This window comes from Streptomyces sp. NPDC048383 (assembly GCF_040651775.1).
Taxonomy (GTDB): Bacteria; Actinomycetota; Actinomycetes; order Streptomycetales; family Streptomycetaceae; genus Streptomyces.
In genome coordinates, this window is sequence record NZ_JBEZKS010000009.1 from 1 (window position 1) to 54,770 (window position 54,770).

At 72.0% G+C, this 54,770-nt stretch carries 56 protein-coding genes, 2 rRNA genes and 1 pseudogene (1 of these 59 running past the window's edge); 33 read left to right on the forward strand and 26 right to left on the reverse strand.

The window, feature by feature from the left end:
* The 3 genes from AB0D46_RS08875 to AB0D46_RS08885 form a co-directional block, all read left to right on the forward strand.
* A 23S ribosomal RNA gene (locus AB0D46_RS08875) occupies positions 1-73 on the forward strand; the annotation flags it as partial.
* Positions 74-147: 74 nt separating this feature from the next.
* Positions 148-265: ribosomal RNA gene (rrf, locus tag AB0D46_RS08880) — 5S ribosomal RNA — on the forward strand.
* Between the two features lie 92 nt (positions 266-357).
* Positions 358-909: a GNAT family N-acetyltransferase gene (locus AB0D46_RS08885; RefSeq protein ID WP_362876610.1), complete on the forward strand. Its 552-nt coding sequence runs from the start codon at positions 358-360 to the stop codon at positions 907-909.
* On the opposite strand, the gene AB0D46_RS08890 is transcribed toward AB0D46_RS08885, so the two are convergent.
* From AB0D46_RS08890 to AB0D46_RS08920, 7 genes are all read right to left on the reverse strand, one after another.
* Positions 906-2,459: a type VI secretion protein gene (locus tag AB0D46_RS08890; protein ID WP_362876611.1), complete on the reverse strand. Its 1,554-nt coding sequence runs from the start codon at positions 2,457-2,459 to the stop codon at positions 906-908. The two genes, AB0D46_RS08885 and AB0D46_RS08890, sit on opposite strands and share 4 nt — an antisense overlap.
* 2 nt (positions 2,460-2,461) lie before the next feature.
* A complete protein-coding gene (locus tag AB0D46_RS08895) occupies positions 2,462-3,877 on the reverse strand; it encodes an ATP-binding protein (RefSeq protein WP_362876612.1) in 1,416 nt (471 codons plus the stop codon).
* Positions 3,878-3,896: 19 nt separating this feature from the next.
* On the reverse strand, positions 3,897-5,459 hold the full coding sequence (locus AB0D46_RS08900) for an SCO6880 family protein (RefSeq protein ID WP_362876613.1): 1,563 nt from the start codon (positions 5,457-5,459) through the stop codon (positions 3,897-3,899).
* On the reverse strand, positions 5,456-6,784 hold the full coding sequence (locus AB0D46_RS08905) for a hypothetical protein (RefSeq protein ID WP_362876614.1): 1,329 nt from the start codon (positions 6,782-6,784) through the stop codon (positions 5,456-5,458). The genes AB0D46_RS08900 and AB0D46_RS08905 overlap by 4 nt, the downstream gene beginning before the upstream one ends.
* Entirely contained in the window at positions 6,774-7,607 is an 834-nt protein-coding gene (locus AB0D46_RS08910) for a hypothetical protein (protein ID WP_362876615.1), read from the reverse strand. The genes AB0D46_RS08905 and AB0D46_RS08910 overlap by 11 nt, the downstream gene beginning before the upstream one ends.
* A 102-nt stretch (positions 7,608-7,709) precedes the next feature.
* The gene (locus AB0D46_RS08915; protein WP_053676383.1) at positions 7,710-8,018 is read right to left on the reverse strand and encodes a hypothetical protein; all 309 of its coding nucleotides are present in this window, start codon (positions 8,016-8,018) and stop codon (positions 7,710-7,712) included.
* A gap of 600 nt (positions 8,019-8,618) precedes the next feature.
* On the reverse strand, positions 8,619-9,431 hold the full coding sequence (locus tag AB0D46_RS08920) for a pentapeptide repeat-containing protein (protein WP_362876616.1): 813 nt from the start codon (positions 9,429-9,431) through the stop codon (positions 8,619-8,621).
* 180 nt (positions 9,432-9,611) lie between these two features.
* Between AB0D46_RS08920 and AB0D46_RS08925 the strand changes: the two genes are divergently transcribed.
* The 5 genes from AB0D46_RS08925 to AB0D46_RS08945 all read left to right on the forward strand — a co-directional run bounded on the left by AB0D46_RS08925 (position 9,612) and on the right by AB0D46_RS08945 (position 14,894).
* Positions 9,612-10,220: a LysE family transporter gene (locus tag AB0D46_RS08925; RefSeq protein ID WP_362876617.1), complete on the forward strand. Its 609-nt coding sequence runs from the start codon at positions 9,612-9,614 to the stop codon at positions 10,218-10,220.
* A gap of 73 nt (positions 10,221-10,293) precedes the next feature.
* Entirely contained in the window at positions 10,294-11,091 is a 798-nt protein-coding gene (locus tag AB0D46_RS08930) for a thioesterase family protein (RefSeq protein ID WP_362876618.1), read from the forward strand.
* Positions 11,092-11,151: 60 nt separating this feature from the next.
* Positions 11,152-12,924: a serine/threonine-protein kinase gene (locus AB0D46_RS08935; protein ID WP_362876619.1), complete on the forward strand. Its 1,773-nt coding sequence runs from the start codon at positions 11,152-11,154 to the stop codon at positions 12,922-12,924.
* Between the two features lie 59 nt (positions 12,925-12,983).
* A complete protein-coding gene (locus AB0D46_RS08940; protein WP_362876620.1) occupies positions 12,984-14,015 on the forward strand; it encodes a bifunctional lytic transglycosylase/C40 family peptidase in 1,032 nt (343 codons plus the stop codon).
* Positions 14,016-14,198: 183 nt separating this feature from the next.
* On the forward strand, positions 14,199-14,894 hold the full coding sequence (locus tag AB0D46_RS08945; RefSeq protein ID WP_362876621.1) for a phosphatase PAP2 family protein: 696 nt from the start codon (positions 14,199-14,201) through the stop codon (positions 14,892-14,894).
* 221 nt (positions 14,895-15,115) lie between these two features.
* On the opposite strand, the gene AB0D46_RS08950 is transcribed toward AB0D46_RS08945, so the two are convergent.
* Positions 15,116-15,349 carry a hypothetical protein gene (locus AB0D46_RS08950; protein WP_362876622.1) on the reverse strand — a complete coding sequence of 78 codons (234 nt, stop codon included), beginning with the start codon at positions 15,347-15,349 and terminating at the stop codon, positions 15,116-15,118.
* Positions 15,350-15,793: 444 nt separating this feature from the next.
* On the opposite strand from AB0D46_RS08950, the gene AB0D46_RS08955 reads away from it, so the two are divergent.
* Together AB0D46_RS08955 and AB0D46_RS08960 are read left to right on the forward strand one after the other, a co-directional pair.
* Complete coding sequence (locus AB0D46_RS08955; protein WP_362876623.1) at positions 15,794-16,645, forward strand: hypothetical protein; 852 nt, start codon at positions 15,794-15,796, stop codon at positions 16,643-16,645.
* Between the two features lie 146 nt (positions 16,646-16,791).
* Complete coding sequence (locus AB0D46_RS08960; protein ID WP_362876757.1) at positions 16,792-16,944, forward strand: hypothetical protein; 153 nt, start codon at positions 16,792-16,794, stop codon at positions 16,942-16,944.
* A gap of 169 nt (positions 16,945-17,113) precedes the next feature.
* Here AB0D46_RS08960 and AB0D46_RS08965 read toward each other — a convergent pair whose 3' ends face one another.
* Positions 17,114-17,461: a metal-sensitive transcriptional regulator gene (locus AB0D46_RS08965; protein WP_362876624.1), complete on the reverse strand. Its 348-nt coding sequence runs from the start codon at positions 17,459-17,461 to the stop codon at positions 17,114-17,116.
* 195 nt (positions 17,462-17,656) lie between these two features.
* Between AB0D46_RS08965 and AB0D46_RS08970 the strand changes: the two genes are divergently transcribed.
* A complete protein-coding gene (locus AB0D46_RS08970) occupies positions 17,657-18,277 on the forward strand; it encodes a DUF47 family protein (RefSeq protein WP_362876625.1) in 621 nt (206 codons plus the stop codon).
* A gap of 5 nt (positions 18,278-18,282) precedes the next feature.
* Positions 18,283-19,284 carry an inorganic phosphate transporter gene (locus AB0D46_RS08975; RefSeq protein ID WP_362876626.1) on the forward strand — a complete coding sequence of 334 codons (1,002 nt, stop codon included), beginning with the start codon at positions 18,283-18,285 and terminating at the stop codon, positions 19,282-19,284.
* Positions 19,285-19,414: 130 nt separating this feature from the next.
* Here the strand turns inward: AB0D46_RS08975 and pstB are convergent, their stop codons facing one another.
* The 7 genes from pstB to mshD all read right to left on the reverse strand — a co-directional run bounded on the left by pstB (position 19,415) and on the right by mshD (position 28,339).
* Positions 19,415-20,191 (reverse strand): phosphate ABC transporter ATP-binding protein PstB, encoded by a 777-nt coding sequence (gene pstB / locus AB0D46_RS08980; protein ID WP_362876627.1) that lies wholly within the window; start codon positions 20,189-20,191, stop codon positions 19,415-19,417.
* 59 nt (positions 20,192-20,250) lie between these two features.
* Positions 20,251-21,333, reverse strand: coding sequence for a phosphate ABC transporter permease PstA (gene pstA, locus AB0D46_RS08985; protein ID WP_362876628.1), 1,083 nt, complete (start codon positions 21,331-21,333; stop codon positions 20,251-20,253).
* Positions 21,333-22,322 carry a phosphate ABC transporter permease subunit PstC gene (pstC, locus tag AB0D46_RS08990; protein WP_362876629.1) on the reverse strand — a complete coding sequence of 330 codons (990 nt, stop codon included), beginning with the start codon at positions 22,320-22,322 and terminating at the stop codon, positions 21,333-21,335. The genes pstA and pstC overlap by 1 nt, the downstream gene beginning before the upstream one ends.
* 129 nt (positions 22,323-22,451) lie before the next feature.
* Positions 22,452-23,591, reverse strand: coding sequence for a phosphate ABC transporter substrate-binding protein PstS (pstS, locus tag AB0D46_RS08995; RefSeq protein WP_362876630.1), 1,140 nt, complete (start codon positions 23,589-23,591; stop codon positions 22,452-22,454).
* Between the two features lie 396 nt (positions 23,592-23,987).
* Positions 23,988-24,932 (reverse strand): CHAD domain-containing protein, encoded by a 945-nt coding sequence (locus AB0D46_RS09000; protein ID WP_362876631.1) that lies wholly within the window; start codon positions 24,930-24,932, stop codon positions 23,988-23,990.
* The gene (locus AB0D46_RS09005) at positions 24,913-27,165 is read right to left on the reverse strand and encodes an RNA degradosome polyphosphate kinase (RefSeq protein ID WP_362876632.1); all 2,253 of its coding nucleotides are present in this window, start codon (positions 27,163-27,165) and stop codon (positions 24,913-24,915) included. Before AB0D46_RS09005 ends, AB0D46_RS09000 begins: the two co-directional genes overlap by 20 nt.
* A 247-nt stretch (positions 27,166-27,412) precedes the next feature.
* Complete coding sequence (gene mshD, locus AB0D46_RS09010; RefSeq protein ID WP_362876633.1) at positions 27,413-28,339, reverse strand: mycothiol synthase; 927 nt, start codon at positions 28,337-28,339, stop codon at positions 27,413-27,415.
* A gap of 181 nt (positions 28,340-28,520) precedes the next feature.
* Between mshD and AB0D46_RS09015 the strand changes: the two genes are divergently transcribed.
* Positions 28,521-30,338 carry a bifunctional metallophosphatase/5'-nucleotidase gene (locus tag AB0D46_RS09015; RefSeq protein WP_362876634.1) on the forward strand — a complete coding sequence of 606 codons (1,818 nt, stop codon included), beginning with the start codon at positions 28,521-28,523 and terminating at the stop codon, positions 30,336-30,338.
* 118 nt (positions 30,339-30,456) lie between these two features.
* On the opposite strand, the gene AB0D46_RS09020 is transcribed toward AB0D46_RS09015, so the two are convergent.
* Positions 30,457-31,242 (reverse strand): alpha/beta hydrolase, encoded by a 786-nt coding sequence (locus tag AB0D46_RS09020; protein WP_362876635.1) that lies wholly within the window; start codon positions 31,240-31,242, stop codon positions 30,457-30,459.
* 121 nt (positions 31,243-31,363) lie between these two features.
* Here AB0D46_RS09020 and AB0D46_RS09025 point away from each other — a divergent pair, with 121 nt between their 5' ends.
* Together AB0D46_RS09025 and AB0D46_RS09030 are read left to right on the forward strand one after the other, a co-directional pair.
* A complete protein-coding gene (locus AB0D46_RS09025; RefSeq protein WP_362876636.1) occupies positions 31,364-31,951 on the forward strand; it encodes a TetR/AcrR family transcriptional regulator in 588 nt (195 codons plus the stop codon).
* Between the two features lie 60 nt (positions 31,952-32,011).
* Positions 32,012-32,896, forward strand: a complete 885-nt coding sequence (locus AB0D46_RS09030) for a phosphatidylinositol-specific phospholipase C (protein WP_362876637.1) — start codon at positions 32,012-32,014, stop codon at positions 32,894-32,896.
* On the opposite strand, the gene AB0D46_RS09035 is transcribed toward AB0D46_RS09030, so the two are convergent.
* From AB0D46_RS09035 to AB0D46_RS09055, 5 genes are all read right to left on the reverse strand, one after another.
* Complete coding sequence (locus AB0D46_RS09035; RefSeq protein ID WP_362876638.1) at positions 32,876-34,309, reverse strand: HAMP domain-containing sensor histidine kinase; 1,434 nt, start codon at positions 34,307-34,309, stop codon at positions 32,876-32,878. The genes AB0D46_RS09030 and AB0D46_RS09035 overlap by 21 nt on opposite strands.
* Complete coding sequence (locus AB0D46_RS09040) at positions 34,306-35,043, reverse strand: response regulator transcription factor (RefSeq protein WP_362876639.1); 738 nt, start codon at positions 35,041-35,043, stop codon at positions 34,306-34,308. Before AB0D46_RS09040 ends, AB0D46_RS09035 begins: the two co-directional genes overlap by 4 nt.
* 151 nt (positions 35,044-35,194) lie before the next feature.
* Positions 35,195-36,421 (reverse strand): trypsin-like peptidase domain-containing protein, encoded by a 1,227-nt coding sequence (locus tag AB0D46_RS09045; protein ID WP_362876640.1) that lies wholly within the window; start codon positions 36,419-36,421, stop codon positions 35,195-35,197.
* Positions 36,422-36,555: 134 nt separating this feature from the next.
* Positions 36,556-37,578 (reverse strand): LacI family DNA-binding transcriptional regulator, encoded by a 1,023-nt coding sequence (locus AB0D46_RS09050; protein WP_362876641.1) that lies wholly within the window; start codon positions 37,576-37,578, stop codon positions 36,556-36,558.
* A 24-nt stretch (positions 37,579-37,602) separates the two neighbouring features.
* Complete coding sequence (locus tag AB0D46_RS09055; protein WP_362876642.1) at positions 37,603-38,418, reverse strand: response regulator transcription factor; 816 nt, start codon at positions 38,416-38,418, stop codon at positions 37,603-37,605.
* A 463-nt stretch (positions 38,419-38,881) separates the two neighbouring features.
* Between AB0D46_RS09055 and AB0D46_RS09060 the strand changes: the two genes are divergently transcribed.
* The 13 genes from AB0D46_RS09060 to AB0D46_RS09120 all read left to right on the forward strand — a co-directional run bounded on the left by AB0D46_RS09060 (position 38,882) and on the right by AB0D46_RS09120 (position 48,965).
* On the forward strand, positions 38,882-39,136 hold the full coding sequence (locus AB0D46_RS09060) for a MoaD/ThiS family protein (protein ID WP_164325115.1): 255 nt from the start codon (positions 38,882-38,884) through the stop codon (positions 39,134-39,136).
* 295 nt (positions 39,137-39,431) lie between these two features.
* Complete coding sequence (locus AB0D46_RS09065; protein WP_362876745.1) at positions 39,432-40,958, forward strand: hypothetical protein; 1,527 nt, start codon at positions 39,432-39,434, stop codon at positions 40,956-40,958.
* Positions 40,959-41,059: 101 nt separating this feature from the next.
* Positions 41,060-41,773, forward strand: coding sequence for a DUF2993 domain-containing protein (locus tag AB0D46_RS09070; protein ID WP_362876643.1), 714 nt, complete (start codon positions 41,060-41,062; stop codon positions 41,771-41,773).
* A gap of 161 nt (positions 41,774-41,934) precedes the next feature.
* Positions 41,935-42,018 (forward strand): putative leader peptide, encoded by an 84-nt coding sequence (locus AB0D46_RS09075; protein WP_350206375.1) that lies wholly within the window; start codon positions 41,935-41,937, stop codon positions 42,016-42,018.
* 189 nt (positions 42,019-42,207) lie between these two features.
* Positions 42,208-43,053, forward strand: a complete 846-nt coding sequence (locus tag AB0D46_RS09080) for a sulfurtransferase (RefSeq protein ID WP_362876644.1) — start codon at positions 42,208-42,210, stop codon at positions 43,051-43,053.
* 99 nt (positions 43,054-43,152) lie between these two features.
* The gene (locus AB0D46_RS09085) at positions 43,153-43,443 is read left to right on the forward strand and encodes a DUF1416 domain-containing protein (RefSeq protein WP_362876645.1); all 291 of its coding nucleotides are present in this window, start codon (positions 43,153-43,155) and stop codon (positions 43,441-43,443) included.
* Positions 43,444-43,597: 154 nt separating this feature from the next.
* Positions 43,598-43,861, forward strand: coding sequence for a DUF3099 domain-containing protein (locus tag AB0D46_RS09090; protein ID WP_362876646.1), 264 nt, complete (start codon positions 43,598-43,600; stop codon positions 43,859-43,861).
* Between the two features lie 197 nt (positions 43,862-44,058).
* Positions 44,059-44,817, forward strand: a complete 759-nt coding sequence (locus AB0D46_RS09095) for a hypothetical protein (RefSeq protein WP_362876647.1) — start codon at positions 44,059-44,061, stop codon at positions 44,815-44,817.
* Entirely contained in the window at positions 44,814-45,656 is an 843-nt protein-coding gene (locus AB0D46_RS09100; protein WP_362876648.1) for a hypothetical protein, read from the forward strand. Before AB0D46_RS09095 ends, AB0D46_RS09100 begins: the two co-directional genes overlap by 4 nt.
* Positions 45,653-46,525 carry a hypothetical protein gene (locus AB0D46_RS09105; protein WP_362876649.1) on the forward strand — a complete coding sequence of 291 codons (873 nt, stop codon included), beginning with the start codon at positions 45,653-45,655 and terminating at the stop codon, positions 46,523-46,525. The genes AB0D46_RS09100 and AB0D46_RS09105 overlap by 4 nt, the downstream gene beginning before the upstream one ends.
* Before the next feature lie 267 nt (positions 46,526-46,792).
* Positions 46,793-47,365: an FABP family protein gene (locus tag AB0D46_RS09110; protein ID WP_281203667.1), complete on the forward strand. Its 573-nt coding sequence runs from the start codon at positions 46,793-46,795 to the stop codon at positions 47,363-47,365.
* 129 nt (positions 47,366-47,494) lie between these two features.
* The gene (locus tag AB0D46_RS09115; RefSeq protein WP_362876650.1) at positions 47,495-47,944 is read left to right on the forward strand and encodes a transcriptional repressor; all 450 of its coding nucleotides are present in this window, start codon (positions 47,495-47,497) and stop codon (positions 47,942-47,944) included.
* A 52-nt stretch (positions 47,945-47,996) separates the two neighbouring features.
* A complete protein-coding gene (locus tag AB0D46_RS09120) occupies positions 47,997-48,965 on the forward strand; it encodes a folate-binding protein (RefSeq protein ID WP_362876651.1) in 969 nt (322 codons plus the stop codon).
* 28 nt (positions 48,966-48,993) lie between these two features.
* On the opposite strand, the gene dtd is transcribed toward AB0D46_RS09120, so the two are convergent.
* Positions 48,994-49,419, reverse strand: coding sequence for a D-aminoacyl-tRNA deacylase (gene dtd, locus AB0D46_RS09125; protein ID WP_362876652.1), 426 nt, complete (start codon positions 49,417-49,419; stop codon positions 48,994-48,996).
* Positions 49,420-49,550: 131 nt separating this feature from the next.
* Between dtd and AB0D46_RS09130 the strand changes: the two genes are divergently transcribed.
* From AB0D46_RS09130 to AB0D46_RS09140, 3 genes are all read left to right on the forward strand, one after another.
* On the forward strand, positions 49,551-50,135 hold the full coding sequence (locus tag AB0D46_RS09130) for an AmfC protein (RefSeq protein WP_362876653.1): 585 nt from the start codon (positions 49,551-49,553) through the stop codon (positions 50,133-50,135).
* 93 nt (positions 50,136-50,228) lie between these two features.
* The gene (locus tag AB0D46_RS09135) at positions 50,229-51,473 is read left to right on the forward strand and encodes a GNAT family N-acetyltransferase (RefSeq protein WP_362876654.1); all 1,245 of its coding nucleotides are present in this window, start codon (positions 50,229-50,231) and stop codon (positions 51,471-51,473) included.
* 90 nt (positions 51,474-51,563) lie between these two features.
* Positions 51,564-52,334 (forward strand): putative protein N(5)-glutamine methyltransferase, encoded by a 771-nt coding sequence (locus AB0D46_RS09140; RefSeq protein WP_362876655.1) that lies wholly within the window; start codon positions 51,564-51,566, stop codon positions 52,332-52,334.
* An 88-nt stretch (positions 52,335-52,422) separates the two neighbouring features.
* Here the strand turns inward: AB0D46_RS09140 and AB0D46_RS09145 are convergent.
* From AB0D46_RS09145 to AB0D46_RS09155, 3 genes and pseudogenes are all read right to left on the reverse strand, one after another.
* A pseudogene (locus AB0D46_RS09145) lies at positions 52,423-52,812 on the reverse strand (hypothetical protein); the annotation flags it as partial.
* A 90-nt stretch (positions 52,813-52,902) separates the two neighbouring features.
* Positions 52,903-53,319, reverse strand: a complete 417-nt coding sequence (locus AB0D46_RS09150; RefSeq protein ID WP_362876656.1) for a VOC family protein — start codon at positions 53,317-53,319, stop codon at positions 52,903-52,905.
* A gap of 10 nt (positions 53,320-53,329) precedes the next feature.
* Positions 53,330-53,758, reverse strand: coding sequence for a helix-turn-helix transcriptional regulator (locus AB0D46_RS09155; protein ID WP_362876746.1), 429 nt, complete (start codon positions 53,756-53,758; stop codon positions 53,330-53,332).
* A 154-nt stretch (positions 53,759-53,912) separates the two neighbouring features.
* Between AB0D46_RS09155 and AB0D46_RS09160 the strand changes: the two genes are divergently transcribed.
* Together AB0D46_RS09160 and AB0D46_RS09165 are read left to right on the forward strand one after the other, a co-directional pair.
* Positions 53,913-54,353: a helix-turn-helix transcriptional regulator gene (locus AB0D46_RS09160; protein ID WP_362876657.1), complete on the forward strand. Its 441-nt coding sequence runs from the start codon at positions 53,913-53,915 to the stop codon at positions 54,351-54,353.
* Positions 54,354-54,370: 17 nt separating this feature from the next.
* Positions 54,371-54,770, forward strand: partial view of a hypothetical protein gene (locus AB0D46_RS09165; protein ID WP_362876658.1) — the 5' portion only. 227 nt of this gene lie beyond the right edge of the window; the window shows 400 of its 627 coding nt (coding positions 1-400); the start codon lies at positions 54,371-54,373; its stop codon lies off the right edge, out of view.

The window sequence follows — 54,770 nt, forward strand, 5'->3', positions numbered from 1 at the left end:
GTTGATAGGCCAGATGTGGAAGCCCGGTAACGGGTGGAGCTGACTGGTACTAATAGGCCGAGGGCTTGTCCTCAGTTGCTCGCGTCCACTGTGTTAGTTCTGAAGTAACGAACTGTGCCATATCCGGTTTGGTTAACTTCATAGTGTTTCGGTGGTCATAGCGTTAGGGAAACGCCCGGTTTACATTCCGAACCCGGAAGCTAAGCCTTTCAGCGCCGATGGTACTGCAGGGGGGACCCTGTGGGAGAGTAGGACGCCGCCGAACAATCATTGTGGGAAAGCCCCGCACCAGCCCTTCAGGGTTCGGTGCGGGGCTTTTCTGCGTTCGGGGTCAATTGGCATTGAGGATTTCGGGTCATGGATCAGCATGTGATGCGTCCCGTACGGGCCGGCGAGTGGCGACAGGTGAAGGAGCTGCGGATCGCCGCGCTTCGGGATCCGGCGGCGCCCGTGGCATTCCTGGAGACGGTGGAGCAAGCGGAGTCGCACCCCGATCTCTTTTGGCAGCGGCGGGCCGAGGGGGCTTCGCACGGGCGACGTGCCCGGCAGTTCGTTGCCGAGGGGTCGGACGGGGTGTGGGACGGGGGCGTGACCGTGCTCGTCGAGGAGGCCGGGAGCGTCGATCTCTTCGGGCAGGCCGTCGAGCAGGGGCAGGGGCACCTGGTGGGGGTGTTCGTGCGGGCGGAGCAGCGCGGCAGCGGGCTGGCCGAGGCGTTGCTGGCGGCCGCAGTGGAGTGGGCGTGGGCGCTGGAGGAACCGGTGCTGGAACGCGTGCGGCTCTTCGTGCATCGGGACAACGCGCGGGCCGCCGCCTTCTACCGGCGGTGCGGGTTCACCGCGAGTGGGTGGACCGTGGTGCTGGACTCGGGGCAGGAAGAGCACGAGTACCTGGTGCGGCGGACCGGTTAGGGCAGGTCGAAGGAGGCCCGGGGCCAGCGGGCTCGGGCCTGCTCGCGGCTGCGGCACAGGGCGAGGAGGGGGAGCGTGTCGTCGTCGAGGAGCTCCGGGAGCTCCGGGATCGGGGCGACGGCCGCGACGTCCTCCAGGACCAGGGTCAGTGGTGGGTCGAGCCGACCGTGGGATGACCGTGCGGCCATGCGCCGGCCGTGCTCGACCACGCTGGAGGTGAGGGCGGTCAGAAACGGCATCGCACCCGGGTGGGAGCGGGGGTCTTCGAGGGGTTCTCCCACTACGTAGAGGCTGCCCCCCTCGGTCACGAACGAAGCCAGGGTGAGCGAGTCGGTTCGGTTCGGGTTGCACGCCTCACGGATGTGGATCGACGTGAGGGAACTCAGGGCGCGGGCCGTCAGCTGGAGGGCTTGTTCGCGGCGTTCCGGGTGGGAGGTGAGGGCGCTTTCCAGCTCGCCCGCGGTGCCCGGGGCGGCTCGGGGGTGCGTGCGGAGGATGCGTACGGGGTCCTGGGCGGAGGTGCCCTGGGCCCAGCGGTGGAGCTGTTTGAACGGGCGCTCTTCGAGCGCGGCCGCCTGGAGCCAGCTGCGCAGGAGGGTTTCCGCGGTGTCCGCGAGTGCGGAGTCGATGCGGGCCTGAGGGCGTACGGGGGCCAGCAGGGCCACGGCCCGGGCAGCGGCCGTGTCGCGGTCGGCGCAGCCCTCTGCGGGGTTCCAGTGCATCCGGGCCGGGGTGTCGCAAAGGTGCGAGGGGTCGTAGAGGAGGACCGGGCCGAGTTTGGCGCGGGCGTCCTTGGTTTCCGACCAGAGCGCCGGGGAGGACGTGACCACCAGGAGGGCGCCTTCGGCTGCCGCGATGGCGTCCGCGGCGAGTTGGTGGCGGGTGGTCGGAGCGTCGTAGGCCAGACGGGTCGGGGTGCGGGTCGTCGCGGTGGTGGCCGCGGGGGCCGCCGGCGTGGGGGTCGGGGCGTAGCCGAAACCGTAGCGGTAGGCCTCGTCCACCGGGGAGGGGCGCGGTGGCAGGGGTGCGGGGGGAGCGGTGGGCGCCGGTGTGGGTGCCGGGACGGGGAGGGCGGTGGGTGCGGGCTCAGGAGCCGGGGCCGGGGCCGGGGCCGAAGCCGGAGCCGGGGTCGGGTGGGGCATCGGGGTCGCGGCGGACGGCGGTGCGGCCGGGCGGGGGTGGGGTGCCGCGCGGCGGGCCTTGGTGCGGGCCACCACGCCCAGAGTGAAGATCGTCAGGACCAGCAGGACGAGGAGCTGGCCGATGAACAGGCCCCAGAACAGGCCCCAGCCGGGGAGCGCGGAGGGGGCGGTGGTGGGCCAGGCCGCGGCGATGTCGTGCGGCTCCGCTATCAGGGCGCGGACGGCCTCCGGGGTGCTGCGGAAGGTGACGGTGTCCGGCCAGGCGCCCTTCGAGAAGAGGGCGGCGAGGCCGGTGGCCGACCAGACCAGGACGGCGAGCCCGAGGAGGAAGGCCAGCAGGCCGACGAGGAGTCCGTCGGGGACGCCGCCGGCTCGCGCCGGGGGCTCCGTACGTCCGGGTTGGCGCATGGTCAGGCCACCGTGGTCGCTGAACCGGGGCCGCTGTGGCGGTGGCGTTCCATGTACAGGGCCCTTTCCTCCGCTTCGATTTCGGCTGCGAGGAGTTCGTCGGGGAGCTGCGGTCCGGAGGACTCCGTCATCGCGCGGTCCGTGTAGACGAGGGGGCGTTCGGCTTCGGTGATCAGGTGTTTGACGACCTGGACGTTGCCGTTGACGTCCCAGACGGCGATGCCGGGGGTGAGGGTCGGGATGATCTCCACGGCCCAGCGGGGCAGGCCGAGTACGAGGCCGGTGGCGCGGGCCTCGTCGGCCTTCTGGGCGTAGATGGTGCGGGTGGAGGCCATCTTGAGGATGGCCGCGGCTTCTCGGGCGGCCGCTCCGTCGACGACGTCGGAGAGGTGGTGGACGACGGCGACGAAGGACAGGCCGAGGCGCCGGCCGAACTTCAGCAGGCGCTGGAAGAGTTGCGCCACGAAGGGGCTGTTGATGATGTGCCAGGCCTCCTCGACGAGGAAGATGCGCTTCTTCCGGTCGGGGCGGATCCAGGTGTGTTCCAGCCAGACGCCGACGATCGCCATGAGGATCGGCATGGCGATGGAGTTGCGGTCGATGTGGGAGAGGTCGAAGACGATCAGCGGGGCGTCGAGGTCGATGCCGACGGTGGTGGGGCCGTCGAACATGCCGCGCAGGTCGCCGTCGACGAGGCGGTCGAGGACGAGCGCCACGTCGAGGCCCCAGGCCCGGACGTCGTCTATGTCGACGTTCATGGCTTCCGCGGACTCGGCTTCGGGGTGGCGGAGCTGGTCCACGATGTCGGTGAGGACGGGCTGGCGGTCCTGGATGGTGGCGACGACGTAGGCGTGCGCGACCTTGAGGGCGAAGCCGGAGCGTTCGTCGAGGCCGTGGCCCATGGCGACTTCGATGATGGTCCGGAGCAGCGCGAGCTGGCCGGTCGTGGTGATCGCCGGGTCGAGGGGGTTGAGGCGGATCCCGTCGTCGTTGGCGGCGATGGGGTCCAGGCGGATGGGGGTTATTCCCAGCTGCTGGGCGATCAGGTTCCACTCGCCGACGCCGTCCTCGCCCTGCGCGTCGAGGACGACGACCTGACGGTCGCGGAAGCGGAGCTGGCGCAGGACGTAGGTCTTCTCCAGCGCCGACTTTCCGTTTCCGGATTCGCCCAGCACCAGCCAGTGGGGGGCCGGGAGCTGTTGGCCGTAGAGCTGGAAGGGGTCGTAGATGTAGCCCTTGCCGCTGTAGACCTCGCGGCCGATGATGACGCCGGAGTCGCCGAGGCCGGGGGCGGCGGTGGGCAGGTAGACGGCTTGCGCCTGACCGGTGGAGGTGCGTACGGGCAGGCGGGTGCTTTCGACCTTGCCGAAGAGGAAGCTGGTGAAGGCGTCCGTCAGAGCGGTCATGGGATCACGCATGGGCGGCACTTCCCTCCAGCTAGCGTCGGATGCCGGTGGCGAACGGCAGGGTGTTGACGAAGGCGCGGTGGTGCTCGCGGTCGCACCACTCCAGCTTCAGGTAGGACTTGCCGGCGGAGGCGCGGATGGTGCGCTTGTCGCGGGCGAGGGCTTCCGGGGATCGCGAGGACACCGTGATGTACCCGACCAGGTTGACTCCGGCAGCGCCGCTGGCCAGATCTTCACCCCTTTGGTCCAGCCGGCCGTGGGCGGCGATGTCGCGGGGGTCGACGGTGCGGTTCATCTTGGCGGCGCGGGAGGCGTCGGCCTCGTCGTTCGTCTTCTCGGTGAGCATGCGCTCGATGGCGATCTCGGTGGGTTCGAGGTCCATGGTGACGGCGACGGTGCGGATGACGTCGGGGGTGTGGACCAGGAGCGGGGCGAGGAAGTTCACGCCGACCGGGGTCATCGGCCATTCCTTGACCCAGGCGGTGGCGTGGCACCAGGGGGCGCGGGTGGAGGACTCGCGGGTCTTGGCCTGGAGGTAGGTGGGTTCCACGGCGTCGAGTTCGGCGGGCCAGGCGTTGCGCTTGGTCATGGCCTGGATGTGGTCGATGGGGTGGTCCGGGTCGTACATGGAGTGCACGAGGGAGGCGAGGCGGCCCTGGCCGAGGGGCTGGCGGACGCGGATGTCGGCTTCGGCGAGGCGGGCGCAGATGTCGGTGAGCTCGCGGGCCATGACGATGGCGAGGCCGGAGTCGCGGTCGAGCTTGCGGCCCTTCTGGGGGCTGGAGGCGCGGGCGATGGTGACGGCTTCGGCGGCCAGGTCGCGGGTGTAGTGCATGCAGGCCACGAGGTAGGCGCGGTGCTGCTCGGAGGACGTCGACACCATCGACTGGAGTTGGTCGTAGGAGTCGCGGAGCCAGACGGGGGCGTGGGTGTCGCCGCGCTGGGCGACGTCCTTGGCGTGGGCGTCCGGGTCGGCGGGGAGGGTGCGGGCGAGCATTTGGAGGCGGGTGACGAAGCCGTCGCCGTTCGCCACGTGCTTGAGGAGGGTGCCGAAGCGGTCGACGAGGGCTTCCTGGTCCTCGCTGTCGCGCAGGCCGACGCCGGGGCCCTCGATCTCGATGGCGGCGGTGACGGTGCGGCGGTCGGCGTGCAGGAGGACGGCGATCTCGTCGGGGCCGAAGGGTGCGGCGAGCCAGTTGATGCGGCCGATGCCGGGGGGCGGGCCGACCTCGACCTCGCGGCCGTCGGCGGCGCGGGTGCCCGCTTCGACGGCGGAGGAGCGGTAGGTGGCGCCGCGGCGCAGGATGCGCTTGTAGCTGCGGCTGATCTCGAACCAGCGGTAGAAGGTGCGGCCCTTGTAGGGGACGTACACGACGGCGAGGGCGAGGATCGGGAAGCCGACGAGCGCGACGATGCGCAGGGTGAGGTCGGGGACGAGCAGGCCGCTCATCATGCCGAGGAAGGCGCCGGTGATGATCAGGGCGATCTCGCCCGTCTCGCGGTTCTTGCCGACGATCGCGTTCGGCCGGGCGCGGCCGATGAGATAGGTGCGGCGGGGCGTGATCGGGTGGAGCTGGTGGGACTGGGTCGTCAACGCCCGTCACCTCCTGTGTTCCTCGTCGTGCTGGAGCCGGTGCGGGGCGGGGGTGCGGCGGGGGGGACGGATCCGCCGCCGGATCCGCTGCCGGAGCCGCGGCTGCTGTGGGCGGCCATGCCTCCGGAGATCTGGTTGCCGCCGCCGCTCCCGCCGCTGCCGCTGTCGGCGCGGTGGGCGCCGCCGCCGCGGCTGCTGTGGGTTTTGATGCCCTGGGAGACGAGGGAGGCCGGGGAGCTGATGACGGCGGCGGCCTGGGCGCCGTCGGTGGCCTTGGAGCGGTTGGTGCGGGCGGAGGCGATCTCGTCGCCGAAACCGGGGACGAAGCGGTAGATCATCGCGGACGCGAAGATCGCGAGGAGGATGATCGCGAGTCCGGAGACGACGGCGGAGAAGGCGTCGGGGCCCTTGTCGCCGGCGAGGGCGCCGGCGAGGCCGAGGACGATCACGATGACCGGCTTCACGAGGATGACGGCGATCATGATGCCCGCCCAGCGGCGTACGTGGCCCCACATGTTGCGGTCGACGAGGCCCGCGTAGACGACGGTGCCGAGGAGGGCGCCGACGTAGAGGAGGGCGGCCCGGATGACGAGTTCCAGCCACAGGATGCCGGCGGCGAGGACCGTGACGAGGGAGACGACGATCAGCATGATCGGGCCGCCGCCGATGTCCTCGCCCTTCTTGAGGGCTTCGGTGAAGGAGCCGAAGAAGACGTCGGTCTGGCTGCCGGTGGCGGCGGCGATGACCTCGGTGACGCCGTCGGTGGCCGAGACGACGGTGTAGAGGATCAGGGGGGTGAAGGCGGAGGCGAGGACGGTCAGCCAGAGGAAGCCGATGGCCTCGGAGAGGGCGGTGGTGAGGGGGACGCCGCGGACGGCTCGCTTGGCGACGGCGAGGAGCCACAGGACGAGGGTGAGGATGGTGGAGGCGGCGAAGACCACCGCGTACTGCTGGAGGAAGGCGGGGTTGGTGAAGTCGACGTTGGCGGTGCCCTTTACGGCTTCGCTGAGTTTGCCGACGATCCAGGCGGCGGCGTCGGCGCAGCCGCGGGCGAGGGAGGAGAGGGGGTCCAGGGCGCCGGCGGGGGAGTCTCGGGAGAGGCCGGTGTCCGGTGTACTTCCCGGATTCGCGCCGACACTGCGTTCACAGGACTCCCTGACCGGGCCGATGACGCCTTCGCACTTGGAGGGCGAACCCGATGGCGCTGGCGTCGGCGTCGGCGTCGGCGTCGGAGCGGCGAAGGCGCGGGCTGACAGAAGGACCGCGGTGGTCTGTACGGCGACCAGGACTCCGGCCACGCGGAGGTGGCGGCGGCTACCGGGCATAGGTGAACCCTCCGAACTCCTGGACGGCCTTGCTGATGTCGTCGGACGAGGAGGCGGGGACGTCGCCCGGCACCGGAGCGGGTCCGTCCTGCTGGGTGTCGGAGGCGACCTTCCAGTCGTCACCCACCCAGGACAGTTCGAACGTCCAGGTCTTCCACGTGGTGCGGACCGGGTTGGTCGACTTGGCCCCCGACATGCCGAGCAGGCCCGTGTACCAGACCGCGACCTTGGCGGTCGTGGGGGTGTAGCCCTCGACGCGGGTGCCGATCGGGACGGCGCGGGTGACGAAGGTGCTGCCCTGGGGGGCGGACCCGTTCGCGTCGAGCCCGAGAGTGGCGAGGAAGGCGGGGGAGTACGCCGTGTCCTGCGTGCCCTTGCGCTGGGCCGCCGCCTCCGGCGTGTAGATGGCGTCCATGAGGACGTGGCGGACGTCCTTCTTGAGCATCCCGTCCGAGCCGAGGGCCACCGCGTAGTTGGTGGCCGCCGATTGGGCGCCCTGTTCGTCGTGGGCGAAGCCCTTGGGGATGCCGGCCGTTTTGGTGGTGACCGGCGTGGTGCCCGTGGGGGCCGTGGCGTTGTCCGTCGGGGGTTTGTTCGAGGCTTCGGTGGGTGGGGGGTCCTGGGACTGGTTCGCGAAGGCGATGGCGGCGATGAGGAGGACCACCACGCCGACCACCGTGACCAGGCCGCGGGAGGCGCGGGGGGTGCGGCGGGGGGTGCCGTAGGAGTCGGAGGGGGAGTCCGGGAGGCGGGTGCGGGTCTGGCCCGTGCCGCCGACCTCGCCGTGGCTTCCGCCGCCGCCGTACTGGTCGTCGTTGCTCATTCCGTGTCCGCCCCCTCCGCCTCGTACGACGGTAGCGCTCGTTCCCGCGCGGACGCGGTGTGGTGATTCGCCATCAGGGACGACGGCCGCCGGGCTGCACGGCTAGACGGCCATTCCGTAGACGATCGTGAAGAGGGTGCCGAGGGAGCCGATGATGAAGACGCCCGTGAGGCCGGCGACGATCAGGCCCTTGCCCTGTTCCGCGCTGAAGGTGTCGCGCAGGGCGGTCGCGCCGATGCGCTGTTTGGCGGCGCCCCAGATGGCGATGCCGAGGCAGAGGAGGATCGCAATGGCCATGACCACTTCGATCATGACCTTCGCTTCGTTGCCGAGACTGCCGAACGGCCCCCAATTCGGGGCGATTCCGCCGATGATGGTGGTGATGTCGCCCTTTTCCGCTGCCAGGATCATGTAACTCACCGCCCCTGTATGGGTAGTTCCGGTAGCCCGTGCCCGTCGGCAGGGGTCACGCACTATCTTCCCTGATGAAACCGCCGTCGTCGTCGACTTGGTGGCTCTCTTTACCCGATCTCCCGGCCCGCGCCCCGCCCGTGCGCTCTGACCTGGGCGGGGGTGGGGTGCATGCGAAAGAACGTATGGTCACTCTGTGTATCACGGGGGGTGACCTCGGGCAATGATTGGCCGTTCGCCGTGCGGTGGGCCGGGTGAGGGGCGGCCAATCGGCGCATCGGTGTCGTGTGTCGCGGCCGGGTGTCGCGGTCGTGTGTCGCCGCCCTGGGCGATGCCGCGCGTCGTGGGGGCGAACCGTTCGGCCGGGTCGTTGGCGTCGTCCGATGGTCCGGCCATCGGTTCATCGTTCTGCGGCGGTCCTGTGCGCCCGTCCTGACGGGGTGTCGGGTCGGGGAGCGGGGCCGGCACGGGGGCGCGCGGGGGCATGAGGGGCGCGTGTGCGGGGGCGGGCGCTGCGCGGTCGGTCCGGTGTCAGTGGTCGGTCCGGTGTCAGGCGGGTGGCGCGGGCGTTGGGGCCGCTGCCGGGCGGCCCCGGGCCGGCTACGTCCAGTGGGGCGGGCGGGTGAGGGTCGGGGGGATGCGGGTGGCCGGGTTGCCCCGGGCGGCGTTCAGCTGGGGTTGGGTGAGGAAGAGGGCGTCGCGCAGGTCGGCGTCGCGGAGGTTGGTGTCGCGCAGGTCCGCGCCGATCAGGTCGGCGCCCCGCAGGTCGGCGCGGTGGAGGTCGGCGGCGATCAGGTAGGCGCCGCGCAGGTTCGCTCCGCGCAGGTCGGCGCCGGTGAGGCGGGCGCCCATCAGGTCGGCGCCGCGGTGGTTCTTCTTGCGGCCGGGCAGCGTGGCGCGGACGAGTTCGCTGGTGCGCAGGAGGAGGACGTTGATGTCCTGGCGGAGGGCGCCGACGTCGAGGGCGGCCAGGGTGGCGGCGTCCGAGCGGGTCAGGGCCTCGGTCCGGGTCAGGGCGCGGCGCAGGTCCGGGTGGGCGGGGGCGGCTTCCGGGCGGGTCAGCGACTCGGCGAGGTAGAAGAGCAGCTCGTGGAGCTGCCGCATCACCGGGAGGACCTCGAACATCGGGGTCCTGGTGTCGGGGTGGGCGCGCCAGTCCCGGCCGCCGAAGGTGACCTGGGAGACCTGCTGGCCGGCTCCGAAGCAGTCGAAGACGGTGCAGCCCTGGAAGCCCTCGTCGCGCAGGGCGGTGTGGATGCCGCAGCGGAAGTCCTGCCGGAGGTTGGTGCAGGGGGTGCCGGCGGGCTTGTTCACCGCGAAGTCGGTCGACTTCGCGAACGGCAGGGCGACGCAGCAGAGCGCGAAGCAGCGGGAGCAGTCGGCCTGGAGGACGGGAAGAGCGGTGGTGGACACCCGGCCATTGTCCCCGGAACGGGCGGGGTCCGACGAGCGGTCGGGTGCGGGGTGCCGGCGGGAACGGGCGCGGGCGGGCGGGGGGCGGGCGCGGCGGGACGGCGCGGGTGCGGGCGGTCGGGTCTCGGCGGGCGGGCGGAACGTCTTGATCCGGCGCGGGGGAGCGGTGAGCATCCGTACATGACAGAAGTGATCGCAGTCGCCGTCATCACCCTGCTCGCCGTGATCAGTCCCGGCGCGGACTTCGCCATGGTGGTCAGGAACAGCTATCTGTACGGGCGTCCGACGGGGCTGTTCGCGGCCGTCGGGGTCGCGGCGGGGGTGTTGGTGCACGTCTCGTACACGATGCTCGGCGTCGGCCTGCTGATCGCCTCCTCCACCGCGCTGTTCACGGCGATCAAGCTGGCGGGCGCCGCGTACCTGGTGTGGATCGGGATCCGTACCTTCCGGGCGCGGGCCGAGCTGACCGTGGACCTGGAGTCGAAGCCGGGGCTGACGCCGCTCGGGGCGTTGCGGTCGGGGTTCTTGACGAACGTGCTGAATCCGAAGACCACGCTGTTCGTGGTGTCGACGTTCACGCAGGTCGTGAACCCGGGTACGTCGACGTGGCAGCAGGCCGGGTACGGGCTGTTCATGGCGGCGGCGCACCTGGTGTGGTTCGGGGCGGTGGCGCTGTTCTTCTCGGACGCGCGGTTGCGCGAGCGGATGCTGAGGGCGCAGAAGGCCCTGAACCGGGTGATCGGTTCGGTGCTGGTGGGGTTGGGCGTCGGGCTCGGCCTCGCCCGCTGACCGGGCCCGCCGTGCCGGTCGCCGCGGTGGGGTGGGTGGTGCCCCGGGTTACCTGTCGGTAGCGTGCCGTGGCATGGATGTGGGCGACGGGTTCTACGAGCGGGTCGACACCGGGCGGTTCCGGGCGGGCGAGGCCACGCGCGGGCCGTGGGACGTGGGCTCGCAGCACGCCGGCCCGCCGGCCGCGCTGCTCGGGCGGGCGGTCGAGGAGCGGCCGGGCGGGCGCACGGACATGCGGATCGCGCGGATCACGTACGAGATCCTGCGGCCGGTCCCGATCGGCGCGCTGGAGGTCACCACGAGCGTGTTGCGGGCCGGCCGCGGCACCGAGGTGGTCGAGGCGGCCCTCGTACCGGAGGGCGCCGACGCGCCGGTGATGCTGGCGCGGGCGCTGCGGATCCGGGTCGCCGGGGAGTCGGTGCCGGCGGTGGCCCCGGGGGCGCTGCTGCCGCCGCCCGGGGAGGTGGCGGTGACGCCGTTCTTCCCGGTGCCGTGGGAGATCGGCTACCACTCGGCGATGGAGACCCGGTTCACCGACGGGGCCTTCACCGAGCTCGGGCCGGGGACCTGCTGGATGCGGATGAAGGTGCCGCTCGTGGCGGGGGAGGAGGTCCGGCCGCTGGACCGGGTGCTGGTCGCCGCGGATTCCGGGAACGGGATCGGGTCGGCGGTGGATTTCGGCCGGTACGTCTTCGTCAACGGTGACCTCAGCGTCCACCTGCACCGCCACCCGGTCGGCGAATGGGTCTGCGTGGAGGCCCGTACGAGCGTGGACGCGGCGGGGATCGGGCTCGCCGACTCCCGCCTGCACGACGAGAAGGGTCCCATCGGCCGCGGCGCGCAGAGCCTGTTCGTCGCTCCGCGCGGATAGCCGGCCGCCGGCGTCAACCCGCTTGTCGCGCACGGAAGTCGGTGTGGCAGTCTCGGCCGGATGGAGGCGCTGAGAGACACCGACCCCCCTCACATCGGGGCGCACACCCTGCTGGCCCGGATCGGGGCCGGCGGCATGGGGCAGGTGTACCTGGGCCGCTCGCCCGGCGGCCGGCTCGTCGCCATCAAAGTGATCAAGGACGAGATCACCGGGCATCCGGAGGCGCTCGCACGGTTCCGCCGCGAGGTCGGGACGGTCCGGGCGGTGCGTTCCGCGTACACGGCGAACCTGATCGACGCCTCGCTCACGGCGCCGCCGTACTGGCTGGCGACCGAGTACGTCGCCGGGCCCACCCTCGCCGACGCCGTGCGCGAGCGCGGGGCGTTGCCGGCCGACACCTGCCGCAGACTGTTCGCCGCGCTGGCGGAGGGCCTCGCGAGCGTCCACGCGTACGGGGTGACGCACCGGGACCTCAAGCCGCAGAACGTGATCCTGGGCGTGCAGGGTCCGCAGCTCATCGACTTCGGCATCGCCAGGGCGGCGGCGCAGACGGCCCTGACCCAGTTCGGCACGGCCCCGGGCACGCCCGGGTACACGGCACCCGAGGTGCTGTTGCGCGGTGAGGTCGCGGACGCGGCGGACGTCTTCGCGCTGGGCGCGACGATCGCGTACGCGGCGACGGGCCGGGCGCCGTTCGGTACGGGCGAGCCGACTGCGGTCAACTTCCGCGCGGTGCACGGCGAGATCGACGTGACGGGTGTGGAGCCCGGCCTCGCCGCCCTCATCGGGGCGTGCGCGGCGGTGGAACCGGGGGCGCGGCCCGCCCTCGCCGAGGTCATCCGACGCTGCGCCGTGGACGCGGCGCTGGTCGACGATCCGGTGTACGCGACGTTCCTGGCGGCGGGCGCCGAGCCGGCTCGGGGGCTGCCGGTCGGGCTGCCCGGGGGGCTTCCCGCCACCGCCGGGCCGGGGCTCCTCCGGGGACCGGGCGGCTACGTGCCGACGTACGTGCCCCCGCTGCCGGTCGGCGCGCCCGGAGCGGCGCCGTCGGGCCGTCGGCGTCCGCCGCGCTGGGCCGTAGTGCTCACCGCCTGCGTCGCGGTCGGCGGGCTCGCCGCGGGCGGGTACCTCCGGCTCCGGGACGAGGGCGGCGGGGCCGCGGCGGACGGGGGAGGGGCGGGCGCGCCGTCGGCCTCCGCCCCGGCCGGGCAGCGGCCCGCCGGCGGGTCGAGCCCGTCCGCGTCGGGATCGGCGTCCGCCCCGGCGACGGGTGCCGAGGGTACGGGGGCGGTTCCCGGCCGCATCCGGGCGACGAACCCGTCGCGGGACCTGTGGACCGGTACGGCCGCGGGGAAGGGGCAGTGCAACCTGCCCGCAGAGGAGCAGTCCCGCTACCTGGTGGCCTCGGTGGTGGACGCCGACGCCCCGGACGCGGCGCCGGGCGCGGTCACGGGCAAAGCCAAGATCAACGTGATGCTGAAGCCGTACCACCAGGAGAAGGGGCCGTACCTCGTCGCGGTCGGGATCAAGCCGCCGCACGAGATCGACCCGGCGACGGGGCGGCCCTTCGCCGACGTCCTTTCGGAGAACAAGGGCATCGGCTACACCAGCAAGCCCGTGGACCTGGCGGCGAAGGCCGCCGCGGGCGGCAGCGTCGCGCTCACCTATCCCGATGACTTCGCCGAGGAGTTCATCGACGGTCAGGGGAAGTCGCGGAGCCTGGCCGCCATTCCGGTCGCCAACGATCCGGGCGGCTGGACGGTGGTGTTCTACCGCGTCAGGGGCCTCACGGAGTACACCAGCATCTTCTGCACCGGCTTTCCGGTGAAATAATGCGAACACAGTGCGACGAATGCCCTGTCAGGGCTCTTGCCATGAGGCAGTGTTGACGGGTGCGCAAGTTCTGGATGGCAAGCGGGATCGGCATCGGCGTGTGCCTGAGCTTCATCGCGCTGCTCGTCGTGGGCACGTACTCGGCGGCGGCCGGCATCATGAACGGCGGCAAGCAGGGCGCCGTGGGACTGGTCAAAGGGGCGGTCCCGGCGATCTACCAGCCGCTGGTGGAGAAGTGGGGAAACCTCTGCCCCGCACTGAATCCGGCCCTGTTGGCGGCGCAGTTGTACACCGAGAGCGGCTGGAAGCCCGACGTGGTGAGCCACGCCGACGCGCGGGGCATCGCCCAGTTCATCCCGGGCACGTGGGCCATGTACGGGGTCGACGGAGACGGTGACGGCGACAAGGACATCTGGGACCCGAAGGACGCCATCCCGGCGGCGGCGACGTACGACTGTCAACTCGCCAAGGACGTCGCGAAGGTGCCGGGCAACTTGTCCGACAACATGCTCGCCGCGTACAACGCCGGTCCCTACCGCGTGATCAAGGCGGGCGGCGTGCCGCCGATCAGCGAGACGCAGGGCTACGTGAAGGCCATCCGGTCCCTGGAGAAGAGCTTCGCGCGCCCCCTCGGCCGGGTCGCGCCCTCCCAGCAGGCCGCCGGCGCCATCTACTTCGCGCAGAAGCAGCTCGGCACCCCCTACCTGTGGGGCGGCAACGGCACCCCCGACCAGGACGGCCGCTTCGACTGCTCCGGCCTCACCAAGGCGGCGTACGAGACGGTGGGGATCGAGCTGCCGCGCGTGGCGAACGACCAGTACAACGCCGGATCGCACCCGTCGCGCGCGGAGTTGCTCCCCGGTGATCTGGTCTTCTTCTCCGACGATCTGACGAATTCCCGTGAGATCCGGCACGTCGGCATGTACGTCGGCGGCGGCTACATGATCAACGCCCCGTTCACCGGGGCGGTCATCCGCTTCGACAAGATCGACACCCCGGACTACTTCGGTGCGACGCGGGTCACCAAGGACGGCGCGGAGGCCCTTCCGGAGCGCACGCCCGCCGCCCCCGCCGCCGGCAACTCTCCGTGAACCGAAGGCCTTGAGCTGCGACGATGAGTCACTCTTCGATAACGTTGGAGTGATCATTCGGTGGAGAGTGGAACGGACCTGTCAGAACGGGCGTTCCATGGACACGGGGGTTGATCGACGGGGGTTGAAAAGGGTGCGCGGCGCAGCGTGCCCGCTGGGGACCTAGGCAAGGGGCCGCGTCGCATGGCTGGACTCACAAGTGGTGGGCCGAATGTGGATGTCGGCCTGTTGTACGAGGTCAACGGCCTTGCCCGGCACGTCCCCGAGGGGGTCGACCGGGCCGTGGGCCTCCTCGCGGAGTACGGACTTCCGCTCGCGCTCGTCCTGTTGGTCCTGTGGTGCTGGCACGGTGCCCGGAACCAGGACGAGGCCACCGCCGTCGAATCGTTCGCCGCGCTCGTCTGGGCCCCGCTCGCCGCGGCCCTCGCCCTGGTCGTGAACGTCCCGCTGCGCGAATTCGTCGCCCGGCCGCGCCCGTTCGTCCAGCACGAGGGCCTCGACGTGTTCGCCCTCGGCCAGGGGCAGGGCGCCGGCTTCTCCTTCGTCAGCGGCCACGCCACGTTGACGATGGCCCTCGCGGTCGGCGTGTTCCTCGCGCACCGCAGGCTCGGCCTGATCGGCATCGGCCTGGCCCTCACCGAGGGCCTGTGCCGCGTCTACATGGGCGTGCACTACCCGACCGACGTCATCGGCGGCTTCGCCCTGGGCACGGCCGCCGTGCTGCTCCTCGCGCCGCTCGCCATGGCCCTGCTGACCCCGGTGGTCCGCACGGTGGCCCGCACGCCCCGCCTCGGCCGGCTCGTCCGGGCCCGGGAACGGGTGGTGCCCCGGCCGGTGGAACTGGCCCAGCGGTCGGCGGAGAGCGACCTCGCGGCCTGATGCCGTGAGCCGGCCGGGTCCGACCGCGCCCTGATCTCGGCCCGCGTACGAGTCGCCGTGACGTCGGCCCGCGTACGAGCCGCCGTGACGTCGGCCCGCGTACGAGCCGCCGTGACGTCAGCCCGCGTACGAGTTCCACACCGCGAGCAGCCCCGCCAACAGCAGGCAGAGCCCCGCCGCGCCGAAGCAGAGCCGGACCGCCGCCGGACGGGGGCGTGGGGTCACCGGTCGCCGCCGGGGTCCGGGCCGTCGTCCCGGGTCGGCTCCTCGCGGCGGTAGCGGGAACGCAGCCACAGCCCGGTGGCCACGGCCGCGGTGGTGGTGACCCCGACGGCCAGCGCCACATCGGCCGGGCCGTCCGCCGAGCCCACGGGGCGGGCCCAGGCCGCGCCCGGGGTGAGCGCGATGATCAGGGCCCAGAGGAGGGCCGCGACGCGGGGAGCGGTTCCTGGCATGGGACCAGGGCATCCGCTCGCGCCCCGCCCGGCCACCCGGGCCGTCCGAACGGGCGACGCGCGCGGGTACGGGGCCGGGGCGGCTACCCCGCGGTGTGCCGGGTGGCGTCCCGTCTGGCCAGGTCACGGGAGCGGCGGGCGGGGCCCGTCCAACCGCAGCTGCAGACGGCCAGACAGAACGAGCCGCGTTCCGCGGTGCTCGTGGTGTGGCCGAGGGGTGGCTGTGCGGGGACCGCGGGGTGACGCGGCAGCGGCACAGCGGTAAACGGAGGGGCCAGGGTCGCCTTGGTGTGCGGATCCACGTCTCCACGGTACCCGGGCGCGCCCCCGTCCGGTACGGGCTCCGGCGGTCGGCGGCCCGTGACGGGAAACCCCGGACCTCGTTAACCGGAGCGGGTGGGGGCCTCGGGCAAGCAGGGTTCATGCGTTGGGGGTTGGCAGGCGATGGTGGTGCACCAGCACAGGCGGCGGCGCGGGCGTGCGGGTGAGGCGGTGGTCGCGGTCGGCATGGCGGTGACCGTGGCCGCGCTGGGCGCGTGCGGGGGCGGCGGATCCGGCGAGATCGCCGCGGGCGACGACGCCCGGGCGCCGCGCGACCCGGCCGCGGCGATCCGCGGGGCCGTCGACGCACTGGCCGGCGCCGGCAGCGCGCGGGCCCGTACGGCGATGGAGATGGCCACCGGCGGCACCCGGGTCACCATCCGGGGCGAGGGCGGCGTCGACTTCCGCAAGCGGATGGGCCAGCTCCTGGTGATGCTCCCGGCGGACGTGACGGGCAAGGCCGAGCACCGACCCATCACCGAACTCCTCGTCCCCGGCGCCCTCTACATGAAGAACCGCGGCGCGGGCGTCCCCGACGACAAGTGGGTCCGGGTCGACACCACCGCCCTCTCCGACGGGAACCTCGTCACCGGCGGAGCCACGGATCCGCTGACCGCCGTCGAGCTGCTGCGCGCCGCGCAGGGCGTCACGTACGTCGGTGAGGACGAGGTCGCGGGCACCAAGGTGTGGCACTACCAGGGGACGACGGACATCGGCGCGGCGGCGCGCAGTGCCTCGCCCGGGGTGAGGGAAGCCCTGGAAGCGGCGGCGAAAGGGTTCGGCAAGGACAGCGTCCCCTTCGACGTCTACCTCGACGAGGAGGGGCTGCTGCGCAAGGTCAGGCACCGTTTCACGTACGTCAAGAATGGCGTGATCGATGTCTCCTCGACCACGATGCTCTACGGGTTCGGCACCCCGGTCACCGTGGCATTGCCCGCAAGCGGGGACATTTTCGCCGGGAAGATCGCCGAGTAACCGGCCGGGCGGCCCGGACCGGTGCGTCCGGGCCATGGCCCCCTATCCGGAAATGGTCCATCCGTGTCATGCGCGCAACGGGGTGCGATCCCTACGCTGGGAGGCCCGGCGTCGACGGGCGATGACGGCAGAAAGAGGTGACACGCGTGACTCCCGCAGGCGGTACGACGGTGCAGGACCACGTGGCGCTCGCCGAGATCGAGCTGTGCGGTGAGTTGATCATCGCGGCGTCCGCCGCAGCGGAGGACCGGCTGAGCCAGGACCGGATCGACGAGGTCCTGATGGGCATCGGGTTCTGAGCGCGGCTCCGAGGGCCCTGATCGGGTTCTGAGCGCCGCTCCGTAAGGGCCCCTGATCGGGTTCCGGGCGCGCGGCCGACGCGATCCGCCCGTGCCGGGCCTGCCGGGCCCCGCCCGGGTGGGAGCGGGGGCGGGGCCGGTGGACGGCGGGCGGGCGTGTGGCGGCGTCTCAGGTGCGCAGGAGGCGGGCGATGGCCTTCGTGGCCTCCTCGACCTTGGCGTCGATGCCTTCCCCGCCCTTGACGGCCGCGTCCGCGACGCAGTGGCGCAGGTGTTCCTCCAGCAGTTGGAGGGCGAAGGACTGCAGGGCCTTGGTGCTCGCGGAGACCTGGGTGAGTATGTCGATGCAGTAGACGTCCTCGTCGACGAGCCGTTGCAGGCCCCTGATCTGGCCTTCGATGCGTCGCAGCCGCTTGAGGTGCTCGTCCTTCTGGTGGTGGTACCCGTGCACGGCCGGGACAGCGGCGGCGCCGGTGTCGGTGTCGGCTCCGGAACCTTCCGCCTCGATGGTCGTCATGCGTCCTCCCGTGGTCCGGATCGAGGGGGTGTATACCCCTCATGGGTATAGGGTACTGGGCCCCGGCCGGCGGGGCGGGGGTCCGTGCGGCCCACTGTGCCTGATGGAGGACACTGGGGAACGGCCGGTTAGCCGTGGCCGGGGGATGCGCCTAGCATCAGCCTGACCGAACCCAATGCACCCCGAGGACCTCACGTGCGATTTCGTCTGACCCCCAGGGAGACGAGCTTCTACGACATGTTCGCCGCCTCCGCGGACAACATCGTCACGGGCTCCAAGCTCCTGATGGAACTGCTCGGAGCGGATCCCTCCGCCCGGGCCGAGATCGCGGAACGGATGCGGGCGGCGGAACACGCGGGGGACGACGCGACGCACGCGATCTTCCACCAACTGAACTCCTCCTTCATCACGCCGTTCGACCGCGAGGACATCTACAACCTCGCGTCGTGCCTCGACGACATCATGGACTTCATGGAAGAGGCGGTCGACCTGGTCGTCCTCTACAACGTGGAGGAGCTCCCCAAGGGCGTCGAGCAGCAGATCGAGGTCCTGGCGCGGGCCGCCGAGCTGACGGCCGAGGCCATGCCGCACCTGCGGACCATGGAGAACCTGACCGAGTACTGGATCGAGGTCAACCGCCTTGAGAACCAGGCGGACCAGATCCACCGCAAGCTGCTCGCCCAGCTCTTCAACGGCAAGTACGACGCCATGGAGGTGCTGAAGCTCAAGCAGATCGTCGACGTGCTCGAAGAGGCGGCCGACGCGTTCGAGCACGTTGCGAACACGGTGGAGACCATCGCGGTCAAGGAGTCCTGAACCACGTGGACACCTTTGCGCTGATCGTGACCATCGGTGTCGCGCTCGGCTTCACCTACACCAACGGCTTCCACGACTCCGCGAACGCCATCGCCACCTCCGTCTCGACGCGGGCCCTGACCCCGCGCGCGGCGCTCGCGATGGCCGCGGTGATGAACCTGGCGGGCGCCTTCCTCGGCAGCGGCGTGGCCAAGACGGTCAGTGAGGGTCTCATCGAGACGCCCCACGGCAACCGGGGCATGTGGATCCTCTTCGCGGCGCTGGTCGGCGCGATCGTCTGGAACCTGATCACCTGGTACTTCGGCCTGCCCTCGTCCTCCTCGCACGCGCTGTTCGGCGGCATGGTGGGCGCGGCCCTGGCCGGCGGCACCGAGGTGATCTGGTCCGGGGTGGTCGACAAGGTCGTCATCCCGATGTTCATCTCGCCGGTCGTCGGTCTCGTCGTCGGTTACCTGGTCATGGTGGCCATCCTGTGGATGTTCCGCCGGTCCAACCCGCACAAGGCCAAGCGCGGCTTCCGCATCGCGCAGACGGTGTCCGCGGCCGGCATGGCCCTGGGCCACGGCCTCCAGGACGCCCAGAAGACGATGGGCATCGTGATGATGGCCCTGGTCATCGCCGATGTGCAGGGCGCGGGCGACGCGATCCCGATCTGGGTCAAGATCGCGTGCGCGGTGATGCTGTCGCTCGGTACGTACGCGGGTGGCTGGCGCATCATGCGCACGCTCGGCCGCAAGATCATCGAGCTGGACCCGCCGCAGGGCTTCGCGGCGGAGACCACCGGCGCCTCGATCATGTTCGGCTCGGCGTTCCTCTTCCACGCGCCGATCTCCACCACGCACGTGATCACGTCGGCGATCATGGGTGTGGGCGCGACCAAGCGGATCAACGCGGTCCGCTGGGGTGTCGCGAAGAACATCATCCTCGGCTGGTTCATCACCATGCCGGCCGCGGCCCTGGTCGCCGCGGTCAGCTTCTGGATCGTGAACCTGGCCTTCGTCGGCTAGGCCTTCGGCCGTCGGCGTCCCGGTACGAAAGCGGGCCGGCTCCCCCCACCCAGGGGGAGCCGGCCCTTTTTCTTTCGCCTTGCGGTGGCACCGCCATGCAGCACCGCAGGACGTTTCGTCCATCCCGTGTCTAGCCGAAGCGGCCCGAGATGTAGTCCTCGGTCGCCTGGACGGACGGGTTGGAGAAGATCCGGTCCGTGTCGTCGATCTCGATGAGCTTGCCCGGCTGACCGACGGCGGAGAGGTTGAAGAAGGCGGTGCGGTCCGAGACGCGGGCCGCCTGCTGCATGTTGTGCGTCACGATGACGATCGTGAAGCGCTCCTTCAGCTCGCCGATCAGGTCCTCGATGGCGAGGGTGGAGATCGGGTCGAGGGCGGAGCAGGGCTCGTCCATCAGCAGGACCTGGGGCTCGACCGCGATGGCGCGGGCGATGCACAGGCGCTGCTGCTGACCGCCGGAGAGGCCGGAGCCGGGCTTGTTCAGGCGGTCCTTGACCTCGTTCCAGAGGTTGGCGCCCTGGAGGGACTTCTCGACGATCTCGGCGAGTTCGGACTTCTTGAACGAGCCGTTCAGGCGCAGGCCCGCCGCCACGTTGTCGAAGATCGACATGGTGGGGAAGGGGTTCGGGCGCTGGAAGACCATGCCGACGGTGCGCCGGACCGCGACCGGATCGACGCCGGCGCCGTAGAGGTTCTCGTCGTCCAGCAGGACCTTGCCCTCGACGCGGCCACCGGGGGTGACCTCGTGCATCCGGTTCAGGGTCCGCAGGAAGGTGGACTTGCCGCAGCCGGAGGGGCCGATGAAGGCCGTCACCGAGCGGGGTTCGACGGTCATCGAGATGTCGTCGATGGCCTTGTGGGTGCCGTAGAAGGCGGACAGTCCGCTGACGTCGATTCGCTTCGCCATGAGGGGTCACTTCGCTTTCAGGTGGTCACGAGCGGCGGAGCCGCACAACGGGCTCGCTTTTAGCGACCGGTCTTCGGGGCCTTCCAGCGGGCGATGCCGCGGGCCACCAGATTGAGGATCATGACGAAGGCGATCAGGACGAGCGCTGCGGCCCATGCCCGGTCGTAGGAGGCTTCACTGCCGACCTTGTACTGCTCCCAGATGTAGAGCGGGAGCGAGGACTGGGCGCCTTCGAAGGGGTTGCCGTTGATCAGCTGGGAGCCGAACACCAGCAACATGATCGGGGCGGTCTCGCCGGCGATGCGTGCCACTGCCAGCATGACACCCGTCGAGATGCCGCCGATCGCGGTGGGGAGCACGACCTTGAGGATCATGCGCCACTTCGGCACGCCGAGGGCCAGCGCGGCCTCGCGCAGCTCGTTCGGGACGAGCTTGAGCATCTCCTCGGTGGAGCGGACCACGACCGGCATCATCAGGATCGACAGCGCCATGGCGCCGGCGAAGCCGGAGGGGCCGAAGCCGAGCATCAGGTTCCAGGTCGTCAGGATGAACAGACCCGCGACGATGGAGGGGATGCCGGTCATCACGTCGACGAAGAAGGTGACGGCCTTGGCGAGCGAGCCCCGGCCGTACTCGACCAGGTAGACGGCGGTCAGCAGACCGACGGGCGCGGCGATCAGGGTGGCCAGGCCGACCTGCTCGATGGTGCCGAGCAGCGCGTGGTAGACGCCGCCGCCCTCCTCGAAGCTGGTCACGCCGTTCATGGAGTGGCCGAGGAAGTCCGCGTCGAGGATGCCGATGCCGCGGCTGATCGTGGTCCACAGCAGTGAGAGCAGCGGGATGACGGCCAGGATGAAGCAGACCCAGACGACGGAGGTGGCGACGCGGTCCTTGGCCTGGCGGCGGTTCTCGACGATCGCGCTGGCCGTGTACGTGATGGCCACGAACAGGAGGGCCGCGATCAGGCCCCACTGGACCTTGCTGTGCAGGTCGAAGACCAGACCGGTGCCGGAACCGAGGACGGCCGACAGGACGGCGATGCCGGCCGGGGACCAGCGGGGCAGGCCGCCCCGGGTGAGGGAGGCGGGTGCGGCGGACTTGCGGTCCCGTACGGGACGCGGGTCCTGCAGTGCGTGGCTCATCAGGCGTTCGCCCCCGAGAACTCCTTGCGGCGGGCGATGATGATGCGCGCGGCGCCGTTGACCAGCAGGGTGAGCAGGAAGAGGACCAGACCGGAGGCGATCAGCGCGTCCCGGCCGAACTCGTTGGCCTCGTCGAACTTCGCGGCGATGTTCTGCGCGAAGGTGCCGCCGCCCGGGTTCAGGACGTGGAACGAGATCAGGAAGCTCGGGGAGAGGACGGTGGCCACGGCCATGGTCTCGCCGAGCGCGCGGCCGAGGCCGAGCATCGAGGCGGAGATGACGCCGGAGCGGCCGAAGGGCAGCACCGACATGCGGATGACCTCCCAGCGGGTCGCGCCGAGGGCCAGGGCGGCTTCCTCGTTCATGCGCGGGACCTGGAGGAAGACCTCGCGGCTGACGCTGGTCACGATCGGCAGGATCATGATCGCGAGCAGGATGCCGACGGTGAAGAGCGAGCGGGCGACGCCGACCTGGGTCTTGTCGAAGAGGTAGGTCCAGCCCAGGTACTCGTCGAGCCAGAGGTTCAGCCCGCCCAGTTGCGGCACCAGGAACAGGGCGCCCCAGATGCCGTAGACGATCGACGGCACGGCGGCCAGCAGGTCGACCACGTAGGCGAGGGGCGCGGCCAGCTTGCGCGGCGCGTAGTGCGAGATGAACAGGGCGATGCCTACGGCGATCGGAACCGCGATGACCATCGCGATGATCGAGCTGACGACGGTGCCGAAGAGCAGGACGGCGATGCCGAAGACGGGCGGGTTGGCGGACGCGTTCCAGTCGAAGGTGGTGAGGAAGTTGCCCTCGTTCTTCGACAGTGCGATGCCTGCGCGGTAGGTGAGGAAGATGGCGATCGACGCCATGATCACCAGGAGCAGGATCCCGGAGCCCTTGGAGAGCCCGGCGAAGATCTTGTCACCGGCGCGGCCGGTGGACCTTCCGCTCTTGGAGACAGGCGGAGCCGTGTCTATCTGGGTGGGTGTGGTGGAAGCCATGGTCTTTCCGGTCTGAGTGGGGGCAGGCCCCCTGGCGGCGGTGCACCGGATCCCCCCGGGTGGAAGGGGGAAGGTCCCCGGACGCCGGGCGGATCGGACGGGATCCACCCGGCATCGCGGGGGTCAGGACTAGGCCAGCGACTTGATGACTTCGCGGACCTTGGTGTTGATCTCGGCCGGGATCGGCGCGTAGCCGTTCTCGGTGAGGACCTTCTGGCCCGCGTCCGAGGCGGTGTACTCCAGGAAGGACTTCACGGTGCCGAGCGTCTCGGGCTTGTTGCCCTTGTCGCAGACGACCTCGTACGTGACCAGGACGATCGGGTACGCGCTCTCGGCCTTGGTGGTGTAGTCGAGCTTCAGCGCCAGGTCGGAGCCGGTGCCGGCGATCTTGGCGGCGGCGATGGCCTTGGAGGCGTTCTCGCCGGTGGCCTTGACCGGGGTGCCTGCGCCGGTGTTCACGTCGACCGTCTTGATGCTCTGCGAGCTGGCGTAGGAGAGCTCGAAGTAGCCGATCGCGCCGTCGACGGCCTTGACCTGGGAGGCGACGCCGGCCGAGCCGGAGGCGGCCTGGCCACCGGGGGCCGGCCACTTCTTCGAGGCCTCGTAGGACCAGGCGTCGGGGGCGGCGGCCTTGAGGTACTTGCCCAGGTTCTCGGTGGTGCCCGAGTCCTCGGAGCGGTGGAAGGCCTGGATGGCGGTGGAGGGAAGCGTGACGCCGGGGTTCAGCTTCTTGATCGCCTCGTCGTCCCACTTCTTGATCTTGTCGTTGAAGATGTTGGCGATCGTGGCGGCGTCGAGGTTCAGCTTGTCGACGCCGGCGACGTTGAAGCCGAGCGCGATCGGGCCACCGACCATCGGCAGGTTGACGCCCTGGCCGCCGGTGCAGATCTTCTTCGACTCCTCGAGCTGGTCGGGCTTGAGCGCCGAGTCCGAACCGGCGAAGCCGACGGTGCCCTGGTTGAAGGCCACGATGCCCTCACCGGAGGAGGAGGACTTGTAGTTCACCTCGACGCCGGAGCAGGCGGCCATGTAGTTCTTGACCCACAGGTCGACCGCGTTCTTCTGCGCGGAGGAGCCGGATGCCAGGAGCTTCCCCTTGGCCCCGTCGCACTTGACGTCGCCCGGCGCGGGCGCCGCGGCCCGCGAGGAGCCGTCGGTGCCGGTCTTCGTGTTGTCGTCCGAGCCGCACGCCGTGAGGACCAGGGCGCCGGACACGACGAGCGCGCCGAGGGCGGAGGCACGAAGCATGTTCTTGCGCTGAAGCTTCACTGTTTCGGGTGTTCCTTCCGGGGAGCCGCCGGCCGCTTTCTGTGTCGGGGCGGCGTGCGAGGAGGACTACGGGTTCGCCCGACGCGGCCGCCGCGGTTTTCCGTCCGGCTCGCACCTTGCAGTACCGAAACTAGGCAGAACAGGTGAAGCCGTCGACGGCGCTTGGTGAACGGCGAGTGAACCGTGGCGGGCGGGCCGGTGCGGATGGGGTGGTTTGTACCCGGACGTAACGGGACGTTATCCGCCCGTTATCCTGCCGTGACTTTCGCCGGCGCGTCAACGCGGTCGGACCGGGGTGGGTGGCCGGAAAGGGACGGTCGGACGCCGCCGACCCCGGAAACGCCGCCGCCCGACGGGTCTTCGTCGGGCGGGGCGAGGGGGCGCGGGGCGGCCGGTTCAGGCCGGCAGGGGGTGCCAGGCGGCGTGGAAGGTGTGGCGGGCCGCCAGGGCCGCGTGCCGCTGGTCGGCGTGCAGCACCCCCAGGGCGTACGCCGTCGCCGGGGCGATCCGGGGGGTGCGGGCGGCCGTCGCCGAGGCGGTGGCCGCGTCGGAGGCGTCGCGGTGCACGTCCAGGGCGGCGCCCGCCGCCACCAGCCGGGCCACGTCGTCACCGAGGGCCTCCCGGGCGTACCGGTGGACCCGCAGCAGGCGGCGCACCTCGTGCCAGGCGCCGTCCTCGTGGGCCGAGTACGGGGTCTGCGGCGTGGCCGGCAGGGCGGTGACGGCCGCGTCGAGCCGGCCCTCGGTGACCGCAGCCAGCGGGACCAGTACCTCCGTCACCCGGCCGCGGGCAGCCACCGGGTCCAGCGGCACCTCCGAGGCGAGCACCGCGACGGCGTCGGCGACCGCGTGGAAGCGGGCCGAGCCGAGCGCCTGGAGGGTGGTGGAGTGGGCGCGGGTGCGCGCCAGCGTGAGCTGGCGCTCCAGCAGGGCGCCCGCCCGCGCCGAGCCCACCGTGAGCGCCCCCGACGTGGCGACGCCGCCGCGCGGCGCCGGTACCTCGGGGGCCGCCGAGAGCCGCTGGAGGGCGTCCAGCAGGCGCGACAGCCGGGCGGCGTACGCGTGCTCGTCGGCCAGGGTCGAGGACAGCCACACCAGCTCGGTGCGCAGCCCGTCGGCCCAGCCGGGCTCGGTCACCACCCGGAAGGTGCTCAGGGAGCCGGCGATGCGGCGCGCGGCCCCCCGAAGGCCGCGCGCCGCCTGCCCGCTCTCCGCGGAGTCCGGGCCGCTCCCGGTGCTCTCCTCGTGCAGGCGCAGGGCGCGCAGGAACGCGGTGGCCTGGGAGCGCAGGTACGGGGCGAGTACGTCCCCCGCGGTCGGGTCATGGTTTGGCTGAGCCACGCCGGCGCCTCCGGGCGTCTATGAGCATCTCCTGGACGTGCTGAAGCGGCTGGCCCTCGGCGTCGGTGCTGTGCCGGGTCCATTCGCCGTCCGGACCCAGGTGCCAGGAGGAGGTGGCGTCGGACATGCCGGTCTCCAGCATCCGGTCCAGTGCCGCGCGGTGTGCGGGGTCGATGACCCGCACCAGGGCCTCGATGCGGCGGTCGAGGTTGCGGTGCATCATGTCGGCGCTGCCGATCCACACCTCCGGTTCGCCGCCGTTGGCGAAGGCGAAGACGCGGGAGTGCTCCAGGAAGCGGCCGAGGATCGAGCGGACCCGGATGTTCTCCGACAGTCCCGGCACGCCGGGACGCACCGCGCAGATGCCGCGGACCCAGATGTCGACGGGGACACCGGCCCGGGCGGCCCGGTAGAGGGAGTCGATGAGGGCCTCGTCGACGATCGAGTTCATCTTCAGCCGGACGTACGCGGGCCGGCCGGCGCGGTGGTGGTCGGCCTCCTTGTCGATGCGCGAGATCAGTCCGTCGCGCAGCGACTTCGGGGCGGTCAGCAGCCGGCGGTAGGTCTCGCGGCGCGAGTAGCCGGACAGCCGGTTGAACAGGTCGGAGAGGTCGGCGCCGACCTGCGGGTCGGCGGTGAGCAGGCCGAGGTCCTCGTACAGCCGGGCGGTCTTGGGGTGGTAGTTGCCGGTGCCGACGTGCGCGTAGCGGCGCAGGTTGTCGCCCTCCTGGCGGACCACGAGGGAGAGCTTGCAGTGGGTCTTGAGCCCGACGAGGCCGTAGACGACGTGGCAGCCGGACTCCTCCAGCTTGCGCGCCCACTTGATGTTGGCCTGTTCGTCGAAGCGGGCCTTGATCTCGACGAGGACGAGGACCTGCTTGCCGGATTCGGCCGCGTCGATCAGGGCGTCGACGATCGGGGAGTCGCCCGAGGTCCGGTACAGCGTCTGCTTGATCGCCAGGACGTCCGGGTCGGCGGCGGCCTGTTCCAGGAAGGCCTGCACGGACGTGGAGAAGGAGTCGTACGGGTGGTGCAGCAGGACGTCCCGCTCGCGCAGCGCGGCGAAGATGTCCGGCGCGGACGCCGACTCGACCTCGGCGAGGTCGCGGTGCGTGCCCGCGACGAACTTCGGGTACTTCAGCTCCGGCCGGTCCAGGGAGGAGATCCCGAAGAGGGCGGTCAGGTCCAGCGGCCCGGGCAGCGGGTACACCTCGGCGGCGGACACCTTCAGCTCCTGGACGAGCAGGTCCAGCACGCCGGGGTCGATGGACTCCTCGACCTCCAGGCGCACGCCCGGCCCGAAGCGGCGCCGCATGAGCTCCTTCTCCAGGGCCTGGAGGAGGTTCTCGGCGTCGTCCTCCTCGACCTCCAGGTCCTCGTTGCGGGTCACCCGGAACATGTGGTGCGCGAGCACCTCCATGCCGGGGAACAGCTCCTCCAGGTGCGCGGCGATGACGTCCTCCAGCGGGACGTAGCGCTGCGGGGAGGCCTCCAGGAAGCGGGCGAGGAGCGGCGGGACCTTGACCCGGGCGAAGTGGCGGTGGCCGCTGACCGGGTTGCGGACGACGACGGCCAGGTTCAGGGAGAGGCCGGAGATGTACGGGAAGGGGTGCGCGGGGTCCACGGCCAGCGGCGTGAGCACCGGGAAGATGTGGTTGCGGAACAGGGTGAAGAGGCGGGCCTGCTCCTTCTCGGTGAGGTCGGGCCACCGGATGAGGTGGACGCCCTCCTCGGCGAGCTGCGGGGCTATGTCCTGCTGGTAGCAGGCGGCGTGCCGGGCCATGAGCTCGCGCGAGCGGGTCCAGATCAGGTCCAGGACCTCGCGGGGTTGCAGGCCCGAGGCCGAACGGGTGGCGACGCCCGTCGCGATGCGGCGCTTCAGGCCGGCGACGCGGACCATGAAGAACTCGTCGAGGTTGCTCGCGAAGATCGCCAGGAAGTTCGCGCGCTCCAGGAGCGGGGTGTTCGGGTCCTCCGCGAGCTCCAGGACGCGTTCGTTGAAGGCCAGCCAGCTGCGCTCCCGGTCGAGGAACCGGTTGGCGGGCAGTTCGCCCGTACCGTCCTTGTCCTCGTACGCGTCGAGGTCGGCGTCCAGGTCCGGATCCAGGCCGCCGGGGCGGTGGGCGGCGATGGAGCCCAGGCGTGCCTTCACCGCGGCGGCGCTGTTCGCGGACGGGTGGGAGGGGTGCTGGGCGGGGACCTCGCTGGGGCCTGCGCTGGGCTTCTGGCTCATGCCTCCATTCTTCCGCGCACGAGGCAGGACAGGCGCGTCGGAAGCGTCTGCTGTCAGTCGGAGTCGGGGCTGCATGACCGGAGACTGGCAAGCGCGTTTGAATGCCCGGTTAATGGCGTATGGCTTCCAGTCTCTTTCCGGAGCCGCCTTGGGCCGTTCGAGGGGCTCACGGCCCGGCGCACCGGGCCGTGAGGGGCGGTGTCCCGGGCCGCCGGATCCCGTCCAGGGGCGCCGGCGGCCCGTCCGGTCAGCTCTCGGTGCGGTACATCAGGTCGACCTCGTGGGTGGTGAAGCCGAGGCCCTCGTACACGGCCAGGGCCGCCGGGTTGTCGGCGTCGACGTAGAGCATCGCGGTGGGCAGGCCGGACGCCGCGAGGTGGCGCAGGCCGATGGCGGTCAGGGCCTTGCCCAGGCCGCCGCCCTGCGCGCCCGGCCGGACCCCGACGACGTAGACCTCGCCGAGCCGCTCCGCCTCGTGCACCTTCGTCCAGTGGAAGCCGACCAGCTCACCGTCGCGCTCGGCGAGGAAGAAGCCCTTCGGGTCGAACCACGGCTGCGCGATCCGGTCGTCCAGGTCCCGCTGCGTCAGTGACCCCTGCTCGGGGTGGTGGGCGAAGGCCGCCGCGTTCACGGCGAGCCAGGCCGCGTCGTCCGTGCCCGGGACGAAGCCGCGCACCGTCACGCCGGCCGGCAGGGCCGGATCGGGCAGCGGGTCGCCGGTTGTCAGGGGGCGCCGGAGTTGGCGCAGCTCGCGGAAGAGGGTCAGTCCGAGCACCTGGGCCAGGTGCCGGGCGGCGGACTTGCCGCCGTGGGCCCATACCCGGATCCGCTTGCCGGAGGCGTTCAGGAGGGCCGAGCCGAGGGCCCGGCCGTGGCCGCGGCCGCGCAGCGCGGGGTGCACGACGAGCTCGGCGGCGGGTGCCTCCACCGGGTCGGTGTCCTCCAACTGCCCGTACGCGGCGAGCCGGGTGCCGTCGCTCAGGAGGAAGTGCCGGATGCCCTCGCGCGGTCCGCCGCGCAGTTGGATCCGCCCTTGCTCGGACACCGCGGTGGTGCCGTCGGTGCGGGCCGCTTCCGCGATCAGGTCCAGCACGGAGTCGGCTTGTTCCTCCGTCAGCTCGTCGAGGGTCTGAATCTGCCGTCCCGGCTCCAGGGCCGCTGCTGCGTCAGTCATGCGACGAGCCTACGACCGCGGCCCGCGGTTGCGTGTCCCGCAGGCCCGGACCGGGGTCCCACCGGTCCCGGAACGCCTGCGTAACCAGCTCGCAACCCGTTACCCCCTGTCGTGCTACGCGCGTTGACAATAAGCTGCGGCGGACCTCCCAACTTGTCTCGCTGTCCACAAAGGGGACTACATGTCAGCGACGCCACAACGGCCCCGCACGGCCCGCCGGTTGACCCTCACCGCACTCGCCCTCACGGCCGGTGCCGGAGCCATGGTCGCCGCGGCGCTGCCGGCCGGAGCCGCGAGTGGTGGCGGTGCGGCCAAGAGCCGGACCGTCGACGTGCAGATGCTGTCGTTCAACGACTTCCACGGCACGCTGGAGCCCCCGCAGGGCTCCTCGGGCACGGTGAGCGAGCGACAGGCCGACGGCACCACCAAGGCCATACCGGCAGGCGGCGTGGAGTACCTCGCGACCAGCCTGCGCGAAGCCCGCAAGGGGCACGAGTACTCGGTCACGGCCGCGGCCGGTGACATGATCGGCGGCAGCCCGATGCTGTCCGGGCTCTTCCACGACGAGCCGAGCATCGAGGCGCTGAACAAGATCGGCCTGGACGTGTCCAGCGTCGGCAACCACGAGTTCGACGAGGGCCGCACCGAGCTGCGCCGCATGTCGTACGGCGGCTGCCACCCGGTCGAGGGCTGCTTCGAGTACGGCAAGACGTTCACCGGAGCGCAATTCCAGTACCTCGCGGCCAATGTGACGGACGACAGGACCAAGCGTCCGATGATGTCCCCCACCTTCGTGTGGAAGAAGGGGGACGTGAAGATCGGCTTCATCGGCGTCACCCTGGAGGGCACGCCGGACGTCGTCACCGCCGAGGGCGTCAAGGGCCTGACGTTCGGCGACGAGGTCGAGACGATCAACAAGTACGCCGCCGAGCTGAACAAGCAGGGCGTAAAGTCGATCGTCGCGCTGATCCACGAGGGCGGACTGCCCGCGAACGGCGCGTACAACTACGACTGCGACGCTCCGGGCGCCGGCGCCGGCATCTCGGGTGCCATCGTCGACATCGCCAAGAACGTCGACGCGAAGGTCGACGCGCTGGTGACCGGCCACACGCACCAGGCCTACAGCTGCACCATCCCGGACCCGGCGGGCAACCCGCGCACGGTCACCTCGGCCGCCTCGCTCGGCCGGCTGTACACGGACACCACGCTCACCTACGACCGGCAGACCAAGGACATCGTCCGCACGCCGGTCGCGGCGCCGAAGCCGGTCAACAAGCTCGTCACCCGTGAGCAGCCCAAGGCCGCCGACATGACCGAGCTGATCCGGCGCTGGAACGAGCTGGCGGCCCCGGTCGCCAACCGTCCGCAGGGCTTCATCTCGGCGGACATCCCGGGCCGCGGTTCGCCGGAGTTCGAGAAGCCGCTCGGTGACCTGATCGCCGACGCGCAGCTGGAGGCGCTGGCCCCCGCCGACAAGGGCGGCGCGGAGCTGGCGATCATGAACCCGGGCGGCATCCGCGCCGACCTCGCCCACAAGGCCTCCGGGGCCGAGGGCGACGGCGTGGTGACCTACGGGGAGTCCTTCACGGTCCAGCCGTTCACCAACATGATGAACGTGGTCGACCTGACCGGCGCGCAGCTCGTCACCGCGCTCCAGCAGCAGGTCACCGGAGCGGTCAACGGCTCGAACCCGAAGATCCTCCAGGTCTCGAAGGGCTTCACCTACACCCTCGACATGACGAAGGCGGGCGCGGACCGCATCGTCGTCGACTCGGTGCGGCTGAACGGTGCGCCGATCGACCCGGCCCGCACCTACCGGGTCGCGATGAACGAGTTCCTCGCGGGCGGCGGTGACGGCTTCACCGTCCTGAAGGAGCACAAGAACAAGCTGGTGGGCGCGTCCGACCTGGACTGCTTCAACGCCTACCTGGCGAACAACTCCTCGGAGGCGGCCCCGATCGCCCCGCCGGCGGCGAACCGGATCACCGTCATCAAGTAACTCCCGTACGCGGGCGCCTGTGAGGGGCGGTGGGCCGATGGCCCGCCGCCCCTCCGGCGTTACCGCGGCCCCTCCGAGGTCACCGCGGCCCGTACGAGGCACCGCGGGCCCCGAGGGGTCAGCGCCGCCCGTCCAGGTACTCCGCGACGGCCCGGTGGAAGCCCTTCGGGTCGCTGAAGGGGACGAAGTGGTCGCCGTCCAGCCGGGTGTACGAGGTCCCCGGCCGCCGGGCCACCATGGCGTCGGCCTGCTCCTGGGGCAGCGCCTGACTCTGCGCGGCGTGGATGAGGAGCGCCGGGCAACGGCTGCCGAGCCAGGCGTCCCAGTGGTCGCCGGCGCACCCCGCGATCGAGTCGAGCTGGTCCCGGGGGTGGAACGGCATCCGCCAGCCGGAGCCGTCGGGCAGCTTGCGCAGGGCGGCGCCGACGATTTGGCCGCCCACCGGCCCGGCCGCGGCCAGCAGTTCCCCGGTGGTCGGCGCGGTGTAGGGCAGGCCGTCGAGGAAGGAGAACCAGTTCGCCTCGCCGGGGCGGACCTCGACGGCGGCGTCGACGTTGATGAGGGTGTGGATCCGGGTGGGGTGACGGGCGGCCAGGTAACAGGCGTTGTACCCGCCCAGCGAGTAGCCGAGCAGGGCCACGGGCTCGTCCAGGCCGAGGTGGTCGAGGAGGGCGACGGCGTCGGCCACGTAGCCCTCGCGGTCGTACACCGGGGCCCGGTCGGAGTCGCCGTGGCCGCGCTGGTCGGGGGCGATGACCCGCCAGCGGTCCCCGAGCTCCTCGGCGAGGGCCTTGAAGGCGATCCCTTCGGACATCCCGCCGTGCAGGGCGAGCAGCGGGCGGCCGGGGCCGCCGAAGTCCCGGTAGGAGAGGGTGCGGTCGTCGATCTTCAGCTCGTGACGCATGGTCGGTGCCTTCCGGGGCCGGTGGATCTTTCGATGTCCGCAGCCTGCCAGGAATTGGGCAGGTGCGCAATACGTACGTGTAGGGCGGTTGCCCAAATCGGGACGCGGCTACCATCCCGGCATGGGAAATCGCGAGGACCTGCTGGCCGGAGCCCGGCGTTGCCTGGAGGAGAAGGGCTACCTGCGCACGACCGTGCGCGACATCGCCTCGGCGGCGCAGGTGAGCATGGCCGCGATCGGCTACCACTACGGATCCCGCGAGGCCCTGCTCAACCAGGCCCTCTTCGCCGCCATGGACGACTGGGCGGCCGGCTCCGGCCGGCTCGCCGGCGAGGGCGACACCGCCGAGGCCCGGTACGTCGACACCTGGGACCGCAAGATCCGGGACTTCGGCGAGCTGCGCTGGCTGTGGATCGCCAACATCGAGGCCTTCGTGCACGCCCAGTCCTCGCCCGAACTGCTGGCCGCGCTCGCCGAGGGCCAGCGCCGCTCCCGGCGGATGGTGGCCGCGGCGCTGGCCGGGGTGGCCGAGGAGGCCGTCACGGAGGAGGACGTACGCGGCCTCGGCTCGGTGCACCTCGCATTGCTCAGCGGGGTGATGGTGCAGGCCCTCACCGACCCGGAACGCGCGCCCGACGGCCGCGCGCTCGCCCAAGGCCTGCGCAGGATGGCCGAGTTGCTCGACGAACCCGTTTCTACCGACGGGTAGCAAACGCGCCGCCGGCACGCCATAATCCCGTCCCATCACCGGGTCGACAAAGGGGTGGACATGGGCGTGGCACTGGACCGGCGGACCTTCCTGACCGGGGCGGGAGCCCTGGCGGCCGTGACCGCCGTGGGACTGGGGACGGCGGCGCCCGCCTCCGCCCGCGCCCTCGGCACCTCGGACTGGATGGCCGGCCTCGCCGACTCCACCCCGCTCCAGCGGATGACCATCCCCGGCACGCACGACTCCGGCGCCCGCAAGGGCGGCCTCTACGTCGCCTGCCAGAACACCTCGATCGCCCAACAGCTCGACGCCGGCATCCGCTTCCTCGACGTCCGATGTCGGGTCACGGGCGGGTCGTTCGCCATCCACCACGGATCGTTCTTCCAGGACCTGATGTTCGGTGACGTGCTCGTCGCCTGCTGGAACTTCCTCGCCGCGCACCCCTCCGAGACCGTCCTGATGCGGGTCAAGCAGGAGTACTCCGGCGAGAGCGACGCCACCTTCCGCGCGGTCTTCGACGACTACCTCGACCAGCGCGGTTGGCGGCCGCTGTTCCGGATCGCCGACGCGCTGCCGTCCTCGCTCGGCGCCGCCCGCGGCAAGGTGGTGCTCCTCGCCGACAACGGCGGCCTGCCCGGCCTGCGGTACGCCGACGGCAACGTCTTCGACGTCCAGGACGACTGGAACGCCGAACCCTTTGCCAAGCGCGGCAGGATCGAGAACCACTTCCGGCGGGCCGTGCAACAGCCCGGCAAGCTGTTCGTGAACTACGTCAGCACCGCGGCGTACATGCCGCCGCGCTGGAACTCCGACCGGCTGAACCCGCAGGTACACGGCTTCGTGGACGGCGGCGAACTGGCCGGCCGGACCGGCCTCGGAATCGTTCCGATGGACTTCCCCAACACCCGGTCCGGCCTGGTCGAATCACTGATACGGCACAACTGACCCCTCGGGCGGCGGCACCGGCGCCCCCGGGACGCGGAGCACCGCCTCCGTACCGGGTCCGCCGTCGGCCGCCGCCCGCAACTCGGCGGTGCCGCTGGCGCGGTGGACCGTACGGGCCACGATCGACAGGCCCAGGCCGCTCCCGGGCAGCGCGCGGGCCGAGGGGGAGCGCCAGAACCGTTCGAAGACGTGGGGCAGGTCCTCCGCCGGGATGCCCGGCCCGTGGTCGCGCACCGTCAGCACGCCCGCCCGCAGCGACACCTCGACGGCGCCGCCGGGCGGGCTGAACTTCACCGCGTTGTCCAGCACGTTGACCACCGCCCGCTCCAGCGCCGCCGCCTCGCCCCGGACGTACCAGGGCTCCAGGTCGGAGCCGAACCGCAGCTCCGGACCGCGCAGCCGGGCCCGGGACAGCGCGGTACCGGCGATGTCGTGCAGGGCCACCACCCCGAGCGGGGCGTGCGGGGCAGCGTCCGGCCGGGACAGTTCCTGGAGGTCCCCGATCAGCGCGGCCAGCTCCGTCATCTGCGCCTTCACCGAGGCCAGCAGCTCCCGCCGGTCCTCGGACGGGATGGCCCGGCCGGTGTCCTCGCTGCGGGCCAGCAGCTCGATGTTCGTGCGCAGCGAGGTCAGCGGCGTGCGCAGCTCGTGCCCGGCGTCGGCGATCAGCTGGGCCTGCCGCTCCTGGGAGGAGGCCAGCGCCGCCGTCATCGAGTTGAAGGACCGCGACAGCCGGGCGATCTCGTCGTCTCCCTCGTCGGGGATCCGTACGGTGAGGTCCTCGGTCCGGGCGACGTGCTCGACGGCCGCGGTCAGCTCGTCGACCGGCCGCAGCCCCGTGCGGGCCACCCACAGGCCGGCCGCGCCCGCGCCCACGATGCCGATGCCCGACACCACGAGCAGGATCCAGGCCAGCGTCGACAGCGGATCGTCCACGTCCGCGGCCGGCTTGGCGATGGAGATCCCGAAGTACTGGCCGGCGGGCGTCTGCCGCTTCAGCGTCAGGACGCGCATCTCGACGCCGTCACCGGTGCGCACGTCGTGCAGGGTCTCCTCCCGCACGCCCGCCGCGATCTCCTTGTCCACGGCGGTGACCGGCAGTCCGGTCCGTCCACTCACCCAGCAGCGCGTGCCGTCGGCCAGCACGAGCTGTACGGTCGCGCCCAGGTTCTCGGCGACCTGCTGCTCCGGTTGCCGCACCCGGGTCACGCAGCCGTCGCGCAGCGTCCGGCCCACCTCGGCGCTCACGTCCGTCGCCATCAGCGACCGGTCGAGCTGCTCGCTGAGCTGCGACTTCACCATCACCCAGGACACACCGGCGACGGCCGCGACGGCCACCGCCACCGCGACCGTCACCAGCAGCGCGATCCGTGAGCGCAGCGGCAGGGCGCGGAACCGGGCGGCCGGCGTCACTCGGGACCGCCGTCGCCCTGGCGCAGCACGTAGCCCACCCCGCGCACGGTGTGCACCAGGCGGGGCTCGCCGCCCGCCTCGGTCTTGCGGCGCAGGTACATCACGTACACGTCCAGGGAGTTGGAGCTGGGCTCGAAGTCGAAGCCCCAGACGGTCTTGAGGATCTGCTCGCGGGTCAGGACCTGGCGCGGGTGCGCGAGGAACATCTCCAGCAGGGTGAACTCGGTACGGGTCAGCTCCACCGGCCGCCCGCCCCGGACGACCTCGCGGGTCGCGAGGTCCATGCGCAGGTCGCCGAAGGCCAGCGTGTCCTCGTGGTCGCCGCCCCCGCCCGGCCGCGGCGCGGCGTAGGCGCTGCGGCGCAGCAGGGCGCGGACGCGGGCGAAGAGCTCGTCCAGCTCGAACGGCTTGACGAGGTAGTCGTCGGCGCCCGCGTCGAGGCCGGTGACGCGGTCGCCGACGGTGTCGCGGGCGGTGAGCATCAGGATCGGCGTGACGGCGCCGGCGGCGCGCAGCCGGCGGGCCGCCGTCAGTCCGTCCATGCGGGGCATCTGGATGTCCAGGACGATCAGGTCCGGGGCGTAGGAGTCGGTCCGCTCCAGCGCGTCGAGGCCGTCCACCGCGGTCCGGACGTCGTACCCCTCGAAGGCGAGGCTGCGGCGCAGGGCCTCGCGCACGGCCGGCTCGTCGTCGACGACGAGGATGCGCTGCTGGTCGCCTTCGGCGGCGTTCATCTCGGGTCTCCCAGGGGTGCGGTGGTCGGCCATGGCATGCGGTGCGTGACGGCGCTTCCCAGCGTCGCACGGGCCGGCCGGTGGAGGTCTCAGGAGACCGGCGGCCGATCGATGGCCGTCGGGGGTCGTCGGGGGCCGTCGTGTGACGGGCTCAGAAGGAGGTGCCGAAGCCGTCCGTGCCGGTGCCGCTGCCGTTGCCGTTGTCGCCCGAACCGTTGCCGGTCCCGTTGCCGCCCGAGCTGTTTCCGCTGCCGCCGGCGCGCAGCGAGTCGAGGTCGGCCTTGATGGTGTTGACCGGGATCGCGAAGCCCAGGCCGACGCTGCCGGCGCTCGAACTGTCCGAGGAGGGGGAGTAGATCGCGGACGGCATGCCGACGATCTCGCCGTTCATGTTGACCAGCGCGCCGCCGGAGTTGCCCGGGTTCAGCGAGGCGTCCGTCTGGATGGCCTTGTACGAGGTGGTGTTCGAGCCGGTGTCCCCGTTGAACTGCTGACCGTCGTACGAGAACGGCCAGCCGCCCTGCCCGCGCTGCGGGGACTGCTGCCGCTCGGACTTCGGGACGTTCACCTCGCGCCCCAGCGCGGAAACGATCCCGCTGGTGACGGTGCCGGTCAGCCGGTCGGGGGACCCGATGGCGACGACCTCGTCGCCGACCTTCAGCCGGTCGGAGTTGCCGAGCGAGGCGGGCTTGAGGCCGCTCGCGCCCTGGAGCTCGATCAGCGCGAGGTCCTTGTCGGGATCCGTGCCGACGGTCCGGGCGGTGTACTTCTTGCCGTCGCTCATCGTCACCTGGATCTCCGAGGCGCCGTCGATGACGTGGTTGTTGGTGACGATCTCGCCGTCCGCGGTGATCACGATGCCGGAGCCGGTGCCCTGCCCCGACCCGGTACGGGTGTCGATCCGTACGACGGACGGGCTGACCTGCTCGGCGACCCCGGTGACGGTGCCGGTGTTGGACCGCGACACGTTGGAGGCGTTCACCCCGCCGCCGCCGGCGCCGCCCCCGACCAGGAACTGCTGCACGACGGTGGCCGTCCCGCCGCCGACCACGGCCGCCGCCAGGGCGACGGCGACCAGCAGCGCGACCGGCCGCCTGGCGCGGGCGGCGTGCGCGGGACCGTCCTGGGGGGCGTCCTCCCGGACGGCCCGGCCGGCGGTCGGCGGCACCGTCTCGCCCTGGATCACCGGCGGCTGGTGCGCCTCGTGCCAACCGGGCGCGCCGGGCGGCGGGTACGCGGGCGGCGGCGGGTAGCCGCCCGCGCCGACGTCCTGCGCCATGCGCTCACGACCCCGCTGCCAGTCCTCGCCGAACGGCGGGTGCTGGCCCGGGCGGTTCTCCTGCGGGTACTCGCCTTCGCGGCGGAAGCTGTCGGTCATGTCTTCGACTGTCCCCGCGGATCATGAGAGCTTCCTGAGTCCCGGCTGAGAAGCCCGACAGAACCTCGTATGCCCGATATAAGGACCGGCGCGGGGCAGGGCCGAGGCCGGGGGCGACCCGGCCGCGACGGCGCTCAGCGACAGCCGCAGGAGCGGCGCACGACCAGCGCCGAGGGGAACTGCTTCAGCCGCTCGCGGCGCGAGCCGGTCACGCGCAACGCGTCGTCCAGGACGAGGTCCACCGCCGCGCGGGCCATCGCCGGCCGGTCCGAGGCGATCGTGGTCAGCGGCGGGTCCGTCAGCGCCGCCTCCTTCACGTCGTCGAAGCCGGCGACCGCCAGCTCCCCGGGCACGTCGATGCGCAGCTCACGGGCGGCCCGCAGGACGCCGATCGCCTGGTCGTCGGTGGCGCAGAAGATCGCCGGCGGGCGGTCCGGCCCCGACAGGACCTCCAGGGCGACCTGATAGGCGTCGTAGCGGTTGTACGGGGCCTGGAACAGCCGGCCCTCCACGGAGCGGCCGGATTCGAGCATGGCCCGGCGCCAGCCCTCGACGTGGTCGGCCACCGGGTCACCGACCTCGGGGGTGTTCTCCACCCCGCCCAGGCAGGCGACGTACGGGTGCCCGTGCTCCAGCAGGTGACGGGTGGCGAGCTGCGCGCCGCCGATGTCGTCGGTGACCACGGCGACGTCGTCGATGGCCTCGGGGCGCTCGTGCAGCAGCACGATCCGCGCGTCCCACGCCTCGATCTCGGAGGCCGCGCGCTCGCTCATGCCCTGGCTGACCAGGATCAGCCCGGAGACCCGCATTCCGAGGAAGGCCCGCAGGTAGTGGACCTCGCGCTCGTCGCGGTAGTCGGAGTTGCCGACCAGCACCATCTTTCCGCGCTCGGCGGCGGCCTGCTCGACCGCGTGCGCCATCTCCGCGAAGAACGGCTGGCGCGCGTCCGGCACGATCATGCCTATGAGGTCGGTGCGCCGGGACGCCATCGCCTGCGCGACCCGGTCCGGGCGGTAGCCCAGGTCCTTGATCGCGGCGAGGACACGCTCGCGCGTGGCCGGGGCAACCGGCCGGGGTCCGTTGTTGATGACGTAGCTCACGACGGCGGTAGAGGTACCCGCAAGTCGCGCCACGTCATCCCGCGTCACCTTGGCCACGCGCGGCAGTCTACGCGGGGTGACCTACCTCTGGGCAGGCCGTCCTGCCGAGTGGATGCTCACAGCCGGTTCCGCCGTCCGGGGGAGGTCCGGCCGCTCGACCGGGTCCTTCGCGGAGCCCGGTCCGGCGGCCGCCTTGGCCGCGGCCTCCGCCGCCGCCCGCTCGACCTTCTCCGGGGTGACGAAGCGGTAGCCGACGTTGCGGACCGTCCCGATCAGCGACTCGTGCTCGGGCCCGAGCTTGGCGCGCAGCCGCCGTACGTGGACGTCGACGGTGCGGGTGCCGCCGAAGTAGTCGTACCCCCACACCTCCTGGAGCAACTGGGCCCGGGTGAAGACCCGGCCCGGGTGCTGGGCGAGGTACTTCAGCAGCTCGAACTCCTTGAAGGTCAGGTCCAGGACCCGACCCTTCAGCTTCGCGCTGTACGTCGCCTCGTCGACCGACAGGTCGCCGTTGCGGATCTCCATCGGGGAGTCGTCCGAGCCCAGCTGCCGGCGCCCGGTGGCCAGCCGCAGCCGGGCCTCGACCTCGGCGGGTCCGGCGGTGTCGAGGAGGACGTCGTCGATGCCCCAGTCGGCGGTGACGGCCGCGAGGCCGCCCTCCGTGACGACGAGGATCAACGGACAGCCCGGTCCGGTCGAGCGCAGGAGCTGGCACAACGACCTCACCTGCGGGAGGTCGCGGCGGCCGTCGACGAGGATCACGTCGGCCCCGGGGGTGTCCACCAGGGCGGGGCCCTCGGCCGGTGCGACCCGGACGTTGTGCAGCAGCAGGCCGAGTGCGGGCAGCACCTCGGACGACGGCTGCAGGGCGTTGGTCAGCAGCAGGAGGGAACTCATGCTCGACCACCTGCCCAGCTCCGGTGGTCGTGCACGTGCACGGTTCGCTGGTCCATCACGTCGGTTCCTCCTCGGTCCCGTCGAGGACGTGCGTGGTACTGCTTCGTACGTCTGCCTGGCGCCCGTCCGCCCCCGCGCCCCGGGGTCCGGATGGATACCACTGTTCTCGGTCCGTTCAACGTGCTGGAAGCACAAAAGGACCCGGGGGCTACGTTGCCCGGATCCTCTACGCCGCCAGAATAGCCCACCGCCCCTTTCGGGGCCGAGGCATCCCGCACACCGCCTTCTGTGGTTCCCGCCACGCCTTCCTCCCTCGTATGCCCCGGTTTCACCGGATCGGTGGACCCCCGCACGGGAACCGGGGCGCGCACGGGGCGCGTCGGGGTACGCCGGGGGTCACGGCCGGAGGGGTCATCATGGAGGCCGACGGTAGAGAGCCGACGGGGCGACGATAGGAGCTGCAGTGGCAACCGGAACCATCCGCTACTGGGCGGCGGCCAAGGCCGCGGCCGGGACGGCGGAGGAGCCGTACTCGGCACGCACACTGGCCGAGGCGCTCGACGCCGTGCGGGAACGCCACCCGGGAGAGCTGACACGGGTCCTGCTGCGCTGCTCCTTCCTCGTGAACGAAGAGCCCGTGGGCAAGCGTCCCCACGACGGCGTCCCGCTGACCGAGGGGGGCACCGTAGAGGTGCTCCCGCCCTTCGCGGGCGGGTGAACGGGAACCGATGAGCACTCCGGAAGAACAGCAGCGGCGGCGGCAACAGCAACAGCAGCAGCAGCAACAGCAGCAACAGCCGCCGCAGCAGCAGGACGGCGCCTCCCCGCAGGATCCGTGGACCCAGACCTGGCAGGGCGAGACCTGGGACACCAGCTACCAGCCGGTGCAGCCGCCGCTGGGCACGGTGCCCGGGCAGCAGGCGGCGCCGCAGGGGTGGTTCCGCGAGGAGGCCGCCGGGCAGGAGCAGCAGCCGCAGCCGCCGTACCAGGAGCAGCCGCAGCAGGACTGGGGCGTGCCGCAGGCCTCCGGCACGCCGTGGCCCTCGGAGCCCGTCGCCGAGCAGACGGCGTACCTGCCGCCCTACCCGGGGCCGGCCGACCCGCGGGCGCAGCAGCAGGCGCAGCCGGTCGCGCCCGACGGGTGGTTCCGCGAGGAGGCCGCGCCGGCGCCCGCGCCCGCCGAGCGGCAGCAGTCGCAGCAGGACTGGGGCGCCCCGCAGGCCGCTCCGTGGGCCGCCGACCCGCGCACGTCCGGCGGGACCGGCTTCGGCGCCGGTGCGGGCTCCGGTGGTGACGGGGCCGCCGCCGAGCAGACGGCGTACCTGCCCCCGTACCCGGGGCCGGCCGACCCCCGGGCGCAGCAGCAGCAGGCGCAGCCGGTCGCGCCCGACGGGTGGTTCCGCGAGGAGGCCGCCCCCGCGGCCGCCCCGCAGCAGCCCCGGCACGCCGGGCCGCGCCATGCGCAGCCCCGGCCGGCGGAGCCGCAGCCCTGGGACGCCGAGTCCACCGCGTACCTCCCGCCCCAGCCCCCCGCACCGGCCCCCGACGCCGCCGCCGAGCAGACGGCGTACCTGCCGCCGGTTCGTGAGGGTGCCGCTGAGCAGACGGCGTACCTGCCGCCGGTTCGTGAGGGTGCCGCGGAGCAGACGGCGTACCTGCCGCCCTACCCGGGGCCCGGGGCCGCCGGGGCGGCTCCCGCGGCTCCCGCGGCCGGGCCCGTACCGGCGGCCGGGGGGCCCGCCGCCGACTACTCCCCCCCGACCCTGGGCGGCAACACCATCCGCGCCGTCGACCCCGCCCAGGCCCGCGCCGAGGGCCGTTCGCCGATCATCGACCCCGGTCCGCAGCCGGCCGTACTGACCGCCGCCCTCGGGCTGCTGCTGGCCGTGGCCGCCGCGTTCGGGGACTTCGCCCTGCTGCTCCCGCTGATCGCCCTCCAGGCCCTCACCGCGGCCGGTTGGTTCCGCCTGAACGGCATGTGGCCCGCCCGTCAGGGCATCGCCCTCGCCTTCCTCGGAGCCCTCGTCGCGGACGCGGCGGTGCTCGCCGTCGACAGCACGTACGGGCCCGGCGCGATCATCGGCACCCTCGGCGCCTGGGTGCTGCTCACGCTGGTCCTCCAGCTGCGCAGCCACGCGGACCCCGACGAGCGGATGTACGGGCTGATGGCGTCGGTGGCCTCCGCCGCCCTGGCCATCGCCTGCGCGGGCTTCCTCGCGGCCGACGGCGAGGCCGTCAGCGTGGGCGCCGCGGCCGTCGCCGTGGCCGTGTTCACGCGCGCGCTGCCGCTGCCCACCCTGCCCTCCGTCGCCGTGTCGCTGGGCGCGGCCGCGGGCGCCGGCATCGCGGTCGGCACCGTCACCGGCACCGGCGCGGGCGGGGCCCTGATCGGCCTGGTCGCCGGGGTCTGCGCGCTGATCGGCCTGCGGGTGGCGGCGTACGACTACCCGTCGAAGTTCGTCCACATGACGGCCGGTGTCGCGCTGCCGCTGGCCGTCGCGGCGCCCGCCGTCTACCTGATCGGCCGGGTCGTGGGCTGACCGGCCGGGGCCGACCACCGGCCCGGGGGCGCTCGCACACGGCCCCCGCGGCCGGTCATGGTCCACTAGAACGCACGTACCGACTAGTAGGGGGAGGGCACGTGCGTTTCCTGCGCGTCGTCTTGATCATCGGAGTGGTCCTGGGGGCCTTGTTCGTGGGCGCGGACCGCTGGGCGGTCGGCTACGCCGAGGAGCGGCTGGCCGAGCGCATCCAGGCGCGGCAGGGGGCCGGCGGCAAGGCGGAGGTCGAGATAGAGGGCTTCCCGTTCCTGACGCAGGCCCTCAGCCACGACCTGGAGCGGGTCAACCTGAAGCTGACCGGCGTCGAGGCCACCGCGGACGGCCGCAAGACGCGCCTCTCGCAGATCGACGCGAGCTTCCACGAGGTGAAGCTGAACGGGGACTACACCGGCGGCACCGCCCGCCGGGCCGAGGGCACCGCGCTGATCTCCTGGGCGGACCTCACCCAGGCCTCCCAGAACGGCGTGGTCCTGACCTACGGCGGAACCCCCGGCAAGGTCAAGGTCACCGCGACGCTGGAGTTCCTCGGCCAGTCCCTGACCCGGCACGTGGTGTCGACCGTGACCCTCGTCGACGCGAAGGACGGCAAGGGCAAGATCGTCCGGGTGCGCGCCGACGAGGTCCCCGGCGAGGGGATCCCCGGGATCGAGCGCGAGGTCCGCAAGCGCACCGACTTCGACCGGACCGTGGACGGAGGCCTGCCCGCCGGGCTCGGCCTGTCCGCGCTGACCGCCGACGAGGCCGGTGTGCACCTCACGCTGACCGGCACGGACGTGTCGCTGGCCGGATCGTGAGACAGCCCGGTCCGATCCGCAGATGAACGGGTCGTACGAGGAGCCCCGGGGGCCGCGCGGCGGCCCGCCGGGGCTCTCTCGTCCCATCATTCGGACGATCCTGTCTCGACATATGACACACCGGTGACAGGGCGGCCGATTCGTCCCTACGATCCCTACCTATGAAGCATCAGCAGGCGGACCTCACGAAGCGGCGGGCAGTAGACCTGTGTCGCGTCGCCGCCATGCTCTGTCGCTCCATGTAGCGGTGTGAGCCTTCCGCTCCACCGGCCGGACGACGGCCCTTCAGTCGCGTGACCGCACCTGCCTCCCGCCCCCTGACGCCTCCCCGCGCAGGGTCCGGGCGTGACACCCGGAACGGCGCGCACCCGCACTGCCAGCCCCGCAGCAGCACCCGCACCACCCCGCCGCACACTGCCCCGGAGGAGAACATCATGAGCCGCAGCGACGTCCTCGTAGACGCCGACTGGGTCGAGGCCCACCTGAACGACGCCGACGTCGTCATCGTCGAGGTGGACGAGGACACGTCCGCCTACGACAAGAACCACATCACCAACGCCGTCCGGATCGACTGGAAGAGCGACCTCCAGGACCCGGTCCGCCGTGACTTCGTGGACCAGGAGGGCTTCGAGAAGCTCCTCTCCGCCAAGGGCATCTCCAACGACGACACCGTCGTCCTCTACGGCGGCAACAACAACTGGTTCGCGTCCTACGCCTACTGGTACTTCAAGCTCTACGGCCACCAGGACGTCCGCCTGCTCGACGGCGGCCGCAAGAAGTGGGAGCTCGACTCCCGCGACCTGGTCGACGGCAAGGACGTCCCCAACCGCCCGGCCACCTCCTACAAGGCCAAGGCCCAGGACACCTCCATCCGTGCCTTCCGTGACGACGCCGTCGCCGCGATCGGCACGAAGAACCTGGTCGACGTCCGCTCGCCCGACGAGTTCTCCGGCAAGCTGCTCGCGCCGGCGCACCTCCCGCAGGAGCAGTCGCAGCGCCCGGGCCACATCCCGAGCGCCCGCAACATCCCGTGGTCGAAGAACGCCAACGACGACGGCACCTTCAAGTCGGACGAGGAGCTGACCGCCCTCTACCAGGCCGAGCAGGTCGATCTGGCGAAGGACACCATCGCCTACTGCCGCATCGGTGAGCGCTCCGCGCTCACGTGGTTCGTGCTGCACGAGCTCCTCGGCCAGGAGAACGTCAAGAACTACGACGGCTCGTGGACCGAGTACGGCTCGCTGGTCGGCGTGCCGATCGAGCTCGGCCCCAACAAGTAGCCCGGCCGGCCGGCGGCCGGCCGGTCGGCAACCCTGCCGGGCACGCAGGGGCACCCGTAGCCAGTAGCAGTACGACCTCTCCAGGACAGGACAGAGAACATGTGTGGAGCACAGATCGGCGGGCCCGACCTCGCGACGCTGAAGCCCGGTGAGACGGCCATCCAGGGCCAGATCACCCAGGGCGGCGAGCCGGTGTCCGGCTACGTCCGCCTGCTGGACTCGACCGGCGAGTTCACCGCCGAGGTCCCGACCTCGGCGACCGGCCAGTTCCGCTTCTACGCGGCCACCGGCTCCTGGACCCTGCGCGCGCTCGTGCCGGGCGGCACGGCCGACCGCAACGTCGTGGTCGCCGAGGCCGGCGGCGTGACGGACGTGGCGATCGCGGTCTGAGCACCGCACACCGCAGCGACGATTGACCGGCCGAAGGGCCGCACCCCCGGGGGTTGGACGCCACTGGAACGGGGTGCGGCCCTTCGCGCCGTCCGGAGCGTCCGGTCGGGGTCGTTCGGGGTCGTGCGGGTCGGCGCGGACCTACCCTGGAGGTATGTACGCCCGGCGCCGACGCGCCTACTTCCTGCTCATGGGCGGATGCCTGTTCCTGTTCGTCTCCGCCTGGTCCTTCGTGCGCCTGTGGTCGGTGGAGGCCGCGGTGGCCCTCTGCGTGGTCGCCATGGTGATCCCGCCGATCGCCGCGATGGTCGCCAACCGGCGCGGACCCGACGACCGCTGGTGGGACGATCCCTCCGGCGATCGGAAGTCGGACGAATGGTGGGACGAATTGGACGGAAAGCGGCGTCGGGACGAATGAAACCCGCCTATATAAAAACGTAATAAGGGTTCGGTACAACTACTTCCGGTCGAAGTCCGTCTTGGCTGTGCGCGGGTGCACCACCCGGCGCCTCCAGTCCTGCGGGGGGACCTCCATTGGAAAAAGAACAGACCGTGCCTGAGCTGCCCATACCGGCGGAGAAGACGCCGGAATCGGGCGCTGCGGAATTTCCGGCCGTGACATCGGATGCCGCTCGCGCCGAAATCGCCCCGGGTCGCCGGCGGCGCGGGCGCACGACGCTCCTGATCGCCGCCGCCCTCGTCCTCGGTACCCTGGCCGGCACGGTCACCGGTTACGCGATCCAGTACCACCGCGAACCGACCCCCCTGCCCCCGCTGGCCCTGCGGCAGGTGAACACCCCGAAGCCGCTGGCCGCGGACGGCGCGACGACGCTCAAGTCCATCAACGCCAACCGCTGGCACAAGACCGACGGCGACCTGACGGAGCTGCTCCTGGAGCCGCCGCCGGGCGCGAAGGTCGAGGAATCGCCGGGCTACGAGTCGCTCGACTTCTTCGCGGCCGACCACGACAACCCGGAAGAGGCCCTGCGGGATTTCGTCACGGGCGGCCTCCGCAGAATCGCGCTGACCTCGTGGTCCACGAACGACCGTTACCACGTCACCGTCCGGCTCATCCAGTTCAGGGATCGCGAAGGCGCGGACGAGTACCAGCAGGGTTACAGCGCGGGCATGCCGAGCGCGAGGCGAGCCGGCAATCCCGGTGTGTCCATTCCCGGAGTGCCCGACGACCTCGGTCACGCCTGGGTGGACTCGAAGGCGCAGCAGGAGCCCGGCTACGAGCCGTACCGCAGCTCGCGCGCCCTCGTGCGGCGCGGTGACGTGCTCCTGGAGATCTTCTACGACGACAACCGGGGCGGGAACATCGCCGAATCGAACGTCGTCGACCTGGCCAAGCGACAGCTGGAGCGACTGTGACCGAGCCGACGAACGACACGACGACGGTCCCGGCCGCCCCCGCCGCCCCCGCGGCGACGGAGCCCGGACCGGCCCCGGCCACGGTGGCCGCCCCCGACGCCCCGGCCGGGAGTCGCGTCCAGGTGGGCCCGCTGGTGGTCGGCGTGCTCAGCCTGGCCGTTCTGGTGGGCTCAGGGGTCTGGGCGTCCGCCACCGTCGACGACGCCGACCGCAGCGCGCCCACCGCCTACTGGGCGGCCGCCGGCGAGGAGCCGCAGGAGGCGCCCGAGCCGCCGAACGTGCCCGCCAACGCGGTGTCCGCCAAGCTGCTCCCGGTGCCCGCGAGCTTCGAACTCGGCCCGGACCTCGGGGCCGAGGGCAACGACTTCGTCGTGTCCGGGGACAAGGCCGTCGAGGGGCTCAAGGAGATCCGCAAGGGCCTGTCCACCTCGGAGCGCAAGAAGCGCGACGAGGCGCTTGCCGAACTCGACCTCAAGGGCCAGGCGGGACGCACCTACACGAAGTGGGCCGGGAACCTGGTCGTGGAGGTCAGGATCCTGCAGGCCGACCCGAAGGCCGTGAACTCCTTCGCCGGGGCCTCGAAGTCGTTCCTGGAGTTCGTCGCCGACAAGCGAGAGGCGCCGAAGGTGGACGGTTACCCGGACGCCAAGTGCGCGCTGGTGGCCGTCGGCGAGGAGAAGAAGGAAAAGATCGAGTCCCTGTACTGCGTCGCGGTCGAGGGCGACGTGATGGTCGACTTGCGCGCCTACGGTCCCAAGTCCGGCTTCTACGCCACCGACGCGGTCGACCTCCTCAAGAACCAGCTGCGCCACCTCAAGTCCCCGGGGGAGTCCGCGTGACCGAGCAGCACACCGCCCCGGCGGAAACGTTCCCGCAGCCCGCCCCGGCGCCCGCCGCCCCCGTGGCCCCGACCCCGACGGACGCGCCCCCCGCGCCCCCCGCGCCCCCCAAGGACCGCCGCAAGCTGTTCGCGGTGCTGCGGTGGAGCGCCGCGGTCCTCGTGTTCGCGGCCGCCGGATCGGGGGCCGCGTACGCGCTCCTCCAGCCCGAGCGCACCGATCTCCCCGGGCTCGCCACCCTCGACGACGGCCGCTGGGAGTACCCGGCGCCGGCCCGGCCCACCCTGCCGCCGGGTGCCCCGCTGCCCTTCGCCAAGGACAACGAGGACGGCACCCACTACGCCGGCCTGACCCAGCTGCTGCTGCCCCCGCCGAAGGGCTCCGTACCGGACCCCGGGCTGAAGCTGGAGAAGGACTCCGTCGTCACCGTGGACACCCTCATGGAGGAGTACGAGGGCACCGCGCGCGCGAAGCTGAAGGAGGGGCTGGTCAACGAGGGCCTGCGCCAGATCGTGGGCCGCGGCTGGACCACCCCCGACGGCACCCGCACCCGCGTCTACCTGCTGCGGTTCCACTCCTCGGGCTTCGCGGACACCTTCGAGGGCTGCGGCGCCGACATGAACCTGAACGGCGTCAACCGCATCGAGGTGGACGAGGTCTGGGGCAAGGTCAAGGTCGACCAGAAGGCACCCGACACCACCGGTGTGACCGTGATGGAGGAATCCGCCCCGGTCGGCGACGAACAGGTCCGGGCCGCCTGCGTGCAGTCCGGTGACGTCCAGGCCGTGATCCTGCAGACCCGCAAGGGAGCGGTGCCCGCCGTCCCGCTCCACCAGACGGTGATCCTCCAGCACCAACTGCTCGGCTGACCCGCCGGACGACGTACGGCCCACCTCGCAGAGTGCGCCGGTCCCCGGGCCAGTAGGCTTGGGGACCGGCCCGTACCCCGCCATCGAATCCTCCCGAGGAGCACCCCGTGCTTGAGGCAGTCTTCACCTCCCTGCTGGTCCTGGTCTGCGTCGGCGTCATGGCCTTCACGGTCCTGGCCGTCAAGAAGCTGTACCAGGGTCAGCGCTGAGCTTCCGCGCAGTCGACCACCCCGGACCCCCTCGAACAGATCGCCTGAGCAGCCAACCATGATCCAGATCCCCTCCGACCTGAACCCCGGCCTCGTCCCCCTCGCCTTCCTCCTCGGAAACTGGGAGGGCGCGGGCGTCTTCGACTTCCCCGGCGAGGAGAAGTGCAACTTCGGCCAGGAAGTCGTCTTCAGCCACGACGGCCGGGACTTCCTGGAGTACACCTCCCACACGTGGGTCCTCGACGCCGAGGGCAACAAGGTGCGCCCGCTGGAGTCCGAGTCGGGCTACTGGCGCATCGACGCGGACCGCAAGGTCGAGATCGTCATGGTCCGTGACCAGGGCGTCGTCGAGGTCTGGTACGGCGACCTCGCGCACCAGAAGCCGCAGATCGACGTCGTCACCGACGCGGTGGCCCGCACGGCCGCTTCCGGCCCGTACAGCGGCGGCAAGCGCCTCTACGGGTACGTGAAGAGCGACCTCATGTGGGTCGGCGAGAAGGCCACGCCCGACGTCGAGCTGCGCCCGTACATGTCGGCCCAGCTCAAGAAGGTCGTCACCCCGGAGGAGATCGCCGACATGGCGCGCAACCTGCCGGAGCTCCCGGAGGACGGCATCGCCTTCTTCCGCTGAGCCGACCGGCCGGCCACCGCCGAGCCGACGGGGCAGCTCCGCCGGGCCGAGGGCCGGGCGGACGGTCGTACGAAACGAAGGGGACCGCGGACTCGACCGCGGTCCCCTTCGCGCGCTTACACTGGCCGGGTGGTGAGCACCGACTGGAAGAGCGACCTGCGGCAGCGCGGATACCGGCTGACACCGCAGCGACAGCTTGTGCTGGAGGCGGTCGACGCCCTGGAGCACGCCACCCCCGACGAGATCCTCGTCGAGGTGCGCAGGACGGCCTCCGGGGTGAACATCTCGACGGTCTACCGGACCCTGGAGCTCCTGGAGGAGCTGGGCCTGGTCTCGCACGCGCACCTCGGGCACGGCGCCCCCACCTACCACCTCGCCGACCGGCACCACCACATCCACCTGGTGTGCCGGGACTGCACCGAGGTCATCGAGGCCGACCTGGACGTCGCCGCGGAGTTCACGGCGAAGCTGCGGGCCGACTTCGGCTTCGAGACCGACATGAAGCACTTCGCGATCTTCGGGCTGTGCGCGGAGTGCGCCGCCCGCCGCGCGGCGGACGCCCGCCCCGAGCTGCCCTGACCCCGGGGGAGCGCCCCGGGGGCCGCGCCGCCGGGGTCGTACGCTTGGTGGCATGACCAGCAGCCCCTTGCTCCATCTCCCCGGCGCCGTACAGGCCGAAGGCCGTGACGAGGGCGTCGCCGCCCACTACGGAGAGCTCTACGGCGAACAGCGCTCCCTCGCCGACGGCCGAGGCTTCGTCGACCTCTCCCACCGCGGTGTCGTCACCGTCACCGGGGCGGACCGGCTCGGCTGGCTTCACCTGCTGATCACCCAGCACGTCGCCGACCTCCCCGCCGGACAGGCCACCGAGGCGCTGATCCTCTCCGCGAACGGGCACATCGAGCACGCCCTCTACCTCGTCGACGACGGGGAGACGGTCTGGGCGCACGTCGAGCCCGGCACCCAGGAGGCCCTGATCGGCTACCTGGAGGCGATGAAGTTCTTCTACCGCGTCGAAGTCGCCGACCGCACCGCCGACTTCGCCGTCGTCCACCTCCCGGCCGGTTCGATCGCCGAGGTCGCCAAGGACCTCGCCGTGCGCGAGACCCCGTACGGCCGCGAGGTGTTCCTCCCCCGCGCCGAGCTGGAGGCCTTCGCCGCCGCGCACGGCCCGGCCGCCGGCCTGCTCGCCTACGAGGCCCTGCGCGTCGAGGCGCACCGCCCGCGCGTCGGCCTGGAGACCGACCACCGCACCATCCCGCACGAACTGGGCTGGATCGGCACCGCCGTCCACCTGCAGAAGGGCTGCTACCGGGGACAGGAGACCGTCGCCCGCGTCCACAACCTGGGGAAGCCGCCGCGCCGGCTGGTCTTCCTGCACCTGGACGGCTCCGAGGTGCTGCTCCCCGCGCACGGCACGCCCGTACGGCTCGCCGCGGACGGGGAGGAGGGCCGTCGGCTCGGCTTCGTGACCACCGCCGTGCGCCACCACGAACTGGGGCCGATCGCCCTCGCCCTGGTCAAGCGGAACGTCCCCGTGGACGCGCCGCTGCTGGTGGGGACCACCGCCGCCGCGCAGGAGGTCGTCGTGGCGCCGTAGCGTTCCGGCGCCGATCGGGCGGGACGTCCTAGATGTCGATGACGATGGTGAACGGGCCGTGGTTGGTGAGCGAGACGCGCATGTCCGCGCCGAACCGGCCCGTTTCCACCGTCGCGCCCAGCGACCGCAGTTGCGCCACGACCTCGTCGACCAGCGGCTCGGCGACCGGGCCGGGCGCGGCCGCGTTCCAGGTGGGGCGGCGGCCCTTGCGGGCGTCCCCGTAGAGCGTGAACTGGGAGATCACCAACAGTGGGGCGCCGATGTCGCTGCACGACTTCTCCGCCTCCAGGATCCGTACGGACCACAGTTTGCGCGCCAGCAGCGCCGCCTTCTCCGGAGTGTCGTCGTGGGTCACCCCCACCAGGACGCACAGTCCCTCGCCGACGATCTCGCCGACCGTCTCACCGGCCACGACCACGCTCGCGCCGTCCACCCTCTGCACCACTGCTCGCATACCACCTGTGTACCAGGCGTGCACCCGTCCGGGGCCGATCGGGTGCAGTGGGACTGCGTCGACGCCACGGAGAGTGGCACGATGCACGCAGGCGGTGCCCCCAGCACCGGTCGAGGGGACGGATACGAACGATGAACACCTCTGGTACCTCCGCACCTGCACCCGCGTCACCCGCGTCGCCCGCCACCGGGCGCCCGCCCGCACAGCGCACCGGCGAAGCCCCGGGCCCGGGCCCGCTGGCCGGCGCGGCCACCGCCCTCGGCCTGCCGGAGCTGCGCGCGCTGCGCCGCGACGCGCAGCGCGACGAGGCCGACCTGAGCTACGTACGCAGACTCCTGCAGGGCCGCATCGACATCCTGCGCGCCGAACTCGCCCGCCGCACGGACCCCGAGGCGCCGGTGGTGGACCGGCTCTCCGAGATCCTCGCCGACGCGCCGTCCAGCCGCAGGCCCTCCGCCCGCCACGTCACCCTCGGGACCCCGCACAACGAGGAGTTCCGGCTGCTGGCCGCCGAGATGCTCTCCGAGGTCGAGCTGTCCGACCTGGACGCCCGCACCGACGCGGAACTGCACGACGCGATGGGCCGGCTGGTCCGCTACGAGCAGCAGGTCTCGCGGCGCCGGCAGCAGCTCCAGCGGCTGGCGGACGACTCCAGCGCGGAGATCACCCGCCGCTACCGGGAGGGCGAGGCACAGGTGGACGACCTGCTGGCCTAGCGACCCGCTGCCGGACGGGGTGCGCGGGCAGCGGTCGCGGGCGGCGGGAAAATCGGGCGACCAGGGCCGTACGGACGATTAGCGTGTGCCGTTATGAGCGCTGACGTCCGGCCGATCACCGAGTCCGAGATCCCCGACTGGATGCGGGCCCTGAACACCGGCTTCCTGACCGCGACCCCGGTCACGGACTCCGACGTGGCCCAACGGACCGAGGGCAGCGACCTCGCCCGCCTTCAGGGCGCCTTCGACCCGGACACCGGCCGCTGCGTCGCGAGCTTCCGGTCCTTCACGCAGGAGCTGACCGTCCCCGGCGGGGCCCTCGTCGCGTGCAGCGCGGTCTCCTCCGTCGCCGTACTGCCCACCCACCGCCGCCAGGGCCTGCTGACCCGGATGATGGCCGCCGAGCTGGCGGCCTGCCGGGAGCGCGGTGACGTCCTGGCCACCCTGATCGCCGCCGAGTACCCGATCTACGGGCGCTACGGCTTCGGCCCCGCGACCTCCCTCGCCGAGTGGGAGATCGACGTGCCGCGCGCCGGCCTCGACCGCCGCCGGCCGGTCCCCGCCGACGGCGGCCGGATCGACCTGGTGGACGCCGCCGAGGTCCGGCGGATCGGCCCCGCGCTGCACGAGCGGCTGCGGGCCGTCGTGCCCGGCCTGGTCGACCGGGACGCGCGCTGGTGGGACGTGGTGACGGGCGTGCGGGCGATGTCGCACTCCCCGTACAAGGACAAGTTCCACGCGGTGTACCGGAGCGCCGACGGTGAGACCGCCGGTCTGGTGATCTACGGCGTCGACGAGCACTGGACCGACGCGAAGACCCCGCAGAACACCCTGCGCGTGCGCGACCTGATCGCGCTGACCCCCGGGGCCGAGCGGGCGCTGTGGCACTTCCTGTGTTCCGTCGACTGGGTCACCAAGGTCCGCACCGGCTACCGCGCCCCCGACGACCTCCTCCCGCAGCTGCTGCCCGACCCGCGCGCGGCCGCGCTGGTGACCGCATCCGACTTCCTGTGGGTGCGGGTGCTGGACGTCGCACGGGCGCTGGCCGCGCGGACGTACGAGGTCCCCGGCGCGTTCGTCCTGGAGGTCACCGACCCCGACGGCCCGGCGGAGGGCCGCTACCGCCTCGACGCGGGCGCCGGCACCTGTTCCCGTACGGGGGAGCCCGCCGACCTGCGGCTCGACGCGGCCGCGCTCGGCGCCCTCTACCTCGGCGACGCCTCGGCGGTACGGCTGGCGGCGCTGGGCGGGGTGAGCGAACTGCGGCCCGGGGCGGTGGCCCTCGCCGACACGGTGTTCCGCACCGCGCGCCGGCCGTGGTGCCCGGACGTCTTCTGACGGCCCGGGGCGCGTCGCCCGTCCCCACCGACTGCCGACCACCGACCACCGATCTCCGACTGCTGACGACCGAAGAGGACCGAATCACCCGTGGCATCGATCGTGGAACGCCTGCGCGCGGCCGGCTGCGTCTTCGCGGAGGAGGAGGCGGACCTGCTGGTCTCGGCCGCCACCGACGACGGACACCTGGCCGGCATGGTCGCCCGCCGGGTCGCCGGGGAACCGCTGGAGCACGTCGTGGGCTGGGCGGAGTTCGGCGGGCTGCGCCTGTGGGTCGGCGCGGGGGCTTTCGTGCCGCGCCGGCGCACCGAGTTCCTGGTGCGGGAGGCGGTCGGGCTGACCCGGCCCGGAGCGGTCGTACTGGACCTGTGCTGCGGGGTCGGCGCCCTCGGCGCGGCGGTGGCCTCCCAGGTCCACGGCGGCGTCGAACTGCACGCCGCCGACATCGACCCGGCCGCGCTGGAGTACGCGCGGCGCAACGTGGCCCCGTACGGGGGCTCGGTCTGGCAGGGCGACCTGTACGCGGCGCTCCCGGCGGAGCTGCGCGGGCGGGTGGACGTGCTGGTGGTCAACGCCCCGTACGTGCCGACGGAGGAGATCGGCTTCATGCCGCCGGAGGCCCGCGACCACGAGCCGCTCGTCTCCCTCGACGGGGGCGCGGACGGCCTGGACGTCCACCGGCGGGTCGCCGCCGAGGCCGTGCGGTGGCTGGCCCCGGGCGGACACCTGCTGATCGAGACCAGCGCCCGGCAGTCGCCGGTGACGGCCTCCGCCCTGACGGCGGGCGGCCTCGCGGTCCGGGCGGTCACCTCGGAGGAGCTGTACGCGACGGTGGTGATCGGGCGGGCGCCGGTGGGGTAGCGCGCCGAGCCGACCGGGGCCCGCCGCCGCGCCCGCTTCCGGACGCGGCGGCGGTGGGCTCGGCGTCGGGGGTGCCCCCGGCGGTTCCTCAGCGGCGGCCCAGGACTTCGGCGATCCGGACGAACCCGTCCGTCCCGTGGCCCGGCCCGACCGTGCGGCGGGCCATGCCCTCGGCCCGGGCGACCGCCAGGGCGTGCGCCCAGCCGGCCGTGGCCGTCCAGAAGACGTCCAGCAGCGCGATGTCGTACGCCGCCGCGCGGCCGGTGTCCGCTCCGAGGTGGGTGTGGGCGCCACCCAACGTGTCGAGCACCGGGCGCAGTTCCTCGTACAGGTCCTGCGGGCCGCCGTGCAGGAACACCGCGTGGTCCGTGCCGATGGTGGTGTTCGGCGTCATGACCGCCCCGTCCCGGTAGCGGACGCCGTGCCGCTCCGCCCACCGCGCGGTGTCCCGGGCCCGGTCGGGGGTGTCGGCGGTCAGGACGCCCCGGCTCCGGGTGGCGGCGCAACCGGCGCACCCGGCGGACGGGCCCCCTGGGAAAGGGCCGTCGCCGGTGGGATCGCGGCTCGGTTACCGCGTGCGGGGCTGGTTGAAGCGGAGCATGTTGCCGGCCGGGTCGCGGAAGGCGCAGTCGCGGACCCCGTACGGCTGGTCGACCGGCTCCTGGAGCACCTCGCCGCCGGCGGCCCGGACCCGTTCGAAGGTGGCGTCGACGTCGTCGGTGGCGAAGATGACGCCCCGCAGCATGCCCTTGGCCAGCAGTTCCGCCATGGCCTGCTTGTCGGTGGCGGAGGCGTTGGGATCGGCGAGCGGCGGTTCGAGGACGATCTCCACGTCCGGCTGCGCGGGGGACCCGACGGTCACCCACCGCATTCCCTCGAAGCCGACGTCGTTGCGGACCTCCATGCCGAGGACGTCACGGTAGAAGGCGAGCGCCTTGTCGTGGTCGTCGACGGCGATGAAGCACTGCGAGAGCTTGATGGTCATGCCCTCGACGTTACGAGCCGTCGCCCGTTCCCGCTTCTCCGTTCCTGACCGGTTCCGGTTTGCTGACCGGTTCCGGTTTCCCGATCGGTTCCGGTTTCCTGAGCGGACGGGTGGACACCTTGGCCACGCAGGCGGGGATCGCGGCGCCCGCCGCGTGGCAGCGGGCCCGGTACGCGCTCGGCGTCTCGCCGACCAGCTCGGTGAAGCGCGAGCTGAACGACCCGAGCGAGGTGCAGCCGACCTCGAAGCAGACCTCCGTCACGTTCAGGTCCCCGCGCCGCAGCAGCGCCTTCGCCCGCTCGATGCGGCGCGTCATCAGGTACCCGTACGGCGTCTCCCCGTAGGCGGCCCGAAAGCTGCGGGAGAAGTGCCCGGAGGACATCAGGGCGACCCGCGCCAGCGCCGGCACGTCGAGCGGCCGCGCGTAGTCCCGGTCCATCGCGTCCCGAGCCCGCCGCAGCCGTACGAGATCCTCCAGGTTCACGCCCCCAGCATCCCACGGGCGGCATGCCACGAACCCTGCGCCGGCCGGGGGTGCGCGCTTTTGCAAGCGGTTGCTTGCAAAAGTTAGCAGGGTGCGGCAGGATCGGGGCATGGCATCGCTCAACGTCGGAAACCTCGGCGAGTACCTCCGCGACCAGCGGCGGCAGGCTCAACTGTCCCTGCGGCAGCTGGCCGACGCGGCGGGGGTGTCGAATCCGTACCTGAGCCAGATCGAGCGCGGGCTGCGCAAGCCGAGCGCGGACATCCTCCAGCAGCTGGCCAAGGCGCTGCGGATCTCCGCGGAGACGCTGTACGTGCAGGCCGGAATCCTGGACGAGCGGGATCGCGACGAGGTGGAGACGCGTGCCGCCATCCTCTCCGACCCGTCGATCAACGAGCGGCAGAAGCAGGTGCTGCTCCAGATCTACGACTCGTTCCGCAAGGAGAACGCGCTGGACGCCGAGGCGGCCGCCGACGCCGCCCCCGGCCCGACCGCGGACTCCGGTGCCATTGCCGACGACGGGGACCTGCCCCCTACGAACCGACTGTGATCCGGGAGGACCAGCACATGGCCATCGCCGATGACCTGAAGAAGACCCTCACCGACCCGACCCCCCTCTACTTCGCCGCGGGCACCGCCGACCTGGCCGTACAGCAGGCCAAGAAGGTGCCCGGCCTCATCGAGCAGCTGCGCGCCGAGGCCCCCGCGCGGATCGACGCCGTCGTGAACACCGACCCCAAGGTCGTCCAGGGGAAGGCCAAGGAGGCGCAGGAGGCGGTCACCGCCAAGGTCGCCGAGGTCCTCGGGTCGATCGACCCGAAGAAGCTGGGCGAGACCGCCCAGGACCTGGCGCTGCGCGGCGTCGGCGTGGCCGCCGAGTACGCGGTGCGCGCCAAGGAGACCTACGACAAGGTCGCCGAGCACGGCGAGCAGGCCGTACGGGCGTGGCGCGGCGAGATCTCCGACG

What these genes read in the sequence shown, in the direction of transcription:
- AB0D46_RS08885 (WP_362876610.1), top strand. Translation starts at nt 358, where the DNA reads ATGGATCAGCATGTGATGCGTCCCGTACGGGCCGGCGAGTGGCGACAG.
- AB0D46_RS08890 (WP_362876611.1), bottom strand. Translation starts at nt 2,459, where the DNA reads ATGCGCCAACCCGGACGTACGGAGCCCCCGGCGCGAGCCGGCGGCGTC.
- AB0D46_RS08895 (WP_362876612.1), bottom strand. Translation starts at nt 3,877, where the DNA reads ATGCGTGATCCCATGACCGCTCTGACGGACGCCTTCACCAGCTTCCTC.
- AB0D46_RS08905 (WP_362876614.1), bottom strand. Translation starts at nt 6,784, where the DNA reads ATGCCCGGTAGCCGCCGCCACCTCCGCGTGGCCGGAGTCCTGGTCGCC.
- AB0D46_RS08910 (WP_362876615.1), bottom strand. Translation starts at nt 7,607, where the DNA reads ATGAGCAACGACGACCAGTACGGCGGCGGCGGAAGCCACGGCGAGGTC.
- AB0D46_RS08915 (WP_053676383.1), bottom strand. Translation starts at nt 8,018, where the DNA reads ATGATCCTGGCAGCGGAAAAGGGCGACATCACCACCATCATCGGCGGA.
- AB0D46_RS08925 (WP_362876617.1), top strand. Translation starts at nt 9,612, where the DNA reads ATGACAGAAGTGATCGCAGTCGCCGTCATCACCCTGCTCGCCGTGATC.
- AB0D46_RS08930 (WP_362876618.1), top strand. Translation starts at nt 10,294, where the DNA reads ATGGATGTGGGCGACGGGTTCTACGAGCGGGTCGACACCGGGCGGTTC.
- AB0D46_RS08935 (WP_362876619.1), top strand. Translation starts at nt 11,152, where the DNA reads ATGGAGGCGCTGAGAGACACCGACCCCCCTCACATCGGGGCGCACACC.
- AB0D46_RS08945 (WP_362876621.1), top strand. Translation starts at nt 14,199, where the DNA reads ATGGCTGGACTCACAAGTGGTGGGCCGAATGTGGATGTCGGCCTGTTG.
- AB0D46_RS08950 (WP_362876622.1), bottom strand. Translation starts at nt 15,349, where the DNA reads ATGCCAGGAACCGCTCCCCGCGTCGCGGCCCTCCTCTGGGCCCTGATC.
- AB0D46_RS08955 (WP_362876623.1), top strand. Translation starts at nt 15,794, where the DNA reads ATGGTGGTGCACCAGCACAGGCGGCGGCGCGGGCGTGCGGGTGAGGCG.
- AB0D46_RS08965 (WP_362876624.1), bottom strand. Translation starts at nt 17,461, where the DNA reads ATGACGACCATCGAGGCGGAAGGTTCCGGAGCCGACACCGACACCGGC.
- pstB (WP_362876627.1), bottom strand. Translation starts at nt 20,191, where the DNA reads ATGGCGAAGCGAATCGACGTCAGCGGACTGTCCGCCTTCTACGGCACC.
- pstA (WP_362876628.1), bottom strand. Translation starts at nt 21,333, where the DNA reads ATGAGCCACGCACTGCAGGACCCGCGTCCCGTACGGGACCGCAAGTCC.
- pstC (WP_362876629.1), bottom strand. Translation starts at nt 22,322, where the DNA reads ATGGCTTCCACCACACCCACCCAGATAGACACGGCTCCGCCTGTCTCC.
- AB0D46_RS09005 (WP_362876632.1), bottom strand. Translation starts at nt 27,165, where the DNA reads ATGAGCCAGAAGCCCAGCGCAGGCCCCAGCGAGGTCCCCGCCCAGCAC.
- mshD (WP_362876633.1), bottom strand. Translation starts at nt 28,339, where the DNA reads ATGACTGACGCAGCAGCGGCCCTGGAGCCGGGACGGCAGATTCAGACC.
- AB0D46_RS09015 (WP_362876634.1), top strand. Translation starts at nt 28,521, where the DNA reads ATGTCAGCGACGCCACAACGGCCCCGCACGGCCCGCCGGTTGACCCTC.
- AB0D46_RS09020 (WP_362876635.1), bottom strand. Translation starts at nt 31,242, where the DNA reads ATGCGTCACGAGCTGAAGATCGACGACCGCACCCTCTCCTACCGGGAC.
- AB0D46_RS09025 (WP_362876636.1), top strand. Translation starts at nt 31,364, where the DNA reads ATGGGAAATCGCGAGGACCTGCTGGCCGGAGCCCGGCGTTGCCTGGAG.
- AB0D46_RS09030 (WP_362876637.1), top strand. Translation starts at nt 32,012, where the DNA reads ATGGGCGTGGCACTGGACCGGCGGACCTTCCTGACCGGGGCGGGAGCC.
- AB0D46_RS09040 (WP_362876639.1), bottom strand. Translation starts at nt 35,043, where the DNA reads ATGAACGCCGCCGAAGGCGACCAGCAGCGCATCCTCGTCGTCGACGAC.
- AB0D46_RS09045 (WP_362876640.1), bottom strand. Translation starts at nt 36,421, where the DNA reads ATGACCGACAGCTTCCGCCGCGAAGGCGAGTACCCGCAGGAGAACCGC.
- AB0D46_RS09055 (WP_362876642.1), bottom strand. Translation starts at nt 38,418, where the DNA reads ATGAGTTCCCTCCTGCTGCTGACCAACGCCCTGCAGCCGTCGTCCGAG.
- AB0D46_RS09075 (WP_350206375.1), top strand. Translation starts at nt 41,935, where the DNA reads ATGAAGCATCAGCAGGCGGACCTCACGAAGCGGCGGGCAGTAGACCTG.
- AB0D46_RS09080 (WP_362876644.1), top strand. Translation starts at nt 42,208, where the DNA reads ATGAGCCGCAGCGACGTCCTCGTAGACGCCGACTGGGTCGAGGCCCAC.
- AB0D46_RS09085 (WP_362876645.1), top strand. Translation starts at nt 43,153, where the DNA reads ATGTGTGGAGCACAGATCGGCGGGCCCGACCTCGCGACGCTGAAGCCC.
- AB0D46_RS09090 (WP_362876646.1), top strand. Translation starts at nt 43,598, where the DNA reads ATGTACGCCCGGCGCCGACGCGCCTACTTCCTGCTCATGGGCGGATGC.
- AB0D46_RS09110 (WP_281203667.1), top strand. Translation starts at nt 46,793, where the DNA reads ATGATCCAGATCCCCTCCGACCTGAACCCCGGCCTCGTCCCCCTCGCC.
- AB0D46_RS09120 (WP_362876651.1), top strand. Translation starts at nt 47,997, where the DNA reads ATGACCAGCAGCCCCTTGCTCCATCTCCCCGGCGCCGTACAGGCCGAA.
- dtd (WP_362876652.1), bottom strand. Translation starts at nt 49,419, where the DNA reads ATGCGAGCAGTGGTGCAGAGGGTGGACGGCGCGAGCGTGGTCGTGGCC.
- AB0D46_RS09130 (WP_362876653.1), top strand. Translation starts at nt 49,551, where the DNA reads ATGAACACCTCTGGTACCTCCGCACCTGCACCCGCGTCACCCGCGTCG.
- AB0D46_RS09135 (WP_362876654.1), top strand. Translation starts at nt 50,229, where the DNA reads ATGAGCGCTGACGTCCGGCCGATCACCGAGTCCGAGATCCCCGACTGG.
- AB0D46_RS09150 (WP_362876656.1), bottom strand. Translation starts at nt 53,319, where the DNA reads ATGACCATCAAGCTCTCGCAGTGCTTCATCGCCGTCGACGACCACGAC.
- AB0D46_RS09155 (WP_362876746.1), bottom strand. Translation starts at nt 53,758, where the DNA reads ATGGACCGGGACTACGCGCGGCCGCTCGACGTGCCGGCGCTGGCGCGG.
- AB0D46_RS09160 (WP_362876657.1), top strand. Translation starts at nt 53,913, where the DNA reads ATGGCATCGCTCAACGTCGGAAACCTCGGCGAGTACCTCCGCGACCAG.